Annotated in this window: 52 protein-coding genes (1 of these 52 only partly in view); 26 read left to right on the top strand and 26 right to left on the bottom strand. The window is 61.7% G+C overall.

What is annotated here, in order from left to right:
* Both pnuC and ACP7A2_RS03895 read left to right on the top strand, forming a co-directional pair.
* Positions 1-450, top strand: the 3' portion of a protein-coding gene (gene pnuC / locus ACP7A2_RS03900) for a nicotinamide riboside transporter PnuC (RefSeq protein WP_426133162.1). Its footprint begins 114 nt before the window's first position; only the last 450 of its 564 coding nucleotides appear in the window; its start codon lies beyond the left edge, outside the window; the stop codon is at positions 448-450.
* Positions 447-971 (top strand): AAA family ATPase, encoded by a 525-nt coding sequence (locus ACP7A2_RS03895; protein ID WP_426133294.1) that lies wholly within the window; start codon positions 447-449, stop codon positions 969-971. The genes pnuC and ACP7A2_RS03895 overlap by 4 nt, the downstream gene beginning before the upstream one ends.
* 27 nt (positions 972-998) lie before the next feature.
* Here the strand turns inward: ACP7A2_RS03895 and ggt are convergent, their stop codons facing one another.
* On the bottom strand, positions 999-2,723 hold the full coding sequence (gene ggt / locus ACP7A2_RS03890; protein WP_426133161.1) for a gamma-glutamyltransferase: 1,725 nt from the start codon (positions 2,721-2,723) through the stop codon (positions 999-1,001).
* Between the two features lie 160 nt (positions 2,724-2,883).
* On the opposite strand from ggt, the gene ACP7A2_RS03885 reads away from it, so the two are divergent.
* Positions 2,884-3,531: a TetR/AcrR family transcriptional regulator gene (locus tag ACP7A2_RS03885; protein ID WP_426133160.1), complete on the top strand. Its 648-nt coding sequence runs from the start codon at positions 2,884-2,886 to the stop codon at positions 3,529-3,531.
* 67 nt (positions 3,532-3,598) lie between these two features.
* On the opposite strand, the gene ACP7A2_RS03880 is transcribed toward ACP7A2_RS03885, so the two are convergent.
* From ACP7A2_RS03880 to ACP7A2_RS03865, 4 genes are all read right to left on the bottom strand, one after another.
* On the bottom strand, positions 3,599-7,123 hold the full coding sequence (locus ACP7A2_RS03880) for a molybdopterin cofactor-binding domain-containing protein (RefSeq protein ID WP_426133159.1): 3,525 nt from the start codon (positions 7,121-7,123) through the stop codon (positions 3,599-3,601).
* The gene (locus ACP7A2_RS03875; protein WP_426133158.1) at positions 7,120-7,611 is read right to left on the bottom strand and encodes a (2Fe-2S)-binding protein; all 492 of its coding nucleotides are present in this window, start codon (positions 7,609-7,611) and stop codon (positions 7,120-7,122) included. The genes ACP7A2_RS03880 and ACP7A2_RS03875 overlap by 4 nt, the downstream gene beginning before the upstream one ends.
* Positions 7,612-7,753: 142 nt before the next feature.
* On the bottom strand, positions 7,754-8,188 hold the full coding sequence (locus tag ACP7A2_RS03870) for a MarR family winged helix-turn-helix transcriptional regulator (protein ID WP_426133157.1): 435 nt from the start codon (positions 8,186-8,188) through the stop codon (positions 7,754-7,756).
* A gap of 190 nt (positions 8,189-8,378) precedes the next feature.
* A complete protein-coding gene (locus ACP7A2_RS03865; RefSeq protein ID WP_426133156.1) occupies positions 8,379-9,431 on the bottom strand; it encodes a 2,5-dihydroxypyridine 5,6-dioxygenase in 1,053 nt (350 codons plus the stop codon).
* Between the two features lie 306 nt (positions 9,432-9,737).
* On the opposite strand from ACP7A2_RS03865, the gene ACP7A2_RS03860 reads away from it, so the two are divergent.
* The 6 genes from ACP7A2_RS03860 (at position 9,738) to ACP7A2_RS03835 (ending at position 15,841) form a co-directional block, all read left to right on the top strand.
* On the top strand, positions 9,738-10,871 hold the full coding sequence (locus ACP7A2_RS03860; protein ID WP_426133155.1) for an FAD-dependent monooxygenase: 1,134 nt from the start codon (positions 9,738-9,740) through the stop codon (positions 10,869-10,871).
* Positions 10,868-11,668, top strand: coding sequence for an alpha/beta fold hydrolase (locus ACP7A2_RS03855; RefSeq protein WP_426133154.1), 801 nt, complete (start codon positions 10,868-10,870; stop codon positions 11,666-11,668). Before ACP7A2_RS03860 ends, ACP7A2_RS03855 begins: the two co-directional genes overlap by 4 nt.
* Before the next feature lie 10 nt (positions 11,669-11,678).
* A complete protein-coding gene (locus tag ACP7A2_RS03850) occupies positions 11,679-12,431 on the top strand; it encodes a maleate cis-trans isomerase family protein (RefSeq protein ID WP_426133153.1) in 753 nt (250 codons plus the stop codon).
* A 46-nt stretch (positions 12,432-12,477) separates the two neighbouring features.
* On the top strand, positions 12,478-13,110 hold the full coding sequence (locus ACP7A2_RS03845) for an N-carbamoylsarcosine amidohydrolase (protein WP_426133152.1): 633 nt from the start codon (positions 12,478-12,480) through the stop codon (positions 13,108-13,110).
* Between the two features lie 316 nt (positions 13,111-13,426).
* Positions 13,427-14,737, top strand: coding sequence for an MFS transporter (locus ACP7A2_RS03840; RefSeq protein WP_426133151.1), 1,311 nt, complete (start codon positions 13,427-13,429; stop codon positions 14,735-14,737).
* Between the two features lie 27 nt (positions 14,738-14,764).
* A complete protein-coding gene (locus tag ACP7A2_RS03835) occupies positions 14,765-15,841 on the top strand; it encodes a nucleoside hydrolase (RefSeq protein WP_426133150.1) in 1,077 nt (358 codons plus the stop codon).
* A 39-nt stretch (positions 15,842-15,880) separates the two neighbouring features.
* Here ACP7A2_RS03835 and metC read toward each other — a convergent pair whose 3' ends face one another.
* The 10 genes from metC to ACP7A2_RS03785 all read right to left on the bottom strand — a co-directional run bounded on the left by metC (position 15,881) and on the right by ACP7A2_RS03785 (position 26,439).
* A complete protein-coding gene (gene metC, locus ACP7A2_RS03830; RefSeq protein WP_426133149.1) occupies positions 15,881-18,580 on the bottom strand; it encodes a cystathionine beta-lyase in 2,700 nt (899 codons plus the stop codon).
* Positions 18,581-18,607: 27 nt separating this feature from the next.
* Positions 18,608-19,255 carry a glutathione S-transferase family protein gene (locus ACP7A2_RS03825; RefSeq protein WP_426133148.1) on the bottom strand — a complete coding sequence of 216 codons (648 nt, stop codon included), beginning with the start codon at positions 19,253-19,255 and terminating at the stop codon, positions 18,608-18,610.
* Between the two features lie 121 nt (positions 19,256-19,376).
* The gene (locus ACP7A2_RS03820) at positions 19,377-19,973 is read right to left on the bottom strand and encodes a cysteine dioxygenase (protein ID WP_426133147.1); all 597 of its coding nucleotides are present in this window, start codon (positions 19,971-19,973) and stop codon (positions 19,377-19,379) included.
* Between the two features lie 16 nt (positions 19,974-19,989).
* Positions 19,990-20,814, bottom strand: coding sequence for an amino acid ABC transporter ATP-binding protein (locus ACP7A2_RS03815; RefSeq protein ID WP_426133146.1), 825 nt, complete (start codon positions 20,812-20,814; stop codon positions 19,990-19,992).
* Positions 20,801-21,484, bottom strand: coding sequence for an amino acid ABC transporter permease (locus tag ACP7A2_RS03810; protein WP_426133145.1), 684 nt, complete (start codon positions 21,482-21,484; stop codon positions 20,801-20,803). The genes ACP7A2_RS03815 and ACP7A2_RS03810 overlap by 14 nt, the downstream gene beginning before the upstream one ends.
* On the bottom strand, positions 21,474-22,199 hold the full coding sequence (locus tag ACP7A2_RS03805; protein ID WP_426133144.1) for an amino acid ABC transporter permease: 726 nt from the start codon (positions 22,197-22,199) through the stop codon (positions 21,474-21,476). Before ACP7A2_RS03805 ends, ACP7A2_RS03810 begins: the two co-directional genes overlap by 11 nt.
* Complete coding sequence (locus ACP7A2_RS03800) at positions 22,196-23,398, bottom strand: aminotransferase class I/II-fold pyridoxal phosphate-dependent enzyme (RefSeq protein WP_426133143.1); 1,203 nt, start codon at positions 23,396-23,398, stop codon at positions 22,196-22,198. The genes ACP7A2_RS03805 and ACP7A2_RS03800 overlap by 4 nt, the downstream gene beginning before the upstream one ends.
* Positions 23,395-24,816 (bottom strand): FAD-binding oxidoreductase, encoded by a 1,422-nt coding sequence (locus ACP7A2_RS03795; RefSeq protein WP_426133293.1) that lies wholly within the window; start codon positions 24,814-24,816, stop codon positions 23,395-23,397. Before ACP7A2_RS03795 ends, ACP7A2_RS03800 begins: the two co-directional genes overlap by 4 nt.
* Positions 24,809-25,615 carry a transporter substrate-binding domain-containing protein gene (locus tag ACP7A2_RS03790; protein WP_426133142.1) on the bottom strand — a complete coding sequence of 269 codons (807 nt, stop codon included), beginning with the start codon at positions 25,613-25,615 and terminating at the stop codon, positions 24,809-24,811. The genes ACP7A2_RS03795 and ACP7A2_RS03790 overlap by 8 nt, the downstream gene beginning before the upstream one ends.
* A gap of 2 nt (positions 25,616-25,617) precedes the next feature.
* Positions 25,618-26,439, bottom strand: a complete 822-nt coding sequence (locus ACP7A2_RS03785) for a transporter substrate-binding domain-containing protein (RefSeq protein WP_426133141.1) — start codon at positions 26,437-26,439, stop codon at positions 25,618-25,620.
* A 243-nt stretch (positions 26,440-26,682) separates the two neighbouring features.
* Between ACP7A2_RS03785 and ACP7A2_RS03780 the strand changes: the two genes are divergently transcribed.
* A complete protein-coding gene (locus tag ACP7A2_RS03780) occupies positions 26,683-27,534 on the top strand; it encodes a LysR substrate-binding domain-containing protein (RefSeq protein WP_426133140.1) in 852 nt (283 codons plus the stop codon).
* A gap of 213 nt (positions 27,535-27,747) precedes the next feature.
* On the opposite strand, the gene ACP7A2_RS03775 is transcribed toward ACP7A2_RS03780, so the two are convergent.
* Positions 27,748-29,142 carry a PLP-dependent aminotransferase family protein gene (locus ACP7A2_RS03775; RefSeq protein WP_426133139.1) on the bottom strand — a complete coding sequence of 465 codons (1,395 nt, stop codon included), beginning with the start codon at positions 29,140-29,142 and terminating at the stop codon, positions 27,748-27,750.
* A 129-nt stretch (positions 29,143-29,271) separates the two neighbouring features.
* Here ACP7A2_RS03775 and ACP7A2_RS03770 point away from each other — a divergent pair, with 129 nt between their 5' ends.
* From ACP7A2_RS03770 to ACP7A2_RS03750, 5 genes are all read left to right on the top strand, one after another.
* A complete protein-coding gene (locus tag ACP7A2_RS03770; protein ID WP_375064779.1) occupies positions 29,272-29,748 on the top strand; it encodes a carboxymuconolactone decarboxylase family protein in 477 nt (158 codons plus the stop codon).
* Positions 29,741-30,181 carry a GNAT family N-acetyltransferase gene (locus ACP7A2_RS03765; RefSeq protein ID WP_426133138.1) on the top strand — a complete coding sequence of 147 codons (441 nt, stop codon included), beginning with the start codon at positions 29,741-29,743 and terminating at the stop codon, positions 30,179-30,181. The genes ACP7A2_RS03770 and ACP7A2_RS03765 overlap by 8 nt, the downstream gene beginning before the upstream one ends.
* Complete coding sequence (locus tag ACP7A2_RS03760) at positions 30,178-30,771, top strand: FMN-dependent NADH-azoreductase (protein ID WP_426133137.1); 594 nt, start codon at positions 30,178-30,180, stop codon at positions 30,769-30,771. The genes ACP7A2_RS03765 and ACP7A2_RS03760 overlap by 4 nt, the downstream gene beginning before the upstream one ends.
* Before the next feature lie 58 nt (positions 30,772-30,829).
* Positions 30,830-31,975, top strand: coding sequence for a MalY/PatB family protein (locus tag ACP7A2_RS03755; protein WP_426133136.1), 1,146 nt, complete (start codon positions 30,830-30,832; stop codon positions 31,973-31,975).
* Between the two features lie 94 nt (positions 31,976-32,069).
* Positions 32,070-35,423 carry a hypothetical protein gene (locus ACP7A2_RS03750; protein WP_426133135.1) on the top strand — a complete coding sequence of 1,118 codons (3,354 nt, stop codon included), beginning with the start codon at positions 32,070-32,072 and terminating at the stop codon, positions 35,421-35,423.
* 67 nt (positions 35,424-35,490) lie between these two features.
* Here the strand turns inward: ACP7A2_RS03750 and ACP7A2_RS03745 are convergent, their stop codons facing one another.
* From ACP7A2_RS03745 to ACP7A2_RS03730, 4 genes are all read right to left on the bottom strand, one after another.
* Positions 35,491-35,706 (bottom strand): TOBE domain-containing protein, encoded by a 216-nt coding sequence (locus tag ACP7A2_RS03745; protein WP_003173733.1) that lies wholly within the window; start codon positions 35,704-35,706, stop codon positions 35,491-35,493.
* Between the two features lie 251 nt (positions 35,707-35,957).
* Positions 35,958-36,884, bottom strand: a complete 927-nt coding sequence (locus ACP7A2_RS03740; RefSeq protein ID WP_426133134.1) for a FecR domain-containing protein — start codon at positions 36,882-36,884, stop codon at positions 35,958-35,960.
* Positions 36,881-37,399 carry a sigma-70 family RNA polymerase sigma factor gene (locus ACP7A2_RS03735; RefSeq protein ID WP_426133133.1) on the bottom strand — a complete coding sequence of 173 codons (519 nt, stop codon included), beginning with the start codon at positions 37,397-37,399 and terminating at the stop codon, positions 36,881-36,883. The genes ACP7A2_RS03740 and ACP7A2_RS03735 overlap by 4 nt, the downstream gene beginning before the upstream one ends.
* Positions 37,400-37,491: 92 nt before the next feature.
* Positions 37,492-38,433 (bottom strand): LysR family transcriptional regulator, encoded by a 942-nt coding sequence (locus ACP7A2_RS03730; RefSeq protein WP_426133132.1) that lies wholly within the window; start codon positions 38,431-38,433, stop codon positions 37,492-37,494.
* 116 nt (positions 38,434-38,549) lie between these two features.
* Here ACP7A2_RS03730 and ACP7A2_RS03725 point away from each other — a divergent pair, with 116 nt between their 5' ends.
* The 9 genes from ACP7A2_RS03725 (at position 38,550) to ACP7A2_RS03685 (ending at position 47,981) form a co-directional block, all read left to right on the top strand.
* Positions 38,550-39,845 carry an MFS transporter gene (locus ACP7A2_RS03725; RefSeq protein WP_426133131.1) on the top strand — a complete coding sequence of 432 codons (1,296 nt, stop codon included), beginning with the start codon at positions 38,550-38,552 and terminating at the stop codon, positions 39,843-39,845.
* A 16-nt stretch (positions 39,846-39,861) separates the two neighbouring features.
* A complete protein-coding gene (rhmD, locus tag ACP7A2_RS03720) occupies positions 39,862-41,046 on the top strand; it encodes an L-rhamnonate dehydratase (protein ID WP_426133130.1) in 1,185 nt (394 codons plus the stop codon).
* Between the two features lie 11 nt (positions 41,047-41,057).
* Complete coding sequence (locus ACP7A2_RS03715; protein ID WP_426133129.1) at positions 41,058-41,858, top strand: aldolase/citrate lyase family protein; 801 nt, start codon at positions 41,058-41,060, stop codon at positions 41,856-41,858.
* 11 nt (positions 41,859-41,869) lie between these two features.
* Positions 41,870-43,303, top strand: a complete 1,434-nt coding sequence (gene aldA / locus ACP7A2_RS03710) for an aldehyde dehydrogenase (protein ID WP_426133128.1) — start codon at positions 41,870-41,872, stop codon at positions 43,301-43,303.
* 70 nt (positions 43,304-43,373) lie between these two features.
* A complete protein-coding gene (locus tag ACP7A2_RS03705) occupies positions 43,374-44,255 on the top strand; it encodes an amidohydrolase family protein (RefSeq protein ID WP_426133127.1) in 882 nt (293 codons plus the stop codon).
* Positions 44,255-44,575 carry an L-rhamnose mutarotase gene (gene rhaM, locus ACP7A2_RS03700; protein WP_426133126.1) on the top strand — a complete coding sequence of 107 codons (321 nt, stop codon included), beginning with the start codon at positions 44,255-44,257 and terminating at the stop codon, positions 44,573-44,575. Before ACP7A2_RS03705 ends, rhaM begins: the two co-directional genes overlap by 1 nt.
* A 40-nt stretch (positions 44,576-44,615) precedes the next feature.
* Positions 44,616-45,674, top strand: a complete 1,059-nt coding sequence (gene rhaT / locus ACP7A2_RS03695; RefSeq protein WP_426133125.1) for an L-rhamnose/proton symporter RhaT — start codon at positions 44,616-44,618, stop codon at positions 45,672-45,674.
* A gap of 27 nt (positions 45,675-45,701) precedes the next feature.
* On the top strand, positions 45,702-46,472 hold the full coding sequence (locus ACP7A2_RS03690) for an SDR family NAD(P)-dependent oxidoreductase (RefSeq protein WP_426133124.1): 771 nt from the start codon (positions 45,702-45,704) through the stop codon (positions 46,470-46,472).
* A gap of 186 nt (positions 46,473-46,658) precedes the next feature.
* On the top strand, positions 46,659-47,981 hold the full coding sequence (locus ACP7A2_RS03685; protein ID WP_426133123.1) for a carbohydrate porin: 1,323 nt from the start codon (positions 46,659-46,661) through the stop codon (positions 47,979-47,981).
* Here the strand turns inward: ACP7A2_RS03685 and ACP7A2_RS03680 are convergent.
* Complete coding sequence (locus tag ACP7A2_RS03680; RefSeq protein WP_426133122.1) at positions 47,978-48,592, bottom strand: LpxA family transferase; 615 nt, start codon at positions 48,590-48,592, stop codon at positions 47,978-47,980. The two genes, ACP7A2_RS03685 and ACP7A2_RS03680, sit on opposite strands and share 4 nt — an antisense overlap.
* 121 nt (positions 48,593-48,713) lie before the next feature.
* Between ACP7A2_RS03680 and ACP7A2_RS03675 the strand changes: the two genes are divergently transcribed.
* Both ACP7A2_RS03675 and ACP7A2_RS03670 read left to right on the top strand, forming a co-directional pair.
* Positions 48,714-49,679: a threo-3-hydroxy-L-aspartate ammonia-lyase gene (locus tag ACP7A2_RS03675; protein ID WP_426133121.1), complete on the top strand. Its 966-nt coding sequence runs from the start codon at positions 48,714-48,716 to the stop codon at positions 49,677-49,679.
* Entirely contained in the window at positions 49,676-50,056 is a 381-nt protein-coding gene (locus ACP7A2_RS03670) for a RidA family protein (RefSeq protein ID WP_426133120.1), read from the top strand. The genes ACP7A2_RS03675 and ACP7A2_RS03670 overlap by 4 nt, the downstream gene beginning before the upstream one ends.
* On the opposite strand, the gene ACP7A2_RS03665 is transcribed toward ACP7A2_RS03670, so the two are convergent.
* The 5 genes from ACP7A2_RS03665 to aldA (ACP7A2_RS03645) form a co-directional block, all read right to left on the bottom strand.
* A complete protein-coding gene (locus tag ACP7A2_RS03665) occupies positions 50,044-50,670 on the bottom strand; it encodes a helix-turn-helix transcriptional regulator (protein WP_426133119.1) in 627 nt (208 codons plus the stop codon). The genes ACP7A2_RS03670 and ACP7A2_RS03665 overlap by 13 nt on opposite strands.
* 352 nt (positions 50,671-51,022) lie before the next feature.
* Positions 51,023-52,633, bottom strand: a complete 1,611-nt coding sequence (locus tag ACP7A2_RS03660; protein ID WP_426133118.1) for a GMC family oxidoreductase — start codon at positions 52,631-52,633, stop codon at positions 51,023-51,025.
* Positions 52,634-52,660: 27 nt separating this feature from the next.
* A complete protein-coding gene (locus ACP7A2_RS03655; protein WP_426133117.1) occupies positions 52,661-53,878 on the bottom strand; it encodes a mandelate racemase/muconate lactonizing enzyme family protein in 1,218 nt (405 codons plus the stop codon).
* Between the two features lies 1 nt (position 53,879).
* Positions 53,880-55,190: an MFS transporter gene (locus ACP7A2_RS03650; RefSeq protein WP_426133116.1), complete on the bottom strand. Its 1,311-nt coding sequence runs from the start codon at positions 55,188-55,190 to the stop codon at positions 53,880-53,882.
* A gap of 76 nt (positions 55,191-55,266) precedes the next feature.
* Positions 55,267-56,691: an aldehyde dehydrogenase gene (gene aldA / locus ACP7A2_RS03645; protein WP_426133292.1), complete on the bottom strand. Its 1,425-nt coding sequence runs from the start codon at positions 56,689-56,691 to the stop codon at positions 55,267-55,269.
* Positions 56,692-56,964: the final 273 nt, after the last annotated feature.

Here is a 56,964-nt window from a genome sequence, read left to right as displayed (position 1 = left end):
TGGGTATTCTTCGACGTAAAACTCTACTCCGACATGCTCCTGCAAGTGGTCTACGCCGCCCTGCAACTCTACGGCTGGTGGCAATGGACCCGCGCCGGCGAGGTCAAACAAGGCCGCCAAGTGACCAGCCTTGGCGTACCGGCGATCATGCTCCACCTCACCGTGGGCGCCATTTTCAGCCTGCTGCTGGGCGCCGCCATGGCCCACTGGACCGACGCCGCCCAACCGTGGCTCGACGCCGCCCTCACAGGCTTCAGCCTGGTCGCGCAAATGTGGATGGCGCAAAAGCGCGTGCAATGCTGGCCGCTGTGGATAGCCGTGGACGTCATCTTCGTCGGCCTGTTCCTCTACAAAGGCCTCTACCTCACCGCCGCGCTCTACGCCTTGTTCACCCTGATTGCCGTGCAAGGCTGGCGTGAATGGCACGCCGACCCGGCATTGCGCACATGAAAGTCGTGGTACTGGCGGGGCCGGAATCCAGCGGCAAAAGCTGGCTGGCGACGCAATTGCACGCGCACTTTGGCGGCCTAATGGTCGGCGAATACGTGCGCCATTTCATCGACCACCATCAACGCGACACCACCCTGGCGGATATCCCGGCTATCGCCCACGGTCAATTGGCCTGGGAAGATGCCGCCCGCGCCGAACAACCGCACCTGCTGATCCTCGACACGCATCTGCTGACTAACAAACTGTGGAGCCAAACCCTGTTCGGCGACTACCCGGCCTGGCTCGACCGCGAACTGCTCGCACGTCATTACGACCTGCACCTGCTGCTGTCTCCCGAAGACGTGGAATGGACCGCCGACGGCCAGCGCTGCCAGCCCGACCTGGCGGACCGCCGAGCGTTTTTTCAGGGCAGCCTGGAGTGGATGCAGCAGCATCAGCAGTCGGTAAGGGTGATTCGGGGAAATTGGGAGGAGCGCCGCACAGCAGCGTTTACTGCGGTAGAGCAGTTGCTCAGCCCCTGAATGGGGTGAGCAACTGTCCGTTTTGCCTTAGTAGCCCAGCGACAACCCTGTATTACGACGCGGGTCGTTCGCCCCATAGAAACGGTTGTTGCCCACCGGCTTGCCACCCAGGGACGGTGCGCCCACCAGAATCGCCGCCAAGTGGTTGGCATCCTGAGGGCCTGCAAACTTGTGGCCCCAGCTCTCCAGGATTTTCTGGGTGTCGGGGCTGACCGCGAAGGTCTCAAGGTTGGTGGTCTCAGGCATCCACTGCTGGTGGAAACGCGGCGCGTCCACGGCTTCCTGGATGTTCATCTTGTAGTCGATGACATTCAGGATGGTCAGCAAGGTGGCGGTGATGATGCGACTGCCGCCGGGTGTACCGACGACCATCACGGCCTTGCCATCCTTGGTCACGATGGTCGGGCTCATCGACGACAGCGGCGCCTTGCCCGGCGCGATGGCGTTGGCTTCACCCTGGACCAGCCCGTACATGTTCGGCACGCCGACCTTGACCGTGAAGTCGTCCATTTCATCGTTGAGGATCACCCCGGTCTTGCTCGCCATCACGCCCGCGCCGAACCAGTCGTTGAGGGTGTAGGTAACCGAGACCGCGTTGCCCCATTTGTCGACGATGGAATAGTGCGTGGTGTTGTTGCCTTCGTGGGGCGACACACCCGGCTTGATCGCCTGGGAATCACCGGCTTTCTGCGGTTCGATGGCCGCCCGCAGCTTGGCCGCGTAGTCCTTGTCCAGCAGGTGCGCGATCGGGTTCTGCACAAAATCCGGGTCGCCCAGGTAGCTGTTACGGTCCACATAGGCGTGGCGCATCGCTTCGATCTGGTAGTGCAGGCCTTGGGCCGAGTGATAACCGAGGTCGGCCATCGGGTAGCCTTCAAGGATGTTCATGATCTGGCAAATCACTACGCCACCCGAGCTCGGCGGCGGTGCCGAGACCACGTGGTAGCCACGGTAGTCGCACTCGATCGGCGCCAGTTCGCGGGTCTTGTACTTGTCCAGATCCGCCTGGGTAATGATGCCTTTACCGGCCTGGCTGGAATCCACCAGCGCCTTGGCCACCCAGCCTTTATAGAAGCCGTCGGTGCCCTTGGCGGAGATTTCCTTGAGGGTCTTGGCCAGGTCTTTCTGCACCAGTTTCTGACCAACCTGCATCGGATGGCCGTTGTGCAGGAAGATCCCGCGCAGGTCCTTGTCTTTTTCAAACTCGCCGGTGGCGGTGTGCAGCAGGTCGATATCACCCTGCTCCAGCTCAAAGCCGTTTTCCGCCAGCTTGATCGCCGGGGCAATCACTTGGGCGCGTTTGAGGGTGCCGTATTTGCTCAGGGCGGTTTCCATGCCGGAGACGGTGCCGGGCACGCCGACCGCCAGGTGACCTTTGGCGCTGAGACCTTCGACCACATTGCCGTCTTTGTCGAGGTACATGTTGGCGGTGGCCGCCAGCGGGGCTTTTTCGCGGAAGTCGAGGAAAGTCTTGCGCCCGTCCGCCAGTTGCACGGTCATGAAACCGCCGCCGCCCAGGTTACCCGCCGCCGGGTACACCACCGCCAGCGCATAGCCCACGGCCACGGCTGCATCGACCGCGTTGCCGCCGGCCTTGAGTACGTCCACACCCACATGAGTTGCCAAATGCTGGGCGGTCACCACCATGCCATTTTCGCCGCCCACCGGGGCCTGTGACGCGGCTTGCACGCCACTGACCGTCAACACCAGCGCAGTGGCAATCAGGGTAAGGCTGAAGGTTTGGTATTTCATCCATGGCTACTCTAGTTATTGGGACGCACCAAAATAGCCCTTCCCGGATCCAATCCCCAGCGCAATGGCGTTTTTATTACAGAACTTGTCGGTCACAGAACGGACGCGAAAAACCCCATGCTATATTTCGCGCCCTGACTGTCGTGCAAGGCGCTTTCACATGGTGATCAAGAAGACCGGTATTCGTGCCCAACAGGCGGACCAGACGCGTGCGCGCATCCTCCAGGCGGCGGTCAAGGTGTTCACCCGCGACGGCTATTCCGGCGGGCGTGTCGACACCATTTCCAAAGAAGCCGACTCCAACGACCGCATGCTTTATTACTATTTCGGCAGCAAGGAACACCTGTTCGTCTGCGTGCTGGAACACATCTACGAGCAGTTCAACAAAGCCGAAAGCACGCTCAAGCTTGATTTGACGACGCCAGTGCAGGCCTTGCGCGACCTGGTGGCGTTTATCTGGAATTACTACGTCAAGCATCCGGAGTTTGTGGCGATCCTGAGCATCGAAAACCTGCACCAGGGCAAGCACGCGCAACAGTCGGGTGAAATGCGGCGGTTGTCGGGGGAAGCGGTGGGCGTGCTGCGGCCGATCATTGAGGCCGGCCAGGCCCAAGGCGTGTTCCGCCAGGATGTGGATCTCAAGCACGTGTACTTGATGATTGCTTCGCTGTGCTACTTCTATAACTCCAACCGCCATACCCTCAGCTCGTTTTTGGGTGAAGACCTGTCGAACAAAGGGCAGCAGCAGGATTGGCTGGGGTTTATCAGTGACCTTGTGCTGCGCGGCGTATCACCGACCTCTCTGTAGAAACCAAATCAACCTGTGGGAGCTGGCTTGCCAGCTCCCACCCTTGATTTTCATATGGCTTGAAATATCAATGAGTGCCAGGGTTGGCCCGCAAGTGCGCCACCGTCTGTTCCAACCCCTTCCACTGCGGCGCATTCGGCGCAAATTGCCCGCGCAGGTACGCCGCCAGGTCCGCCACCTGGCTGTTCGACAGGCTGTCCTTGAACCCCGGCATATACCCCAAATCCCTGGTCGCCGGCGTGCTGATCCCTTGCAGAATCACCTTGATCAAATTATCCGGCTGATCGCTGTGAACATTGGTATTGGTCGCCAGTGACGGGCTGACCCCAAACAGTTTTGGCCCCAGGCCATCGGCATGACAGGCCTTGCACGAGCCTTCAAAAATGCGTCGCCCGTTCGGATTCGGCACGCTGGCGGCGACTACCTGCGCTTCGGCGGATGCCTGCCCGTTCAGCGAAGCCAAATACACCGCCATCGCGCGAATGTCCGTTTTGGGCAACTTCGACAATTCACTCACCACCGGCCCCATCGGGCCTGCCGCCACGCCGTGGGCATCCGAATAGCCGGTGCTGAGGTAAGTGAACAGCTGGTCTTCGGTCCACGGCGTCGGTGACCTGGACAAACCATTCAAGGCGGGCGCCTCCCAACCGTCCACCGTGCCACCGGCGAGGAATGCCTTGCCACCTTTCTGCGCGCCCATCAGGTCGCGCGGCGAATGGCAGGCGGCGCAGTGCCCGAGGCCGTTGACCAGATAATTGCCACGATTCCATTGCTCACCGCGTTCAGGCTGCGGCGTGATCTCACCGCGCCGTAGATTCAGCGCGTTCCACCCCGCCATCAATGGCCGGATATTGAACGGAAACCCCATGGCATTCGGCGTCGGCGCCTGGCTCACCGGCGCCTGGGCCATCAAATACGCATACAGCGCTTGCATGTCGGCATCGTTGATATTGCGAAACGCCGTGTAGGGAAACGCCGGGTACAAATGGCGCCCGTCGCGGCCAATGCCGTCGCGCATCGCCCGTTCGAACGCCGGGTATGACCAGGCGCCGATACCGGTCTTCTCATCCGGGGTGATGTTGCTGCTGTACAGCGTGCCGAACGGCGTGTGCATCGCCAGCCCGCCCGCGTTGGTCGCGCCGCCCGGCGCCGTGTGGCACACCGCGCAATCACCGACGGCTGCGAGCAAACGCCCGCGTTCCAGGGTGGCTTTGGACCAGGTGCCGGCGCCCGGCGGTGCAATCGGCGCGATTTCACTGTGAAATGGCCAGGCGGTGGCCATCAGCGCGCCCAAGGTTGCGAACAAGGCACCGAACCACCACTTTTTGCGCTTCTGCGGCGACTTGGCAGGCTCGCCCAACGTGCCCGCATTCAATGCCGCCAACACCCGCTCAGGCGTGATCGGCAACTCGCGAAATCTAATGCCGGTCGCGTCGTAAATCGCATTGGCAATCGCCGCCGCACTCGGCACCGAAGCCGACTCACCCGCGCCCATCGGCGGCTGGTCCTGGCGCGGCATCATCAGCACATCAATCTGCGGCACTTCGGGGAAGGTCAATATGGGATAACCGCCCCACTCCTTGCTCGCCACCGTCGACTCTTCAAAGGTGACGCGCTCCTTCAGCACGCGGCTGGTGGACTGGATCACATTGCCGTGAATCTGATGCTGTACGCCCGCCGGGTTGATCATCATCCCCGAGTCATGTCCGATCACCACGCGCGTCACCGACACGTCCCCGGTGTGCTTGTCGATCGCCACATCTGCCACCCAGGCAGCCCACGCGGCGCCGAAGCCGGGGAACTTGCTGTGGATGTAGCGCGCGTAGGCAAAGCCGCGACCGCGCAACAGGTGGTCTTCATTGGCGGTTTGCATCGGCGCGGTACGCGGCGCCCAGTTCGCGCGCTCGGCGGTGGATTTGACCAGGTCAATGGCGCGCTCGTCCTTGAGGTAGCGCAGCCGGTATTCAACCGGGTCAACGCCAGCGGCAAACGCCAGTTCGTCGATATAGGATTCGTGGGCAAAGGTGTTGGGCAATGCCGACACGCCGCGCATCCACGAAGCGCGCACGATGGGCGCCATGTCGTTGATGGTCACGCGCATGTTGTCGATGTCGTAGGGCGGGATCGAGGTGCGGTCGCCCATTTCGAACATCGCCGCCACCGGTTCCACGCGGCCGGTCAACAGCAGCGCCAGAGTCGGCGCGCCATTGGATGGGTAACTGGTTTCAAAGTCGTAGGCCGCAATGCTGCCGTCGGCGTTCAAGCCGCCGTCCACCTCCATCAGCTGTGCAGTGCCTTTGGGTTCCCACAGATGTTCCTGTTCGCGGGTCAACTGCACCCGCACCGGCTTGCCGACCGCGCGGGATAACAGCAGGGCATCGGCGCAGACGTCATCGGCGCAATTGCGCCCGTAACAGCCCGCCGCCTCCATGCGGATCACGTCGATCAGCGCTTCATCACATTCCAGCAACCACGCCAGGTCAGCACGCAACAGGTGTGGGTTCTGGCTGCCGGACCACACCCGGCTGCCCGCCGGGGAGTAATCCGCCACGCCACAGGACGGACCAATCGAACCGTGCATCTGGTACGGCCACAGATAAGTGCGCGGCATACGCTGGCTGGCAGCCGCCAGGGCCTCATCGACATTGCCTTGGTCCAGCACCGTGCGCCGCACCCGAGGGTTATCGCGGATGGCCTGCTCGACATCGCTCATGTCCGGCAACGCGTTGTTCCAGGCTTTCCAGTGCACCTGCAATGCCTGGGCAGCCTTGATCGCCTGCTCTTCGCGCAACGCGACCACGCCGACAAAATCGCGGATAACCACCACCGCGACGATACCGGGGATGTGCGCGATGGAAGACTCGTCCACCCGCAGCAGGCTATTGCCCACAAAATCCCCGCAATCGAGCCCCGCGTAGGGCGGGCGCACCACACGGCCGTGGAGCATGTTCGGCACGCGCATATCGTGGATATACGTCAGCTCACCGGTGGCCTTGCCGGGGATGTCCACGCGTGCGGCGCCCTTGCCCACCAGCCGGTAATCCTCGATCGCCTTTAACGGCGCATCACCGCTGATGTGCAGCTGATCATGCTGGCCGCTGACCAGCTCGCCGTAGGTGGTGGTGCGCCCATCTGCCGCGCGAATCACACCGGCCTCGACGCTCAGACTCGTTACGCTCACGCCCCAGCGCCCCGCCGCCCGCGCTAGCAGGAAGCGCCGTGCTTCGGCGGCGGCGTTACGCAGGGGAATCGCGGATATCTGCAACGTCGCACTGGCAATGGTCGCGCCCTGGTTGGGTGCGCGCTCGGTGTCGCCGAGCACCATCTCTACCTGGTCCATGCTCAGGTCGAGTTCTTCGGCGACGATCTGCGCCAGCGACGTGCGAATGCCTGTGCCCAGGTCCACATGGCCGTTGAACGCATACACCCGGCCATCGTCATTCACCGCGATAAACAGCCCCAGTTCCCTGGGCTTCACGGTCGGCGTGCCGCCCTTGGCCACCGGGCCGGAAGGCGGCAGCACGTCGTCGACGATCAACAACACGCCGGCCTTGGCCAGCCATTGGTCACGGGAAAGCGTCGTATCGGTCATGGTCGTCTGTCCACAGTCATCAGGCGGGCGGCACGCAGCACAGCGCGCAGGATTTCGATATGGGTGCCGCAGCGACAGAGGTTGCCCGACAGCTCATTACGGATCTCGGTTTCGCTGGGGTTGGGGTTGCGGTCGAGCAAGGCCTTGGTCGTCATGATCATGCCGTTCATGCAGTAGCCACATTGCGCGGCCTGCTCATCAATAAAGGCTTGCTGCACCGGATGCGGCGCCTGGCGTGTGCCGAGGCCTTCGAGGGTGACGATCTCACGCCCCGCCGCACCCGACAGCGGGAACACACAGGACCGCGCCGCCACGCCATCGATGATCACGGTGCAGGCGCCACACTCCCCCAGGCCGCAGCCGTACTTGGGGCCGTTGAGTTCAAGGTCATTGCGCAACACCAGCAACAGCGGAGTGTCCGCCATGGCGCTGACCTCCCGCGCGTGGCCGTTGACCTCGAGGGTAACCGTGATGTGTGGGCTGATCATTCGCTTCGCCTGTGCCAATTGGTGAAGTAGTCACTACACGAAACAGTCAAAAAAAAGCGTCGCGGACCTGGGGCCTCGCGACACACTCGACACGTGAAGTGCTTACTACATCAAGTCAGAGCAAAAACGATGCCAGCCGTGATTATTCCTGGGGGTCGTCGATCATCTTGCGCAGCAGAAACAGCACCGCCACACGTTCGGCCGGGTTGAGATTGCTCATGGTCAGCTCGCTGATCTGTGCGGCGCGCGGCGCGGTTTGGGCGACCAGTTCGGCGCCTGACGCAGACAGGTCCACCACCACTTTGCGCTTGTCTTGGGGGTCGGGCTCCAGGGTGATCAGTTCCTTGGCCTTGAGGCGCTCGACGATCCCGCGAATGGTCGCCTGGTCGACGGCGGTGGCCTTGACCAGTTCCGTCAGAGAGCTTGCACCGTGATCGCGCAGTGCGCACAGCGTGACGAACTGTACGGCGGTGAGCTGGGAGTCGCCGACATTCTGCTGAAAGATCGCCAGATGGCGCTGGTAGGCCTTGCGCAACAGGTGGCCAACTTGTTCAGAGAAAACGTAAGAATCAGGCACGGCGGGCTCGGCGGGTGATGAACGATGGGGAGGCATGATGGCGGGGATACTGAAAGGACTCAAGGTGCTCATTGCCGGAGCACGGTTAAAAATGTGGGAACTGGCTTGCCTGCGATAGCGGCGTGTCAGCCAACCTTGTATCAACTGACAGGCCCTCATCGCAGGCAAGCCAGCTCCCACATTTGAAAAATCAGCGTGCCAGAGAGGCTGGGGGCGCCACTACATCACCGCCAATAACGACTGCCTCATCATCCAGATACACATCACAATTGCGCAGCGGAATGTCCATATGACACGGCGTCTTGCGCGTGCCGCCCACCTCGGTATTCGGCCCGGTAGAAAACAGGAAATTCCCATAAAACGCCCGCGCATCCATGCACATGCCGTCGTTCTTGTCATGCAGCCCCATGGCCGTCCACTGCGCCCGCGGCTGCAACCCCCAGCCGATATGCGAGATGCCATACACCTCAGGGTCATTGAAATACTTCATGTAATCACGCAAGTACTCAGCCTCAAAACCTCCATGAATCCCGGTAATAAAGCCCTTCTCGATCTCCAGCGTAATCTTCTCCCGCGCATAGGTCTTGAACGGCAGCAGGATGTCGCCCACATCCAGCACCAGCACCCCCTCGGCCGTTTCTTCATTCGGCCAGGAAAACAAAAACCCACTGGGCCAATGGTCCCAACGCCCCGGTTCATCGGCAAAACCATACTCGGTCACCGACGGGTACTGCCCCAACGCCGCGCGAAAATCACTGCCCGCGCGGGACTTCACATGAATCGAACGGGCCTTCTTCAACAGCTGCTCGGCAGCCAGCACCCGCACCTTGTCCTCCTCGGTCGGCAGCATGCGCGCCAGCACTTCCGGCGGTTCTACGGCCAATAGAATCCGCGTGCCGGTCTTGAGGATCTGCTCCTGCTCCGGCGAATGCAGCAGCATCATCGTATCGACGATCAAGTCGGCCGCTTCCAGTGCACGCTGGGCCGCGATATTGCCGGTAAGTGCGGTGTCACCGCAGTAAGCGGTCATGTCATTGCCCATCGCCTTGGGATGGTTGAACGACGGCAGCTCCACCGCATACACCTTGGCGCCCAGGCGCTGCGCCGCATCCATCGCGGCTCGCACGGTACGCGGGTCCGAATAATGGCTCTTGAGCACGGCGACGCTCTGGGTCGGGTCGACCTTCGACAGCTTCAGCACGTGCTCAAACATCTGGGTCAGTTCGCAATCACTTACCGGCATTTTCCTGTCTCCTGTGGGCTGCACCAAGTTCAGGCACTGCGCTTCACTCTAGTGCATTTTTATAGCGTATACGCCAATTACTTACGATAAGACCTTAATCGAAGACGGACTGCAAGCCTTGAGCCAAAGCGTTACCAATTCACACAAACCCAGCTTTTAAAGGCTATAAGCGGTTACACAGGATAAATACGGCCAAAAAATAAATTTGCTGGCATGGGCTTTTCATTTCAAAAAATGAGCGTATACACTTTAAAAACCTTGCGGACAGACGCCGCCGGAAATCGACAAGACAGAGGATTACGCCCCATGGGAAGCACTCAAAAAATCGCCATCGTCGGCGCCGGCCTTGGCGGTGCCGCCGCCGCCACCTTGCTGCAGCAAGCCGGCTTCGACGTCGACATCTACGAGCAGGCCCCGGAGTTCTCGCGGCTGGGTGCGGGGATCCACATGGGCCCCAACATCATGAAAATCTTCCGTCGCATGGGCATCGAAAAGCAGCTCGACCTGATGGGCTCGCACCCCGAGCACTGGTTCAGCCGCTGCGGCGAAACTGGCGATTACCTCTCGCGCATCCCCCTCACCGGCTATGGCGCGTCGTACGTGACCGTGCACCGTGGCGACCTGCATGCCCTGCAGATGTCGACACTCAAACCTGGCACCCTGCATTTCAACAAGCGCCTGGAAACCCTCGAAGAAACCGACACCCAGGTGCGCCTGACCTTTGCCGACGGCGAAGTGACCTATGCCGACATCGTGATCGGCGCCGACGGCATCAACTCCAAAATTCGTGAAGAACTGCTGGGCGTGGAAAAACCGCTGTACAGCGGCTGGGTGGCGCACCGGGCGCTGATCCGTGGCGACCAGTTGGCCAAGTACGATTTGAAGTTCGAAGACTGCATCAAGTGGTGGACCGAAGACCGTCACATGATGGTGTATTACACCACCGGCAAACGCGACGAGTACTACTACGTCACTGGCGTGCCCCACGCCGAATGGGACTTCCAGGGCGCCTTCGTCGACAGCAGTCGGGAAGAGATGCTCGACGCTTTCAAGGGCTACCATCCCACCGTGCAGGCGCTGATCGAGTCCACCGAAAGCGTGACCAAATGGCCGCTGCGCAACCGCAACCCATTGCCGCTGTGGAGCCGTGGCCGCCTGGTGCTGCTCGGTGACGCCTGCCACCCAATGAAACCGCACATGGCCCAGGGCGCGGGCATGGCCATCGAAGACGCCGCGATGCTGACCCGCTGCCTGCAGGAAACCGGCATCAGCGACTACCGCACCGCATTCCAGCTTTACGAAGCCAACCGCAAGGAACGCGCATCCCGCGTGCAGGCGGTGTCCAACGCCAACACCTGGCTGCGCACCCAGGAAGACCCGGCGTGGGTCTACGGTTATGACCTGTACGCTCAGGAGCTGAAATCGGGGGTGGCCGCGTGAGCACCTTTCTCTACGGCGCCAATGTGCACGCCAACGGCATTCGCCAGCATTACCTGCGTTACGGCGGCCAAGGCCCGGCGCTGATCCTGATTCCGGGCATCACCAGCCCGGCGATCACTTGGGGGTTTGTCGCAGAGCGCCTGGGCGCGCAGTTCGACACTTACGTGCTGGATGTGCGCGGTCGCGGGCTGTCGTCCAGCGGGCCGCAGCTGGATTACAGCGCCGACACCTGCGCGGATGACATTGGCGCCTTTGCCGACGCACTCAACCTCGACAGCTACCACCTGATGGGCCACTCCATGGGCGCACGGTTTGCCGTACGCAGCGCCGTCAAACACCCCCAAGGTGTCAACCGCGTGGTGCTGATCGACCCGCCGGTATCCGGGCCGGGCCGTCGCGAGTACCCGAGCAAATTGCCGTGGTACGTCGATTCGATCCGCCAGTCGCTGGTCGGCATGGACGCAGAGGCGATGCGCGCCTTCTGCGCCACCTGGACCGAGGAGCAACTGCAACTGCGCGCCGAATGGCTGCACACCTGCTTTGAACCCGCCATCGTGCGTGCCTTTAACGATTTCCACACAGTCGACTTCCACACAGACCTGCCCAGGCTCAAGGCCCCTGCCCTGTTGCTGGTGGCCGGGCGTGGCGGCGTGATCCTCGATGAAGACGTGGCCGAAATCCAGGACCTGCAACCGGCGATCCAGGTCGCCCGCGTGCCGAATGCCGGGCACATGATCCCGTGGGATGACCTCGACGGGTTCTTCAAAGCCCTGGGCGACTTCCTCACACAAGAATAAGGACACCACCATGCAGAAGCTCTACCGCATCGGCCAGATCGTGCCGAGTTCCAACACCACCATGGAAACCGAGATCCCGGCGATGCTCAACGCGCGCCAGGCGATCCGCCCCGAGCGCTTTACCTTTCACTCCAGCCGCATGCGCATGAAGCAAGTGCGCAAGGAAGAATTGGCGGCGATGGACGGCGAGTCCGACCGCTGCGCCATCGAGCTGTCCGACGCCAAGGTGGATGTGCTGGGTTACGCGTGCCTGGTGGCGATCATGGCCATGGGGTTGGGCTACCACCGCCACTCCGAGCAGCGTCTGCGCAAGGCCACCGCCGACAACGACGCGAATGCGCCGGTGATCACCAGTGCCGGTGCGTTGATCGAAGGCCTGAAAGTCATGGGCGCCAAACGCATCGCCATCGTCGCGCCGTACATGAAACCTTTGACCGAACTGGTGGTGAACTACATCCGCGAAGAAGGCTTTGACGTGGTGGATTGGCGCGCGCTGGAGATCCCCGACAACCTTGAAGTGGCCCGCCACGACCCGGCGAACCTGCCGGCCATTGTTGCCGGAATGAACCTGGAAGGCGTCGACGTGATCGTGCTGTCGGCCTGCGTGCAGATGCAGTCGTTGCCGGTGGTGGCCAAAGTGGAAGCGCAAACCGGCAAACCAGTGCTCACTGCGGCCATCGCCACCACCTACGCCATGCTCAAGGCCCTGGACCTGGAGCCCATCGTGCCCGGCGCCGGCGCCCTGCTGTCCGGCGCCTACTGACGCCACAAGGTAAGTGCACTGTTCAAAAATTGGGGGGGTTGAAAACATGAGCGAACAATCTGCCGACGCCAACTACCAGGGCGTCTGGGGCAACCGTATCGGCTTCGGCAAAAAAGCTGCGCTGCTGATGATTGACTTCATGCAGGGCTACACCACCGAAGGCGCGCCGCTGTTTGCGCCGGGTGTGGTGAGCGCCGTGGCCGAAAGTGTAGAGCTGCTGGCCTGTGCACGTCAGCACGGTATTGCGGTGGTGCACACCAATATCCGCTACCATCCCGGCCATTTTGCGGACGGCGGTATCTGGGTCAAAAAGGCCCCGGTGATGAAGGACATGGTCGAAGGCAACCCGCTCGCGGCGTTCTGTCCCGAGGTGCTGCCCCAGGACGATGAAGTGGTGATCACCAAGCAATACGCCAGTGCGTTTTTCGGCAGCAGCCTGGCCCCGATGCTGCACGCTCAAGGCATCGATACGGTGGTTTTGGCCGGTTGCTCCACCAGCGGCTGCATCCGCGCCAGCGCTGTGGATGCCGTACAGCACGGGTTTCGCACCATCGTCGTGCGCGAATGCGTCGGCGACCGACACTCGGCGCCCCACGAAGCCAACTTGTTCGATATCGACAGCAAGTACGGCGACGTGGTGAGCAAGCAGGAGGCGATGAGCACGTTCAGGGAGCAATAAGGATTTACGAAGAACTGCGCCGTAGAGCGCAGTCTTGAAAAACTGAGGGTCAGCGCTGGAATGCATTCAAATTGTGGGAGCCAATTCCTGTGGGAGCCGGGCTTGCCCGCGATGCAGACACTGCGGTGTAACAGTGACACCGCGCCGATGCCATCGCAGGCAAGCCAGCTCCCACAGGGATCGGGCTCTGGCAAGGGATCGCGCCAGGCTCCTCAGTCTTCTGACACTGCCTTTGGAAGTCGCTTCTACAGCACTCCGAAGTGCTGGAACACAAGCGGCTGTATAAAAACCATAAGTCACCGCCAGGAGACACCCGATGCCCATTGCGAATGCAGCGCCCGCGACCACGCTCGCCGACCCCGTTAACACGCTCTACCACAAGATCACCTGGAAGCTGATTCCGTTCCTGTGTTTCTGCTACCTCGCAGCCTACCTGGACCGCATCAACATCGGCTTTGCCAAGCTGCAAATGCTCGACCAGTTGCACTTCAGCGAAACTGCGTTCGGCCTTGGTGCCGGCCTGTTTTTCGTTGGCTATATCATCTTTGAAGTGCCCAGCAACCTGGTGCTGGAACGGGTCGGCGCGAAGATCTGGATCGCGCGCATCATGATCACCTGGGGCCTGCTCTCGGCCTGCACCATGCTGGTCACCTCCACCACCCAGTTCTACATCCTGCGCTTCTTGCTCGGCGCCGCCGAAGCAGGCTTCTTGCCGGGTGTTTTGTACTACCTGACCACCTGGTTCCCGACCCATCGCCGCGGGCGCATCATCGCGTTGTTCATGATCGGCCTGCCGCTCTCCAGCGTGATTGGCGGCCCGCTGTCCGGCTGGGTCATATCCCACTTCGACAACGTCGGCGGCCTGCACGGCTGGCAATGGCTGTTCCTGATCGAGGCAGTGCCCAGCATAGTGCTCGGCGTGCTCACGTTCTGGGCGTTGCCAGACAGCTTCCAGCAAGCCAAATGGCTGTCGAACGAAGAAAAGTCACTGCTGGAAAGCGAGCTGCGCAAGGACGAAGCCGGCGACGCCGGCAGCAAGCACAGCTTCCGCGACGGCTTTTTCAACCTTAAAGTGTGGATGCTTGGCGGTATCGACTTCTCGATTCTGCTCAGCGCTTACGCCATGGGTTTCTGGATGCCGACGTTCATCCGCAACGCCGGGGTCACCGACACCTTTCACATCGGCATGCTCACCGCGTTGCCAAGCGTGGCGGCCCTGTTGGGCATGTTGCTGATCGGCGCCAGCTCCGACAAACACCGCGAGCGCCGCTGGCACATCATCGTGCCGTTTTTCGTCGGTGCGGCGGCGATGGCCACCAGCACGTTCTTTACCCATAACGTCGCGGCCACCGTGGCACTGTTCGCAATAGCCTCGGCCGCCATCATCGGCGCGGTGCCGGTGTTTTTCAGCCTGCCCGCGACTTTCCTCAAAGGCACGGCCGCCGCGACCGGCTTTGCCCTGGCCTGTTCGCTGGCGAATATTGCAGGCCTGGTGAGTAACTCGTTGATGGGCGTTGCGATCGACGTCACAGGCAGCAGCGCGGGCGCCTTGTGGTTTTTCGCCGGCTGCCTGATTCTCAGCAGCTTCCTGGTCATCGCCTTGCCGGCGAAACTGGTGAACCGTTAACAACAACAATTTTTCGGATGAATCACCATGCAAGGTTTCCTGAAAAGCTGCGCCCTGCTTGTCGCCGTCGGCCTGTGTGCAGGCACGGCGCAGGCGGCTGAAAAAGTCATTTTCGACACCGATTTCAACGTGCTTAACGACGACGGCCAGGCCTTCATCATGCTCGCCCAGCTGCACGCGCAAAAACGCATCGAGCTGCTGGGCATGACCCTTGTCAGCGGCAACGCCTGGGTCGACCAGGAACAGGTCGACGCCCTCAAGGCCGTGGAGCGCATGGGCGAGGAAAAACAGGTGGGCGTCTACTCAGGCGCCGCCTACCCGCTGTTGCACGACTACGCCACTTACGAGGCCGAAAAATCGCTGTTCGGCTCAGGCTGGCCGGGGGCATTCAAAAACCCGCGCCCCACCTCGCCTGCGCAATTGATCGCGCCACCGGATGGCCTCGCAACCCACACTAAACTGCGCAGCGAAACCGCCGCGCAGTTCATCGTGCAAAGCGTGCGCGCCAACCCGCACCAAGTGACTATCCTGGCAGTCGGCCCATTGACCAACATCGCCCTGGCGATTCGCTCGGCGCCGGATATCGTGCCGCTGATCAAACGCATCGTGTACATGGGCGGCGCGCTGGAGATTCCGGGCAACACCACGCCTGCAGCGGAATTCAACTGGTGGTTCGACCCCGAGGCCGCGAAGATCGTGCTGCGCTCGCCGATCGAACACGTGATTTTCCCGAACGACGTCTGCGAGAAAGTCACCTTCGACCAGTCGGTGTACCAGCGCGTGATCGCGCAGAAAGGCGCGATTGCCGACCTGTACAAACACGAATTCGGCCCGCTGTTCGACAAGGACCCGAGCTACCACAGCTTCACCTGGGACAGCTTGCCCGCGCTGTTTTTGGTGAGCCCGGAGATCGTCACCGAGTCCCGCGACCTCTGGGTCGATGTGGATGCCACCTTCGGCGCTGACTACGGCCGCGCGTTGGGCTACAAGACAGGCGCCCCGGTGGGCACGCAGAAAGCCAAGGTGGTATTCGGCGTGGACCAAAAGAAATTCTGGGACGGCTACGTCAACCTGGTGACGCTGCCAACCCCGGTCAAACACTGACCGGTTGACCGCTCCCACAGTGCGTGGGAGCGGTATCGCTCAGTCCGCCAAGGCAAAGCCGCGCTGCAAATCTTCGATCAGCGCCGCCACATCTTCCAGGCCGATATGCAGGCGCACCACCGGGTTGAGCGAACGGTCGGCCACACTGTGGCGGTCGCTGGTGTCCGCCACGGTGACCAGGCTTTCAAAACCTCCCCACGAAGCGCCCAGGCCGAACAGCTGCAAACCATCAATGAAACGCTCGAGGTATGCGGGGTCAAGGCTGCTCAATTCAAACGACAACAAGCCGTTGCTGCCGGTGAAATCCCGACGCCACAGCTCATGCCCCGGATGCTCGGGCAGCGCCGGATGGAACACGCGCCTGACCTGCGGTTGCGCCTGCAACCACTGGGCGATTTCCACGGCTTGACGCTCGTGCACATCCAGCCTGGAGGCCAGGGTGCGTGCGCCACGCAGGATCAAATACGCATCATCGGCGCTCACGGCATTGCCGAAGGTGTCGCTCATCCTGCCCAGCGCCGGCCAAGCCGCTTCGGTGGTGGACACGCTGCCCATCATGACGTCGCTGTGGCCGCCGAGGTACTTGGTCAACGCCATGATGGAAATATCTGCGCCCAACGCCAGTGGACGGTACAAATAGCCCGAACCCCAGGTGTTATCGACGGCCAGCAGAATATTGCGCGGTTTGCACAGTTGCGCCATCGCGGGCAGGTCGCACAGTTCATACAGCAGTGAGCCCGGTACTTCGGCGTAGACCAACTTGGTGTTGGCTTGCAGTTGCGCCTCAAGCCCCTTCCCGTCTGGCGAGAAATAGCTGACTTCGATACCGAACGGCTGCAGAAACTCGCGGGCCAGTTTGCGTACCGGCGAATACACCGCGTCGGTGATCAACACATGGTCACCGGGGCGCAAATAGGCCAGCAATACCTGCGCCGCTGCCGCCAGCCCCGTCCCGTAAAGACGTGTGCGATAGCCACCTTCCAACTCGGTCACCAGGTCTTCCAGAGCATGGGACGTCGGGTTACCGCGCGCGCCGTAAGTGAGCACGCGCTCACTGTCGCGCCGGGCGCGGGCGTCGCGCATTTGTGCCAGGTTGTCGAACAGCACAGTGCTTAACCGCGTGATCGGTACGTTGACCGCGCGACCGCCATTGCCCTTCTCGGTGCGCGCGGCGTGAACCAACCGGGTGCGCACGCGCGAGGCTGCTGTCAGCGGCTTGAGGCTGGCGATTTCCGCTTCGCTCATCTGCGCCAACAGGCCGATTTCCCAGGCCAGGTACTGGCGCGCGGCGTCCTTGTTGCCGCTGTGGCGGTCGTGGGTGAAGAACAGAAAGTCGATGCACTCGGCGTCAGGCGGGCTTTGCGGGTCTTCGCCCACCTGCAGCCCGGCAGCGGCCCAGGCGGCGAAGCCACCCTCCAGCAATTGTGCATTCAGCCCCTGGGCCGCAAACGCCGCCAGGGCCAGATCATCCGCCACCAGCACCAACGGCCGGTGGTCAGCCTTCAGCCGCGAACGAATCGACCACTGCGAACCCGGGATATGCCCCTTGCGAAACACCATGCTGGGGCGCAAGTCGATCAGATTAACGTCGTTCAACGCCCCCGCCAGCGCCTGGACGCTGATCAACGGGAGCGGCGTCCAGGCCACCGGCTGCAACACCGGTAACGCAAGGCCGCTGGCGATACCGCCGTTCAATACATAAGCCTCATGCCCCAACTGACGCAGCCAACTGGCGACAATCGGCGCGCGCACGCCGTCGCTGTCCACCAGCACCACTCGTGCCTGGCGCACGCCGATATACAGGTCGGTGGACTGGATCAACTGCCCGCCCGGTGTGTGTTGCGCACCCGGCAATGTGCCAAGGGCAAACTCTTCAGCGGTGCGCACGTCACACACAAACAGGCTGCGCTGACTGTCATTGGCCCACTCGCGAACCTGATCCGCCGAGACATTCACCACGCCCGCACGCTCGGCCAGTTGCTGCGCGGCCTGACGCTGCTGAGCCAAATCGGTGCTGACCTGCTCTGCATAGCGCCGGGTGCTGCCGTGTTCCAGCTCCAAATCTTCGAGGTACCAGCCCTGCGTGCCGTTTTCCAGCGCATAAATCGGGTTCTTCAACCCCAGGTTGATCAAGGTTTGCGCGCCGATAATGCTGCGGGTCCGCCCGGCGCAGTTGATGACGATGGGCGTGCTGTCATCCGCCACCAGGTCATGCACGCGGTAGCCCAGCTCACCGTTCGGGCAGCAGATGGAACCGGGAATGGTCATCTTGCGGTATTCATCGAATGGCCGGCCGTCGAGTACCACCAGCGGTTCGCCGCTGGCCTGCCATTCGGCCAATTGCCGCGCCGTGACGTGGGGGGTGTGGCTGGTTTCTTCCACGAGTTCGCCAAAGGCTTTGGACGGCACATGCACGCCGGCAAACAGCTGCAAACCGGCGGCCTGCCAGCCCTCTGCGCCGCCTTCCAATGCGTGCACGCGACGGTAGCCCAACGCGTGCAAGCGTTCTGCCGCGCGCGCCGCTACCTCGCCGCCATCCTGGTCATAAATCACCAGGCGCACCTGCGGGTTCGGCGCCAGGCGGCGTACCTCCAGCTCCAGGCGGCTGTAGGGCAGGTTCACCCCGTGAAACAGGTGGGCCTCGCCGTATTGCCCGTGTTCGCGCACGTCGAATACAGCGATTTCCTGCCCGTCGAACAGCCATTGCTGCAATTGACGCGGGGTGATGGTCTGGCTCATGGAAGTCCCAACAAAGTAAGAGAAGAGTTACTGCAACGCCAACGAACGCTCACCCGGTGCCACATCGCGGCCCCTGGCATAGGCACGCTGCACCGCTGGCCGCACCTTGATGCGCTCACGCCAGGCCTGGATATGCGGGTAGTCCGCCAGGTCCTGGCCTTGGCGCAGCGGTTGAATCCACGGGAAAATCGCCATGTCGGCCACCGAATATTCACCCGCGACGTAAGGCACTTCGGCCAGGCGTTGCTCCAGCACGCGGTACAGGCGCGTGGCTTCGGCATTCAGCAGGTCGAGGGCAAACGGGATCGGCTCGGGCGCCTTCTCCTTGAACACCTGCAACTGGCTCAGATACGGAGTGATGTGCCCTACTTGCCAGAACAGCCATTCCTGCACTTTTTGCCGCTCGGCACTGCTGGCGGGCGGCAGGAATTGCCCGGCGCTGTCGGCCAGGTAATTGAGGATCGCGCCGGACTCGAACAGGCTCAGTGGTGTGGCACAGCGGTGGTCGACAATCGCCGGAATGCGCCCATTGGCGCTGATGCGCTGGAAGTCCGCCTGCTTCTGCTCGCCTTCACGGATATTCACCGGCAGCAGGCGATATTCAAGGCCAAGCTCTTCCAGAAGGATGCCGACTTTCAAACCGTTGCCCGTGGGCCAGTAGTACAGATCAATCATGAAATACCCCTGAAGATGAACACGGCTAAACCTGTGGGAGCTGGCTTGCCTGCGATAGCGGTGTGTCAGTCACCACCGCCATCGCAGGCAAGCCAGCTCCCACAGTTGATCGGTGGTGTACTTATGAGTAGGCCTTGATCGACGGTGCCATCTGCGAGGCGTTGTAGTTGAGAATGCGGCCGTCGGCTTCCACGCCATAGCGGCCGTTCAGCGATTCCAGCGGCAAGCCGTAGAGGTGGAAATGCAGGGTGGCCTGCTCGCCTTCAACCTTGATGCCGTGCAGGTCTTCGCCCAGGAACGCGATCGAAGTACCTGGCTGCACGATCACTTCTTTCTCCAGGGTCAACGTAGTGAACCCCGGCTCACGCCCTTCGTCGTTGCGCCCGTAGACGTAGTTGATTTCCTGGCCTTCCACGGCGCTGATAATCGCCCAGGTCTCATGGTTATGCGGGATCGTGCTTTTGCCCGGCAACAGTGAGTTGAGGTACAGGGTCGGGGTGTCACCGTCATCGTTCAGGCGATATCGAAAGGCTGTACTGCCCTGCCCTGGCACCGGCGCGGGGAATTCGTCGAAGTTGAACAGGTCGCGACGCTCGGCCAGGTTTTCCAGCAAGCTGACGATTTCCACCAGGGCGGCGCGGTCTACGCCACGCGCGTTGATGACGCGGACCTGCTGCAAAAACGCCTCGATCACGGCGGCACGGTTTGCGGTACTCATGACGGCTTTCCTCTTATCAGACTGACAGGCTGTAACGGCTCAAGTTGGTCAACAGGTACGGGTCGTGCTTGATCGGGCCACGGCGCCCGGTGTCGCCCAGCGCATGGCGCAGGAACGTCTGGGTGCGTTCGCTGGCCGGGTTCCGGAATATCTGCTCGGCGCTGCCATGCTCGACAATCACGCCGTTTTCGGTGAAGTACACGACGTCGCTGATTTCTTCGGCGAAGCGCATTTCATGGGTGACCAGCACGCAGGTCATGCCCTCTTCGGTCAGCTCGCGAATCACCGTCAGCACTTCGCCCACGGTTTCCGGGTCCAGCGCCGAGGTCACTTCGTCGAACAGGATCAGCTCCGGGCGCATCGCCAGGGCACGGGCAATCGCCACGCGCTGTTGCTGGCCGCCGGAGAGCTGGCCGGGGTAAGCGTCGGCCTTGTGTTCCATGCGCACTTTGGCGAGCAAGGCACGCGCGTCTTTCTCGGCGTCGGCGCGGTTGCGCCCCAGCACCTTGCGCGGGGCGATCACCAGGTTTTCCAGCACCGACAAGTGCGGGAACAGGTTGTATTGCTGGAACACAAAGCCGACACGCTTGCGCAGCTCGATGCGCTGGGCTTCCTGCGTCAGGGTTTCAACCTGGGTCTGGCCCACGCGAATGCTGCCGCGCTGGGGCTGCAAGAGCCCGGTGATGCAGCGCAATATCGTGGATTTGCCCGAGCCCGACGGGCCGATAATCGACACTGCCTGCCCCTTCAGCACATCCACCTCAATGCCCTTGAGCACCGGGTTGGTGCCGAACGACAGGTGCACATCGCGCAGGCTCACCAGCGGTTCAATAGAAGGCATAACGGCGCTCCAGGTGTTGGGTCAGGCGGGAAATCGGGTAGCAATAGGCGAAGAACAGCACCAGCAGGCTCAGGTAGATCACTACGGTAAAGCCGGTCATGTTCACGGTGTTGCTGGCGATCTGCGCGGTATCGATCACGTCATGCACGCCCACCAGCGAGGCCAGTGCAGTGCCCATGGTCACTACCGCGTACAGGTTCATCCACGGCGGCAGCATGCGTTTGAAGCACTGCGGCAGGATGATCGAACGAAACAGTTGGCCGCGGGTGAAGGCCAGCGACCGCGCGGCTTCCCACTGGGTGTTGGGGATCGAGCCGATGGCGCCGCGAAAGATCTCCGCTACGTTGGCACTCGCCGGCAACGCCAGGCCAATGGTGACTTTCACCCAATCCGGGAACGACACATAGCTGCTGCCAATAGGGATCTCGAACGGGAACACATAGGTGGTGAAATAGATCAGCACCAGCCACGGCGCATTGCGAAACACCTGCACCCACACCCGCGCGACCACCCCGACCGGCGACAACGCCAGCGCGCCAATCAACAGGCCCAGCACCGAGCCCAGCGCAATCGCCACCACGCTGATCAAAATGTTCTGGCCAAAACCGGCCACCAGCGCCGGTGACCATTGCAGCAACGCCGACAGCACCGGGAATGAATCAATGGCCATAGCCGGGCATCCTCAAGCGCGCTTCAAGCAGGCGACCCACACAATTGACGGTAAAACTCAGCAGACCGAAAAAGCTTAGGATCAGGATCATCAGCTCCAGCACGTTGTCGCTTTGGGTCCAGATCATGATCGCCGCGTAAGTGATGTCGCCCACGGCGATGGCCGAGGCCACGGCGGTCATCTTCACCAGGTCGATCAGGTTGTTGATCAGCGACGGCAAGGCAAAGCGCAGGGCCAGCGGCAACTGCACATTCCACAATAATTGGCGGCGGCTGAAAGCCAGGGAACTGGCGGCTTCGAGGGTGACCACAGGCACAGCTTCAATGCCCGCGCGCAGCGCTTCGGCATGAAACGCGCCCTTGTGCAGGGAGATCACGATTACCACCCAGGCAAACGGTGTCAGCGGGTTGGCCGCGCCGACCGCCTGGGTCAGCAGCATGTTCAGCACCAGGAACGCGCAGTACAGCTGCACCAGCGTTGGCGTGTTGCGTGTGACCTCGATAAACACCCGCGCCGGTTTGGCCAGCCACGGGTTGCCCGAGGTGAGCATCGCCGCCAGGCTGATGCCCGCGACGAGGCTGCCGATGAGGGTGAACAGGCACAGCAACCCTGTGGTTAACGCACCCTGTACCAGCGTGCCGCGCTGGTAGGCGTCCAGCAGGAAGCTGTAGTTCAGGCCGATGCCCGCCGCCCAATGGACAAACCACGCCATCATCGCAAGCTCCCGCAGGCTGTGGCGATCCGCCGCCCGGCTTCGGCCACGCTCTCGGTCGCAGTCGCGATGGACAGCCGGAACCACGGCGACAGACCATAGGCACTGCCCGCCACACCGGCGACGCCCTCTTCCAGCAGCCATGCGACCACGTCTTCGTCGTTGTCGATACGCAGGCCGTCCGGGCGATGACGGCCCAGCAAGCCGGCGCAGCGCACGAAGACGAAGAAGCCGCCTTGAGGCTCAAGCACTTCAAGGCCTTCGACGGCTTCCAAACTCTTGACCAGAATGTCCCGACGCAACTGATAGGCCGCGACCTGTTCCACGAGGAAATCCAGCCCGCCGTTATACGCCGCCAATGCCGCTGCTTGCCCAACCGATGAAGCACCGGAAGTGGATTGGGACTGCACCACGGCCATGGCTTCGGTGAGGTTTTTGGGCCCGACACCAAAGCCGATGCGCCAGCCGGTCATGGCGTAAGTCTTGGAGACACCGCCAACCAGCAGGCTTCGGTCCAGCAGGTCCGGCGCGATATTCAGCAAGCTTTGAGGTGGGCGCCCGTCGAAGCGAATGTGTTCGTACAGCTCATCCAGCAGGATCAGCACGTGAGGATGACGGCGCAGCACGTCGGCCAACGCGTGTAACTCTGCCTCGCTGTACACCGCGCCGCTCGGGTTGCCGGGGCCATTGAGGATCAGCCAGCGCGTGCGCTCGGTGATGTGTTGCTCCAGTTGCGTCGGCAGCAGCTTGCAGCCTTGCTCCAGCCCGCACTCGATGAACACAGGCTCGCCGCCATTGAAGCGCACGCTGTCGGGGAACGACGGCCAGTACGGCGTCGGCACCAGCACTTCGTCGCCGTCATCCAGCGTGGCGGCAAAGGCATTGAAGATGATTTGCTTGGCGCCGTTGGCGATCACGATGGACGACAGCGGGTATTCCAGGCGGTTTTCCTGCGCGAGTTTGCGCTGCACTGCCAGGCGCAACGCCTTCACGCCGGGCGTCGGCGTGTACTTGGTGGCGCCGGCAGCGATGGCGGCATAAGCGGCCTGCTTGATGTGTTGCGGGGTGTCGAAATCCGGCTCGCCGGTGGTGAGGTCCAGAATATCGCGACCGGCTTCACGCAATTGGGTCACGCGGGATTTGGCGGCGGCGTTGGCCGACAGCGACACCCGCTGCACGCGTGTGGACAGGCGTACGGTCATGGCTGCACCTCGAGGACTTTGCCGGGGTTGAGCAGGTTATGCGGGTCGAGCGCACGCTTGATGCGGCGCATCAGGTCGAGTTCTACCGGACTTTTATAGCGGCTGAGCATGCCGACCTTGCGCTGGCCAATACCGTGTTCGGCGCTGATCGAACCGCCGTGGGCGTGGGCGCTGTCATGCACCAACGCACTCAGTTCGGCGTAATGGGCCATGTGCGCGTCCACTGTCGAATCCAGCGGATGGGCCACGTTGTAGTGCAGGTTGCCGTCGCCCAAGTGGCCGAAGGTGAAGTTGCGCACACCGGGGAAATGCTCCTGCAACAGCGCGTCAGTGTGGGCAACGAAGGCCACGACCCGGGAAATCGGCACCGAGATATCGTGCTTCATATTGCGCCCGGCGCGCTTTTGCGCCTCGCTCATGTTTTCGCGCAGCAGCCACAGCGCATCGCTTTGCGCCAGGCTTTCAGCGATCAGGGCATCGCTGATCAGTTGCTGTTCAAAGGCGTCGCCCAGCACGGATTCAAAGGCTTCGCGCGCATGGGTTTCACCGTGATTATCGGAGAGTTCGATCAGCGCGAACCAGGGTTGGCGGGCGTTTTTGAAGGGCTGCGGGCCGTCCGGGAATTGATCGCGCAGCAGGGCCAAACAGTCAGCGGTGAGCAACTCGAATGCGGTAAGGCTGGCGCCGAAACCGGCGCGGGCATGGGACAGGAACGCCACGGCCTGAGCCAACTCATCAAAGGCCAGCAGCGCCGTGGCCTGGGCCTTGGGTAACGGAAACAGCTTCAAGGTGGCGGCGGTGATAATCCCAAGCGTCCCTTCGCTGCCAATGTATAAATCGCGCAAATCGTAGCCAGTGTTGTCCTTGCGCAAACCGCGCAGGCCATGCCAGATCTCGCCTTCGGCGGTCACCACTTCCAGGCCCAGGGTGAGCTCGCGGGTGTTGCCATAGCGCAGCACACCCGTGCCGCCGGCGTTGGTGCCGAGGTTGCCGCCAAGGGTGCAACTGCCTTCGGCGCCCAGGCTCAGGGGAAACAGGCGTTCAGCATCGCGGGCCACGTCCTGGACAGTTTGCAGGATGCAACCGGCTTCCACCGTGAGGGTGTCGTTGTCGGTGTCGACATCTCGCACGCGGTTCATGCGGTCGAGCAGCAGCAACACTGAACGCCCGCTGGCATCCGGTGTAGCGCCCGCCATCAGGCCCGTATTGCCGCCCTGCACCACAATCGGCGCGTTCAACGCCACGCAGGCGCGCACCACCGCTGCCACTTCTTCGGTGTTGGCCGGGTGCACCGCCGCGATCACATTGCCGGTGTAGCGGCCTTGCTTGTCCGTCAGGTAATGCGCGGCCTCAATACTCGTTTGCACATGGGCCGCGCCGAGCAGTTGTTGCAGGGTGGCGAACAGCGCATCACTCATGGCTGTACTGCTCATGCAGGTCACGCAAGGCCTGAGACGGCGCCATGCCGGTGCGCTCACCAAGGGCGATCAGGAAACCGCTTTTATGCCACTCGCGCACGATGGCATCGAGCCTGGCCTGGGTGTCGTGTTCGCCCTTGCGAATCCAGATCACCGATTTGGAGGGAATCAGGTCACCCGGCAACGGAATGTCATAGCCCTGCCATTCGGCATCGCTCAGCAGCGCGTGCATGGTCGGGCTGACGTGCACCGCCGCTACGCAACCATTGCCGCGCAGTGACAACAGCGATTCGGATTGGCTGCGGAACGCCTTGATCTGCGCGCCGTAGGTCTCTTGCAGCGGCTTGATGAAGTTGCTGCCCTGGGACACGCACACCGGCTTGTCCTTCAGGTCTGCCCATTGTTTGATCCCGGCGCCCTTACGAATCAACGCCGCGCCGCCAACTTCTTCGTACGGCGTGGGCACGTAATCGAGGATCTCGGCGCGCTCTTCGGTGAACTGCATATTGGCGATCAGCACGTCGACCTTGCCCTGCTGCAGGAACTGCACGCGGTTGGGCGCCAGCACCGAAACGGTCCTGGTTTCGACGCCCAGTGCCTGGCCGATGCCTTTGGCCAGTTCGACGTTGTAGCCCAGGTGTTCGCCGGTCTTGGGGTCGAGGGTGCCGAACGGCGGGCCGCTGAGGATCACGCCGACGCTGATGGCATGGCGTTGCTGGATTTTGTCGAGGGTGGCGTCGGCATGAGCGAAGCCGGCGCACAGCAGCAGGCTGAGCGCGCACAGGGTGTTCACATTCATGCTCAGGCGCCTTTGAACTGTTGCTGCAATTCCACCAGCGCGGGTGACGCCGGGCTGATGCGGTTGCGGGTTTGAGCGGCGATCAGCCAGCCACTGCGGTGCAGTTCCTTGATGATCGGGTCGAGTTTGGCCTGTGTGTCGCTTTCGCCGCGACGGGTCCAGATCACCGACGGTGCCGGGTTGAGTTCCGGGCTGATCGCGCGATAACCCTTCCACTCGGCGCTGTCATTGATCAGCGGGTTGATCAGGGTTGAGTCATGCACGGCGGCCACGCAGTTGTTGCCGCGCAGGGCGAGCAGCGATTCCGAGGAGCTTTTGAACGCCTTGATCTCTGCGCCGAACTCGGTCAGCGGTTTTACGTAACTGCTGCCTTGCGAGGTGCACACCGGCTGACCCTTGAGGTCTTCCCAGCGAGTGATCTGGCTGTCTTTAAGCACCGCGGCGGTGCCGCCGATGCGGTAGAACGGAGTGGGCACGAAACCGAGGATTTCACCGCGCTCGGCAGTCCATTCCATGTTGGCGATCAGCAGGTCGACCTTGCCCTGTTGCAGGAACTGCACGCGGTTGGCCGGCAAGACCGGCACCAACTGCACGTCGGCCTTGAGTTGGCGCCCAAGTTCGTTGGCCAGGTCGACGTTCAAGCCTTTGGGTTGCTGAGTCGCCGGGTCAATGCTGCCGAACGGCCCGCCGGACAACAGCACACCGACCACCAGCACATGGCGCTGCTCGATCTTGTCCAGGGTCGCATCGGCCTGAGCCGCCACACTGGCGCCTAACGCGATCATCGACCCCAGGGCCACCGGCAACCATTTCTTGAGCATCATTGGATTTCCCCCTGGCGAATGATCGGCGTACCCCGACCTGATGGAGGGGCATGCTAGGGAGCGCGCGGGAGTAACGGAAATGCAAATATCTCATATCGTTATAACTTGCCGTGTGCGGGCGACCAATGATTTGGGAATAACCGCTGATTTATTGGCCCCTCTGAAAAATCGCTTCTACAACACATCAATATCTGTAATGTTTAACTTCCCACCGTTGATATAAAAACGCCTCTGGAAATGCCCATGCCGACCCTTGACCTGGAACTGCTGCGCACCTTTATCGCCGTGGTCGACCACCACAGCTTTGCCGAAGCCGGCACGCACCTGGCGCGCACCCAGTCGTCGGTCACCCAGCATATGCAGCGGCTGGAGCAGCAAGTGGGCGTGAGCCTGTTTGAAAAACGCGGCCGCCAGAAGCAGCTGACCGAGCCGGGTTTGCAGCTGTTGCGGCATGCGCGGCAGATGCTCTCGCTGAATGACGACGCGCTGAACTCCCTGCGTGAAAGCAGCCTGAGCGGTGTGCTGCGTATCGGTTCGCCTCACGACATTGCTGACACCATTTTGCCGCCGATCCTTAGCCATATCGCCCGTTCCGCGCCCCGTTTGCGGCTGGAGATTGATGTGGGGCGCAGCCCGTTTTTGATGGATGACTTGCACCGCGGCAAGGTAGACATGGTGATTTCCACGCGGTCTGATCCGAACCTTGAGGGGTTTGCGTTGCGCACCTCGCCGGTGTGGTGGATTTGTTCGGCGCAGTACATTCATCAGCCGAGTGAGCCATTGCCGTTGATTCTGGTGGATGAGCCGAGTATTTATCGGCGCTATGCGCTGGAGGCGTTGGAGCGGGCGAATATCCCCTGGCGGCAGGCGTATCTGGCGTCGAATTTGATTGGAATCAAAGCCGCGACTCGCGCGGGGTTGGGGGTAACGCCGAGGAGTATGGAGATGTTGGGGCCGGACATGCGGGTGCTGGGTGAGACGGATGGGCTGCCTCGGATGCCGGAGGTTACTTATTATTTATGGATTCGACCGAATACGGCGAATCCGATTGCGCGTAAGGCGTATGACTTGATTCGGGGGAGTCAGGGGTTGTGATTCGGTGTGCTCGCACTCCAGCCATCGCGAGATCAAAGGCAACAGCAAGATCACAAGCCCGGCACAGTGTGGGAGCTGGCTTGCCTGCGATGGCATCTACTGGTTTTGCCTGATGGACCGAGGTGCCTGCATCGCAGGCAAGCCAGCTCCCACAGTTGGATCTCCATTTGGCTGGAGGACCGCAGTCTGCTCTTAAAAAACAGCGCTTTTGATTCAACCACTCTCAGCCGTTACCGCAGAACCGGATAAACACTGCGCAATCACCCCGCGCAAAACCAAAGCAGAGTCCGCCGCCTGCGCAGCCGAGGCCACATTCGTAAACCCCATCAACAGCCCCTGCCCCCGCCCCGGTTCAAGCGTCCACCCCGACACCGCCTGAACCGCCAACCCCGCTGCGTTCGCCGCGTCAGCCACTGCCCCATCCGGCACATCCACCAACAACCGCGCCAGCAAGTTAATCCCACCAGCCTGCTCATCCACCCGCAAAAACGCCGAGCAATGCTCCGCCAACGCCGCCACCAACAACCCCCTGCGCACCGCATACAACTGCCGCATCTTCTTCAGGTGCCGCGTAAAATGCCCCTGCTCCAAAAAGTCTGCCGCCGTCAGCTGTAACAACTGCGGGCTGCGCTGCTGCAACGCCTGCGCCCCCCGCTCAAACGCCTGCGACAACGCCGCAGGCACCACCAGATAGCCCAACCGCAATCCCGGAAACAGCATCTTGCTGAAACTCCCGGCATAGATCACCCGGCCATCACCATCCTGGCTTTTGAGCGCCGCCAACGGCTGGCCCCGATAGCGAAACTCACTGTCGTAATCATCTTCAACCACCCAACTGCCCCTCTCCCGCGCCCAGTCCAGCAACGCCCGCCGCCGCGCCGGGCTCAGCGCCACACCCAGCGGGCTCTGATGCGCCGGGGTCACAATGGCCAGCCGCGCATCCACATCACGCAGCCGGCCCTGCTTCACCTCCAGCCCATCACGGTCCACCGGCACCGGCACCAGCTCAACCCCCTGATGCATCAACAACTGCCGCGCATGCAGATACCCCGGGTCCTCAAACCAACAACGTTGCCCGGCCATCTCCAGCGCGTCGCAAAACAACGTGAGGCATCCCGCATACCCCGCACACACAAACACCTGCTGCGGCGTGCACTCCACGCCTCGGTACAGTGCGAGGTAATTGGCAATGGCCACGCGCAAGGCCAAGGCACCGCGAACGTCGCCCATCGCCAGGCTGTCGGCGTCGGTACGGCGCACCTGTTGAGTGACCAGCCGCGCCCACAGTTTGCGCGGAAACGCGTCCAGCGCCGGCAAGCCCATTTGCAGAGGCCGAGGCCCCGAAGCAACCGGCGCAACCACCGGCAGCGGCTTAACTGACACCTGCGGCGCAGAACCGGCAACCACCGTTCCCGCTTGGCCGCGCGCCTCGAAAAAACCCTCGCTGACGAGCAACTGATACGCCGCCTCGACCGTGCCACGCGCCACCTTGAGTTCCAGCGCCAGGCTACGCACGGACGGCACTCGATCACCCGCAGCCAGTTGGCCCTGATCAATGGCCAAACGAAAGCGGCGGTAAATTTCCTGGTACTTGGGCAGTGAAGACATCACAGGTTGGCTCGATGCAAAGACAGCCCGGAGTCTGATCATGTCCCAACCCACTTGTCCAATCATGCCCCTGTTGACCGGCCTTCGCGCCGCTGAAAATGGCACACCCTTCACACACAAGGATTGCCCATGAAACACCGCCTCGATTACGCCAAGGCCGCCCCCGCCGGTTACCAGGCCCTGGGCTCGGTGCACAGCTACATCCACGGCTGCGGCCTCGAAAAAGAGCTGATTGACCTGGTGTACCTGCGCGTTTCGCAGCTCAATGGCTGCGCCTATTGCCTGGACTCCCACTCCCGCGACTTGCTCAAGTTGGGCGTAAGCCTGGAAAAAATCATGTTGCTGGCCGCCTGGCGCGAGGGACTGCCGCTGTACACCCCGCGCGAACAGGCCGCGTTGGCCTGGGCCGAGGTGGTCACAGACGTGGCGAACACCGAAGCGCCGGATGCCGATTACGCCGCCGTCGCAGGGATATTCAGCGAAAAAGAAGTCGCCGACCTGACTCTGGCCATCTCCCTGATGAACGCCCTCAACCGCGTCGCCATCAGCTTTCGCAAAGTCCCGGCGGCCATCAAGGCCCATCTGGAGAACCTGAGCCATGAATGACGCCGTCGAATTCGTGCACATCGAAACCGACGCCGACTGCCTTGCCAGCTTTGCGGTGATGCAGCAACTGAGGCCACACCTCACCGACGCAACCGGTTTCACCGAACAAATTCAGCGCCAACGGCAGAACGGTTACCGCCTGCTGGCCGCCCGTGAACACGGCCAGGTGATCGGCCTGGCGGGCTACCGGCTGACCGAAAACACCCTCTACGGCCGCTTTATTTATGTGGATGACCTGGTGGTGGACGCCCCCCTGCAACGCCGGCGCCTCGGTGAGCAGTTGCTCGACCGGGTTCGTGAAGAAACCCGCGCGCGCGGCTATCGCTGGCTGGTGCTGGACACCGGCATGCACATGGCCCTGGCCCAGCGCTTCTATTTCCGTCAGGGCTTGTTGCCCCGGGGCATGCACTTTTCCCAGGACTTGAGCCAATGACCCGCGCCCTGCTGTTGAGCTTCAGCCCCCACGGCAAAGCCGCACACACCTTCAAGCTGGCCCGCGCGCTGCTGCAAGACCTGGTGCCCGACGCCACGGTTACCGAGCGCGACTATGGCGGCCAGGCGTTGCCGCCGTTGACCCGCGAGTACGCGGATGCCCTGACCACTGCTGGCGGGCAGAGTGGCACTGCAACGGCAGTGTCCGAGCAACTGATTGTGGAACTGGAAGCCTGCGACCTGCTGATCCTCTGCACGCCGGTGCACAATTTCACCGTGCCCGCAGCGCTCAAGGGCTGGATCGACCATGTGGTGCGCATTCACCGCAGCTTCACGGTTACCGAGCAGTTCGAAAAAGTCGGCCTGCTCGCCGACCGGCGCACCTTTGTGCTGGTCAGCTCCGGCAATTCGCGCCAGGGCCATGAGCCGGACTTTTTGACGCCTTATCTGACCACCATCCTGGCTACGGTGGGCATTCACAGCGTGGATTTCGTCTACCTGGGCGCCATGGTGCGCGGTGAAGAAGCGGTCAATCGATCGCTGGAACAGGCCCATCGTCAACTGTCAGCGGCAATCAGCACTGGCCTATAAATTTAATGGCGCTAGAATCGGCGCCATTGTTTGCCAGCCTCCCTGATACGAGCCGCCCATGAGCTTTGATTTCGACACGATCCACCCACGCCTCGGCACCGGCAGCACCAAGTGGAACCGTTACCCGCAAGACGTTTTGCCGATGTGGATCGCCGACATGGATATCGCCGCGCCACCCGCCGTTCTGGCGGCCTTGCATGCCCGGCTCGACCAGCAGATTCTCGGCTACAGCGTGGCCGGCCCGGATGTGCGCGAAGCCATCGTGGCCGACCTGTGGGCCAAGTACGCCTGGCGCGTGAGCCCCGAAGACCTGTTGTTCCTGCCCGGCGTCGAGCCCGGTTTCAATATGGCCTTGCACGCGTTTGTGCAGCCCGGCCAGCCTGTCGTGCTGCAAACCCCTAACTATCGCCCGATCCGCCTGGCGCCCGGGCACTGGAACCTGCCGCGCATCGAAGTGCCGTTTGAGCGGGTGAACGGTGAGTTCGTCACACCGATGGCTGCCATGCGCCAGGCGCTGACCGGTGCCGGTGCGCTGCTGTTGAGCAACCCGCACAACCCCATTGGCAAAGTCTTCCCCCGTGAAGAGCTGCTGGCCGTGGCCAACGCCTGCCTGGAAAACGGCACGCTGATCATCAGCGACGAAATCCACGCCGAGCTGTGCTTCGACGGCCGCCGCCATATCCCCACGGCCAGCCTCAGCCCCGAGATTGCCCAGCGCACCATCACGTTGATGTCGGCCAGCAAGGCCTACAACGTGGCCGGTCTGAAGACGTGTTTTGCCGTGGTGCAAAACGCCGAGATTCGCGAGCGCTTCAACAATGCCCGCTGCGGCATGGTCGACAGCGTCAGCCCGTTGGGCCTGGAAGCCACCCGCGCGGCTTACAGCCAGTGCGGCGACTGGCTCGGCGCGCTGGTGAACTACCTGCAAGCCAACCGCGACTACTTGCTCAACGCAGTGCAAACGCGCTTGCCCGGCGTGGTGATGCATGTGCCTCAGGGCACCTACCTGGCCTGGCTGGACTGCAGCGCTTTGGGCCTGGCTGACCCGCAGCAGTTTTTCCTGAACCAGGCCAGGGTTGGCTTGAGCGCAGGGATTGAATTCGGCGATGACAGCCAGCAGTTCGTGCGCCTGAACTTCGGTTGCCCACGGGCGATGCTCGAAGAAGGCCTGCACCGCATGGAACGAGCGCTGCATCACCGCTAGGGTTCATTTCACAACTTTTCGCAACGTGCCCGGAACCCCTGCTGTTACTGTTTTCGCCAAACAGTCCCACCTGAAACAGCAGGAGTTCCACGGCATGTCGACCCAGCCGCTTGACCGCTCGCTCGAGCCCAAAAGCCTCCCCCGCACGCCAACCAAGTCCGGTGCGGAATTTCATGTGCTGCTCAAGAACAGTGTCAATAAAAAGGTTGAGACGCACGACAAGACGCAGTCCGGGCTGGATACCAGCAAAAAAGACGGCTATGAGCTTGCCGCCAAAGACGCCACACCTCCCGAGGCCTTGTCTGACTACAAAGCCATCGGCCCGCCGGATGAAGTCGGCCCGGGGCTGATCCGCTATGAAACCCAGGACGGCAAAAAAGTCATCGTCAGCGAGCACGACAGCCCGGACCTGTTCAAGCAGGTCAGCCAGGATTTCAAGTCGCTGTCCGGCGTAGTCGCCAGTCAGAACGCGGGTTACCAAAGCCTCGGCGCGGATGGCAAGGCGCCGGACACACTGGCCGACTACAAATCCCTCGGCCCACCGGACGAAACCGGCCCTGGCGTGATCCGCTACGAAACCCAGGACGGCACCAAGGTTGTCATCAGCCAGCGCGACAACCCCGAGGCCTTCGAGAAAGCCAAGGAAGCCTATGAAAGCTTCACGGGCCTCTCCAGCAGTGAAGACGCCGGTTACCGGCGTGCCACCGACAACGAAGTGTGGCCGCCCTACGCCGGTACGACGGTTGGCCCGGTCGACGAAGTCGGCCCGGGGCTGATTCGTTATGACAGCAATGGCGAGAAAGTCGTCGTGGCCCGCGACGACAACCCCAAGCTGTTTGATTACCTGGCGGGCCTCAACGCGGTGTATACCGACCCAGGCAAAAAGGCCGTCGTAGAAGGTGAACTCAATAATGGTGCGGTTCTGGCCGACGCCAATACCAAAGTGCCGGAGCTGAACGACTACAAGATGTTCAGCTGGAACAACGACCAGAAAGACCACATCCTCACCTACGAACTGCAGGACGGCACCAAGGTTGTGGTGTCTTCCGATATCAGCCCCGAGCTGTTCAAGAGTGTCGCCACCGCGAATGACACATGGGCCAAAATTCACACCAGTGAAGACGCCGGCTACAAACTCGCCGGGCCGAATGACTTCCTGAAAAACACCGACATCACCTTCGGCTCCCCCGACGAACTGGGCGATGGCCTGATCCGCTATGAGACCAGCGAAGGCAAGGTGATCGTGTCCAGGGAGCTGAGCCCGCAGCTCTACGATGACGTCAAGGCCAAGTGGGACGCCGCCAGCACCGCAGGGGTCGACGATACACGGGCAAAACACAACCTGCCCAAGGCCGGCGACCTCGATGTGCTGAACATGGACACCGGCGTCCATGCCGACGAAAAGGACGACAAGTCGCCCACCCTTAGCGTCAGCGAACTGGCCACCACCCAGTTGATCGACACCTACCGCGAAGGCGTAAAAAACGGCTCGATTCCCAAGGACGACCCACGGGCCAAACTGGTCCGCGCCCTGGAAGCCCAGGCGGCCTACCAGAATGGTCATGGCATCACGGGCTACGAAGAGTCCAAGCGCCCGTTCAACACCACCTGGCGCGAGTTTGATGACAAACAGACCGAGCTGACCTCGGCCGACATGCACGACATCATCGATGGCAAGGCGGTGCAGAAACAGATCAGCGAGTTGTTCCAGGACCCGACTGTGCAGGCCGACTACAAGTCGAAGATGGACGACGCCATCAATAAGTTGCCGAACAAGGATGAGATCAAGCAAAAGCTGCTCGACCTCACGTCAAACCCGGATTACGTGCTGTACCTCAAGGACCTGCAAAACCAGGGCAAGACGTCCGAGGCGCAAAAGGACCTGAGTGACACCCTCACCTCGCTGTCGTTGTTCGACCCGGAGGCTGCCAGCAAGGCTGCGCAGAACATCCAGGCGGATGGCTTGACCACTGACCTCAATACGATCCTCTCGGACCCAAGCAAGATCTCCGACGAAAACAAGGAACTGGCCACCAAAGACCTGTTCGGTTTGCTCAAGGGCGTGCTCAAGGGCAACCTGCTCGACCTGCCGCGCCGCACCCAGGAAACCCTGGAGAAATTCCTCAATGAAGGCCTTCAGGGCAAGGCAAAGTCCTCGGCCGTGACCAAGGCTCTTGAAGAGTTGGGTGAGGTCTACAAAAACAGCGGCACCATCAGCGAAGCCGATGTAAAAACCGCCCTGAGCAAGCCCTACATCCCGGTCGCGGATCGCGGCATGCTCGGTGAAGTGTTCAACACCCTCAACAGCAAGGGCATCCTGGGCTCCCTCGGCGCCGGCGTGACCCTGTTCTCGGCGATTTACCAAATGGTGGGCAAAGGCGGCAAGCTGGGCGAAACGCCGGCTCAGCGCATGTCCATCGCCAAGGACTTCCTCAGCTTTGCAGGCGGCGCGAGCCACTTCGTCAGGCTGGGCGACAAAATTGGCGAGTCCTTGGGCAAGGGCGGGCTGGTGAATTTTCTGGGCCTGGACAAGACCCTCCCGGAAATCTGGGGCAAGGAAGGCGCGGCAGGCAAAGTGCTCGACTTCGGCCCGGGCGGCGAGATTGACACGAAAGTCAGCAAAGAGATTTCCGCAGCGCTGGACGCGGTACCCGACAGTCAGTACGACGGCATCTCGAAGATGTTTGGTGAAGGCGACAAGGCCGTCACCGAAGCCACAGAAGGCCTGGCTACCCACCTGGATGACGGCCTGGCCGCAGCGGGCGCGGCCAAGCTGGGCGCCTCCAAGTCGGCAAAAATTGCCGGTTCGGTAATCAAGGTGCTGGGCCCGGCCACGGACATCGTCGGTGGCTTTGCCGATATCGTACTGGGTGCACTGGCGATCAAGAGTGGTGTGGCCAGCAAAGACCCGCTGGCCCAGGCGGCCGGTGGTTTGCAAGTGGCGGGCGGTGCATTCGGCGCTTCGGCCGGGGTACTCGGTGCTGCTGCACTGTTCGGCGCAGGCTCGGCAGCGGCATTGACCGGGCCGTTTTTCCTGGTGGGCGTGGCGTTGGCGGTGGTCGGCGGGATCATCGGTTACTTTGTCGACCACAACAAAAAACAGAAAGCCACCGAGAAGGAAAACGACTGGTACCGCGACCTGGCAGGCGATGGTTTATTGCAGGACAACTGGGCCGACAAGGTCGAGTACGCCCACTACGAGATCCACCATTACCACGGCCGTGACACGCCGACCGACGACAGTATCTTTCGCTTCCAGCAATCGGAGTGGGAGCACTTCGACCAGACGCCTCAAGAGGGTGGCTCGTCGAGCAACCGCCTCGATGGCGACTTGCACAAGGACTACACAGACCCGAACACACCGCCCAAACAGCTGCCAAGCGATGCGCCGGTGGATGAACCGGAACCGCGTCCGTTCGGCGGTGGTGGCGGCGCGAGACTTAACTGATGCTGTGACAGACTGACAAAAACCACTGTGGGAGCTGGCGTGCCGGCTCCCACAGTGGTTTTTGTGTTTACAGTTTGGCGATAGACACTTCAGTCGACTTCACAAACGCAATCACTTCGCTGCCCACCTTCAATTCCAGGTCACGCACCGAGCGGGTGGTGATCACTGACGTCACAATGCCGGACGCGGTTTGCACGTCGATTTCAGACACCACTTCCCCCAGCAGGATTTCCTTGATCACGCCCTTGAACTGATTGCGCACGTTGATCGCTTTAATGGTCATGTCGGCTTTCCTTTTGGCTGTTGGGTCAATCCGCACGAATGCGCAGGCAGTCAAAATGCGCTATCAGATCGAACATTAAAAAGAATATATAACTCTTTATTTATTCGTTATGGGTATATAGGAATTGTTCGCCAGCAAACAGTCAATTAGCAATTTGCCCTCTGCCGCAGCTAGAGGCAGTGGCCTAAACCGAGTTGCAGCGGGCGCATGTGGTCTGATCACAGCATCATCTGTGGCGAGCCCACCCGAGGTTATACAGCCGTGCTGCGCGGGCTTAGCGTCACCCAGTACCGCGTTCGTGCCTGCACTTGCAGCCCCAGTGTCGAAGCCAGCAGGCTGAGGATCCGGTCGGTATCGTCCAGGCGGAAACTGCCCGTCACCCGCAACGCTTCCAGGCGTGGGTCCCAGCGTAATACGCCGGGACGATAGCGTTCCAACTCGCGCAAAAAATCCCCCAGCGCCTGGTTCTGCGCGGTCAGCACGCCGTCGCGCCAGTCCAGTTGCAGCCGATCAAACGGCACCCAGGCGCCAAGCCCGCTGGCGGTCAGGGAGGCTTGCTGGCCGCTCTGCAACGTCGTCAGCTGCCCATTCATATCGCGCACCTGCACCGTGCCCTCCCGCACCGACACCCGGCAGCCGGACGCCAATTGCCGTACGCACACATCGGCCTGGCTGACGCTTAACTCGCCGTAACGGGTGCGCACAGACATCGGCGCAGCGCCGGGCACCGTCAGCGCCAATTCACCCTCAACCAGGGTGATGCGCCGCTGCGCCCAGTCGATATCCACCGCAGTGGCCGTGTTGAGTTGCAGGCTGCTGCCATCGGCCAGCGGCAGCCGTTTGCGCTCACCGGTCGCCGTGTGCAAATCAGCTCGCCACGTCTGAATGGGCAACTGACGGCCAATCAACAGCACCGTCGGCACCAGCACCGCCACACCCAAGGCACGCTTGAGGATTGCCCGTCGCCCGGGCTGTGGGCGGTCGAGGCTGGCCATGGCCAGGGCGTGCGGCACGTCGCTGAAACGCTGGCGCAGGGATTGGGCTTTTTGCCAGGTCTGTTCGTGTTGCGGATGGCTGTCGCGCCACTGCTGCAAGTTGGCGTGATCACGCTCGGTGGCGGCGCCCGACTCCAGCAACGCCAGCCATTGCGCCGCCGCGCGGGCAATGTCGCGGCTCACAGCTCCACCAGCAAACAATGCTCGTAAGCCTCAGCCATGTAGCGTTTCACCGTGCGTTCAGAAACCTCAAGACGCTCGGCAATCTCGCGATAACCCAAGCCTTCCAGCTGGCTCAAGAGAAACGCGCGGCGCACCCGCACCGGCAAACCATCCAGCAATTCGTCCAGCGCGTGCAGCGTTTCCAGCACCAGCCAGCGCTGTTCGGGTGACGGCACGCACGCATCGGGCAAGTTGGCCAGGGCATTCAGATACGCCTGTTCGAGGCTGCGCCGCTGATGAAAGTTGACCAGCAAACGCTTGCCGACAGTCACCAGATACGCACGCGGCTCCTGCAGATGCGCGATCGGCTGCGCACTCGACAGCACCCGCAGGAACGTGTCCTGGCTCAGGTCCGCCGCATCCCAGGCATTGCCCAGGCGCCGACGCAGCCAGCTTTCCAGCCAACTGCGATGGTCGCGGTACAAGCTCGACAGCGTCAGTTCCGGGCCGTGGGTCGGGGCAACAGCATCATTCATGGCAAGCAACCTGCGCGGCGCGACTGAGTCTCAAATGAGATTCATTCTATTTAATATCGCGCCTACGTACCATGCCCATTTCAACATTCCGTTTAGAGCATCGCCGCCTTCTGGCGCAGCATGTCGATAAACAGCCCCAACTCGCGGCTGACCCCTTCGCCTTTGCGCAACAACAGGCCAAAAGGGGCCAGCCGCACGTCCAGCGCCACCGGCAATGCCACCACCAGGCCCATTTTCAAGTAGTCCCGCAGGGCGCTTTCCGAGAGCACCATCACCGCGTCGGTGAGCTGGATCAGTTGCTGCATCGAATAAATCGAACTGCATTCGATGATGTCCGCCGGGCTCGGCAGCGCCAGGTCTTGCAGGGCCTCGTCGAAACCGATCCGCGCCGGGCTGGTTTGCGGTTGCAGGATCCACGGCCAGTCGCTCACCAACTCTGCCAGCTCCAGCCGCTCGCGCTGAGCCAGAGGATGACCGGCGTGCACCACCACCAGCATGCGTTCGTTGCCCAACGGCTCGAAGGTGTAATGCTCGCTGTCGGTGGCGGCATTGCGTCGGGTAATGCCCAGGTCGATGCGGCCCTGTTCGAGCAACTGGATCACCTGGTCGCTGGTGTCACCCATGATGCGGATACGCAATTGCGGGTAGAGGCTCTTCATCTGCGCGATGCAGTTCATGACCAGGTCCGGCGCCGCGCCCATGATCGTGCCGATCGACAGGTAGCCATAACCGCCCTGCTGACGCGCCATCAAGTCTTCGGCGCAGCGGTCCAGCCCGCTCAGGGCTGACTCGGCAAAACGGATCAGCTCCTGGCCCAGCGCTGTAGGCCGCATGCCACGGGGCAAACGCTCGAACAGGTCGCAGGCAAACATGTCCTCGATCTCACGCAACATGCGCGTGGCCGCCGGTTGCGACATGTTCAAAGCTTGAGAGGCACGGTGCAGGTTTTGGCTGGAACTCAACGCCACCAGCATGTGCAGGTGCTTGTAGCGCAGCCGGTTGAACAGGCTTCGAGAGACGAGCGGATGACTCATACAGTTCCTTGTTATCGATACCCTGAGGTTATCGCTTGTAAGCGAGATTCGATTTGTAGCGTATCTCTCGCCCGCCGTACAGTCCGGCCCATAAGAACAAAACATCGGACGCCATTATGAAAACCCTGCCTGCGCCCCTGCTCGCCAAAATTTCCTGGCGGCTGCTGCCCTTCCTGCTGTTGATGTACATCATGGCCTTTCTCGACCGCGCCAACGTCGGGTTCGCCAAACAAGCCTTCCAGGCCGATACCGGCTTGAGCGATGCCGCGTTCGCCTTCGGCGCCGGGGTGTTTTTCGTCGGCTACGCGCTGCTGGAAGTGCCGAGCAACCTGATCCTGCACCGCGTCGGCGCCCGCCTGTGGATGTGCCGGATCATGGTCAGTTGGGGCCTGGTGTCGGCGGCGATGGTGTTCGCCCACAACGAAACCAGCTTTTATGTCCTGCGCTTTCTGCTCGGCGTGGCCGAAGCGGGCTTCTTCCCCGGCGTCATTCTTTACCTCACTTACTGGTTCCCCCAAGCCGTGCGCGGCAAGGCCATGGGTTTCTTCTACTTTGGTGCGCCGCTGGCGTTCATCTTCGGCAGCCCGCTGTCCGGGTTGTTGTTGGAGATGGATGGCTTCGGCGGGGTTCACGGCTGGCAATGGCTGTTCGCGGTGGAGGGCTTGATGGCCACCGCTGTGGGCATCTGGGCCTATTGGTACCTGGATAATCGCCCCGCCGATGCCAAGTGGTTGACCGTGGATGAGCGCGAGCAAATCCAGGCGCTGCTCGATACCGAAGACAGCCACAAAACCTCTCACGGCCGCAGCCTGCTGAACGTGCTGTGCCAACCGTCAGTGCTGTATTTGTGCCTGGTGTATCTGCTGATCCAGGCCAGCGTGTACGGCGTGGTGTTTTACCTGCCAACTCAGGTCGGTGGGCTGCTCGGCACCAAGGTCGGGCTGATGGTCGGGCTGGTGTCGGCCATTCCATGGGGCTGCGCGCTGTTTGCCGCCTGGTGGATTCCCGCCTACTCCGACCGCACCGGCGACCGCCGCCGCACCGCCAGCCTGACGCTGTTAATGGCCGCTGCCGGTATCGCCTGTTCGGTGACCTTTGCCAACCCGCTGCTGGGCATGCTTGCCCTGTGTTTCGCGGCCTCGGGTTTCATCGCCGTGCAACCGGTGTTCTGGACGTTCCCCTCCAGCTACCTGGCCGGCAGCGCGGCTGCCGCCGGCATCGCGTTGATCAATTCCTTTGGCGCCCTCGGCGGGTTTATTGCGCCCGTGATCAAGCACTGGGCCGAAAGCGCTTTCCACTCCCCGGCGGCCGGTCTCTACCTGCTGTCCGCCACCACGGTCCTGGCGGCATTGCTGGTACTGGGCATCCATTCACCCGGCCATAAGGCGTCGAACACGCCGGCCACTGTTTAACTCCAGGAGTCACACCATGGGTCACCTCACTATCAAACACGTGCGCGCCTTTGTACTGCGCGGCGGCGGCGCGGATTACCACGACCAGGCCGACGGCCACTGGATCGACGACCACATCAGCACGCCCATGAGCAAATACCCCGAATACCGCCAGAGCCGCCGCAGTTTCGGCATCAACGTGCTCGGTACGCTGGTGGTGGAAATTGAAGCCAGCGACGGCACTGTCGGCTTTGCCGTGACCACTGGCGGTGAACCGGCGGCCTATATCGTCGAGAAACACCTGGCGCGTTTTATCGAGGGCGCCCGCGTCACCGATATCGAAAAGATCTGGGACCAGATGTACCAGTCCACCCTTTATTACGGCCGCAAGGGTTTGGTGATCAATACGATCTCCGGTGTCGACCTGGCCTTGTGGGACTTGCTCGGCAAAATCCGCCGGGAACCGGTGCACCAATTGCTCGGCGGTGCGGTGCGTGACGAGCTGCAGTTCTACGCCACCGGCGCGCGCCCCGACCTCGCGCAGAAGATGGGTTTCATCGGCGGCAAAATGCCCCTGCACCACGGCCCCAGCGAAGGCGAAGAAGGCCTGCGCAAAAACCTCGAAGCCCTGGCGACCATGCGCGAACGGGTCGGCCCGGATTTCTGGCTGATGCTCGATTGCTGGATGAGCCTGGACCTGAACTACGCGACCAAACTGGCGATGGGTGCCCATGAATACGGGCTGAAATGGATCGAAGAAGCCTTGTCCCCGGACGACTACTGGGGCTACGCCGCCCTGCGCAACAACGTGCCCAAGGGCATGCTGGTCACCACTGGCGAACACGAAGCCACGCGCTGGGGCTTTCGCATGCTGCTGGAGATGGGCTGCTGCGACATTATCCAGCCCGACGTCGGCTGGTGCGGCGGCCTCACCGAACTGGTGAAAATCTCCGCCCTGGCCGATGCCCACAACGCGATAGTCGTGCCCCACGGCTCGTCGGTCTACAGCTACCACTTTGTTGCCACACGCCATAACAGCCCGTTCGCCGAATTCCTGATGATGGCGCCCAAGGCCGACGAAGTGGTGCCCATGTTCCATCCGCAACTGCTCGGCGAACCGGTACCGGTGAATGGCCGCATGCGCCTGTCAGTACTCGACAAGCCCGGTTTCGGCGTTGACCTGAACCCGGATTGCCAACTGCACCGTCCGTACAACCGCTGAGGAAGACTGCCATGAACATGCCCCGCAACGGCTTCAAGGCCGCCCTCGCCGAGGGCGCCACGCAATATGGCATCTGGGCCGGTTTCGCCACCGCCTATGCGGCCGAAATCGTCGCCAGCACCGGCTATGACTGGATGCTCATCGATGGCGAGCACGCGCCCAATACCGTTCCCAGCGTACTCAACCAATTGCAGGCAGTGGCGCCCTACTCCACAGCACCCGTGGTACGTGCGGTAAGTGGCGACGCCAACCTGATCAAACAATTGCTGGATGTCGGCGCCCAGACCCTGATGATCCCCATGGTCGAAACCGCTGAACAAGCCCAGGCCCTGGTGCGCGCCATGCGTTACCCGCCCCACGGCATTCGTGGCGTCGGCGGTGGTTTAACCCGCGCCACGCGCTGGGACGGCGTGGCGGATTACCTGCAAACCGCCCATGAGCAGCTGTGCCTGATCGTGCAAGTGGAGTCGCGTCTGGGCGTGGAAAACGTCGCGGCGATCGCCGCCGTGGAGGGCGTGGACGCGGTGTTTATCGGCCCGGCCGACCTGTCCATCGGCCTCGGTCATGCGGGTAATCCTGGCCACCCCGAGGTCCAGCAACGCATCAAGCACGCCGTGGACGCCACCCTTGCCGCCGGCAAGGTCAGCGGCATCCTGGCGCCCAACGAAGAAGACGCGCGCCGCTACCAGGCCTGGGGTTGCCGCTTTATCGCGGTGGCCATCGACATCAGCCTGCTGCGCCAAAGCGCAGTGGCAACACTCGCCCGTTATCGCCCGGCCGCCGACGCGAAAGCGCCGTCGCGCACTTACTGAGGAACCTGCCCATGTCATCCGTTCCCGTTTACCAGAACTTTATCAACGGCCGTTTCGTCGCCAGCCAGGCACACATTGACGTGCTCAACCCGGCCACCGGCGCGCTGCTGTCGAAGGTGCCGGCCTCCACCGCTGCCGACGTCGACCAGGCACTCGCCGCCGCTCGCCATGCGCAAAAAGACTGGGCGCGCAAACCCGCCATCGAACGCGCCGGCCACTTGCGGCGCATCGCTGCCAGGCTGCGCGAAAACGTCGCCCACCTGGCACGCACCATCACCCTGGAACAGGGCAAGGTCAGTGGCCTGGCGGAGGTCGAAGTCAACTTCACCGCCGACTACCTAGACTACATGGCCGAATGGGCGCGGCGTATCGAAGGCGAGATCATCACCAGCGACCGCCAGAACGAAAATATCTTCCTGTTCCGCAAGCCGCTGGGCGTGGTGGCCGGCATCCTGCCGTGGAATTTTCCGTTCTTCCTGATCGCGCGCAAGATGGCCCCGGCGCTGCTCACCGGCAATACCATCGTGATCAAGCCCAGCGAAGAAACCCCGAATAACTGCTTCGAATTCGCCAAACTCGTGGCCGAGACCGACCTGCCCGCAGGCGTGTTCAACGTGGTGTGCGGCGACGGCCAGGTCGGCGGTGCACTCACTGCGCACAAAGGCGTGGACATGATCAGCTTCACCGGCAGCGTGGCCACCGGTTCGCGAATCATGACCGCCGCCGCACCGAATATCACCAAGCTCAACCTGGAGCTGGGCGGCAAGGCGCCGGCCATCGTGCTGGCTGACGCCGACCTCGACCTGGCGGTGAAAGCCATCCGCGATTCGCGCATCATCAATACCGGCCAAGTGTGCAACTGCGCCGAGCGCGTGTACGTGGAGCGCAAGGTCGCCGACCAGTTTATCGAGCGCATCAGCGCCGCGATGTCGGCCACGCGCTTCGGCGACCCGATCGCTCAGGCTGATGTGGAGATGGGCCCGCTGATCAACCGCCAGGGCCTGGACAGCGTCAACCGCAAAGTGCGCACGGCATTGAGCCAGGGCGCCACCCTGGTCAGCGGCGGGCAGATTGCCGACCTGGGCGCGGGCTTTCACTTCCAGCCAACCGTGTTGGCTGGCTGCCGCGCCGACATGGAGATCATGCGCGAAGAGATTTTCGGCCCGGTACTGCCAATCCAGATTGTCGATGACTTGGACGAAGCCATCGCCATGGCCAATGACTGCGACTACGGCCTGACCTCATCGATCTATACCCGCGACCTGGGCAAGGCGATGCATGCGGTGCGCGAGATTGATTTTGGCGAAACCTACGTCAACCGCGAGAACTTCGAAGCCATGCAAGGCTTCCATGCCGGTGTGCGTAAATCCGGCGTGGGCGGTGCTGACGGCAAACACGGCCTGTACGAATACACCCATACGCACGTGGTGTACCTGCAGAGCTGAGGTGGTGAAACCTGGCCCGGCGCGGTAGCGTGCGGGCCTTCCCCAGAATGCTACAGATAAGGACTGCGCCATGCCCCTGCCCCCTTACAGCGGCCCGATCATCGACAGCCATCTGCACCTGTTTGACCCGCGTCGCGCTCAAGGCATTCCCTGGCCGGAGCCGGGTAACCGCCTGTACGCCGCGCATTTGCCAGCGCATTACTGGGCGGTGGCAAGCGAACACAACGTGGTCGGCGCCATCGCCGTGGAAGCCAGCCCGTGGCGTGACGACAATCACTGGCTGCTCGATACCCTGCGCAGCGACCCGCGCATGCTGGGGTTTGTCGGCAACCTGGACCCACGTGAAGCGTCTTTCGCTGCCGACCTCGATGCACTGGCCCATGAGCCGCTGTTTCTTGGCCTGCGCTACGGCAACCTGTGGGGCCGCGACCTGCTGCTGGACCAGACCCGCCCGGGATTTATCGACGGGTTGCGCCAGCTGGCCGCCTGCGGACGCAGCCTGGACAGTGCCAACCCGAACCCGCGCCTGATCAAGGGCCTGTTGCACGTGAGCGACGCGCTGCCGCAACTGCGCATTGTCGTCGACCACCTGCCGAACGCCCAGGTGCCGACCGGCGAAGAAAACGCCTACCACGCCGACCTGTTGCGCCTGGCCGAACGGCCGAATGTGTTCGCCAAACTGGCAGAAATTCCCCAGCTCGGGCCGCATGGCTTGATCACCGACACCGCGTTCTACAACGACCGACTGGCGGTGTTGTGGGAGGCCTTTGGCGAGGACCGTTGTTTTTTTGGCAGTGACTGGCCCAACAGCGATCACTTGGCGGATTTCGCCACCACGCAGGCGTTAGTAAAAAACTGCATGGCAGACAAATCCGAAGCGGCGCAGGCCAAGTTCTTTTTGCATAACGCGGTGCGCATCTACACGCCTGCGCCGTCCCATGGAGAACTGTGATGCAAACCCGTGCCTTTCGCATGAACCTTAACCCGGGCCAGGCCGACGAATACCGTCGACGCCACGATGAGCTCTGGCCAGACCTGGCCCAGGTGCTGCTGCAGGCGGGCGTGGTGGACTATCGGATTTTTCTCGATGAAGCCGCCAACGCGCTGTTTGCGGTGCTGACCCACGAAGACGCCCATGGCCTGGACGAACTGCCCGGCACCGCGCTGATGCAACGCTGGTGGACCTACATGCAGGACATCATGCCCAGCCACGCGGATGCCTCGCCGATCAGCGTTGACCTGCTGCCCATGTTCCACCTGACGCGCCCCTGAACCGACTGGCTCACAACAACAATAAAAAGGATTCAACCACGTGGAAATCATTCTCTTCGGTGTGGTTCTGCACTTTATCGGCGGCTTCGCTTCCGGCAGTTTCTACATCCCCTACAAGAAGGTCCGCGGCTGGGCCTGGGAAAGTTATTGGATCACCGGCGGCCTGGTGTCCTGGCTGATCGTGCCGCTGATTGCCGCGCAGCTCACTGTGCCGGGCTGGGTGGAAATCCTGCGCACGGCCGACACCGGCACCCTGCTGTGGACCTATCTGTTTGGGGTGTTATGGGGCATCGGCGGGCTGACCTTCGGCCTGACCATGCGCTACCTCGGTTTGTCCCTGGGCATGTCGCTGATCATGGGCCTGACCTCGGCCCTCGGCGCCTTGATGCCAGCGTTGTACCGCGACCTGTTCACCACTGAAACCGAGGGCACTCTGACCTCGATGCTGGCCTCACAGGGCGGGCATTGGGTGCTGTGGGGCGTGGCCGTTTCGTTGATCGGCATCGCGGTGTGTGGCAAGGCCGGGCTGATCAAGGAACGCGAAGTGTCCCAGGCGGTGAAGCTCGCCAGTGTCAGCGAGTTTTCGCTGGGCAAGGGCATGCTGGTGGCGGTGATTTCGGGGATACTGAGCGCCTGCTTCAGCTACGGTATTTCCGCTGGCCGGCCACTCGCCGCCGCCGCGGTGGAGCACGGCGCCAACAGCCTGTTCCAGAACAACGTGACCTTCATGGTGATCATGTGGGGCGGTTTGACCACCAACGGGATCTGGTGCCTGTGGCTCAACTGGCGCAACCGCACCTTCTCCAACTACACCGACCGCAGCACCCCGCTGCTGAGCAATTACCTGCTGGTGGCCATCGCCGGGACCCTGTGGTTCCTGCAGTTTTTCTTCTATGGCATGGGCGAAAGCCGCCTGCAGAACGACGCCAGTTCATGGGTGCTGCACATGTCGTTCATCATCATCGTGTCCAACTGCTGGGGCCTGTATTTCCGCGAATGGCAAGGCACCAGCGCGACCAACAAGGGCGTATTGGTGGCGGGCATCGCGGTGATCCTCGGCGCCATCGCCATGGTCGGTTACGGCAATTACCTCGGCTGAACCTCTCATTTTCCCAGGAGACTTTTTATGTTGCTTGCAGACAAAACGGTGATCATCACCGGCGCCTCCCGTGGCATCGGCCGCGCCGCCGCCCGTGAATGTGCGCGTCAGGGCGCTCGCGTGGTGATCGGCCACAGCGGCAGCGGCCAGGGCACCGAGGCGGCGTACTCGTTGATTGAAGAGATCAAGGCGTTCGGCGGCCAGGCCATTGAAGTCGGTGGCGACGCCGCCGACCCGGACACCGGCGACGCGCTCGTTGCCGGCGCAGTCAAAGCCTTCGGCAGCGTCGATGTGTTCGTCAACAACGCCGGGATCTGCCCGTTCCACTCGTTCCTCGACATGCCGCGCGAGGTCTACCTGAAGACCGTCAACACCAACCTCAACGGCGCCTACTTCGCCGTGCAGGCGGCGGCCAACCAGATGAAAAACCAGGGCCGTGGCGGTGCGATCATCGCCGTCAGTTCCATCAGTGCGCTGGTGGGCGGCGGCATGCAAACCCACTACACGCCGACCAAGGCCGGGCTGCATTCGTTGATGCAATCCTGCGCGATTGCGTTGGGGCCCTATGGCATTCGCTGCAACTCGGTGTTGCCGGGCACCATCGCCACCGACATCAACAAGGAAGATTTGGCCGATGAAGAAAAGCTCGCCTATATGACCTCGCGCACGCCGCTGGGTCGTTTGGGCGAACCGGATGACGTGGCCGGGCCGATTGTGTTCCTGGCCTCCGACATGGCGCGCTATGTGACCGGCGCGTCGTTGCTGGTGGATGGCGGGTTGTTCGTTAACCTGCAGTAAACACCACCCCCTAACAAACACCACAGTTCCAATGTGGGAGCGGGCTTGCCCGCGATAGCGACAGATCAGTCACCGATGCACTGGCTGATCCACCGCTATCGCGGGCAAGCCCAGCTCCCACAGGGACCGCGCACGCCTGAAATTTGAGTTTCACCCCATAAAAACAACAATACCCAGGAGCATCCCATGCGTACCACCCTCCCCCTGGCCCTGCTGTGCAGCGCCATGTCGACCTGTGCCTTCAGCGCCGGTTTGCTGGACCCCAATTCCCCCGCCATGCTCGGCGACTGGAACGGCCTGCGCCCGCAATTGGCCGAGCAAGGCTACGATTTCACCTTGAAGTACGTCGGCGAAGTCGGCTCCAACCTCGGCGGTGGCTACAACTCCCACACCACCGCGCGCTGGAGCGATCAGTTGATCCTCGGCGTAAACATGGACCTGCAAAAACTCCTCGGCTGGCAGGACGCGACCTTTCGCATCGGCATCGGCGAGCGCCACGGCAAGGACATCACTAACGACCGCGTGCATCAACCCAACGCCACCGGCCTGACCTCGACCATGGAAGTGTTCGGCGGCGGCAATGCCTGGCGGCTATCTCAGTTGTGGTACGAGCAGAAATTCTTCGATCGCAAATTTGCCCTCAAACTCGGGCGCTTCGGCCACGGCGAAGACTTCGACCAATTCCCCTGCGAATTCCAGAACGTCACCCTGTGCGGTTCTCAGGAAGGCAACTGGAACGGCGTGTGGAACAGCTTTCCCATCAGCCAGTGGGCAGTGCGCGCCAAGTACCAGTTCACCGATGAGTTGGCGGTGCAGGTCGGCGCCTACGACAAGAACCCCGGCAACGCCGAAGCCAGCAATGGCTTCAAACCGTTTATCAGCGGCTCCCAAGGCACCAGTTTCCCCATCGAAGCTATCTGGAAAGGCCAGATCGCTGGCCTCAGCGCCGAGTACCACGCCGGTTATTACTACGCCAACGCTGACGCCAAGGACAACCTCAAGGATGCAGACGGCAACTTCGCCGCCAGCTCCGGCAAGCCCTACAAGCTGTATTCCAGCAACGATGGCTGGTGGCTGTCGGGTCAGCAGCAACTGACAACGGTCGACGGCAACGCCAAACGCGGGCTCAACGCGTTCGCCAACCTGACCATGAATGACCCGGACAAAAGCGTGATCAAAAGCCTGGTCCAGGTCGGCCTGATCTACCGTGGCCCGTTCGATTCACGCCCTGACGACACGGTGGGTATTGGCGCCTCGAAGTTGCAGGTCAGCGACCGCTACACCCGCAATACACAGATGCTCAACGCAGCCAACGGCGTCACCGATATTGATGACCCGCTGTACGTGCCCGAACAACGCCGCGAATACAGCTACGAGATCAACTACGGCTTCCAGGCAACAAAATGGCTGATGGTGCGCCCCAACCTGCAATACGTGAAATACCCCGGCGGGCTCACGCAAACCACCGGCGCAGTGGTTGGCGGTGTGCAGTTTATTGCCGACTTCTAGTCTTTCTCGCCATCAAACACCTGCCCGCGCCCCACCACGCTGGCAGGCTTGAGCAGCGCACCCGGCGCCAATACCGCATTGGCGCCGATACGGCACTGATCGCCCAACAAGGCACCAAACTTGTCGCAGCCGGTGCGCTGCACATGCCCGTCAACCCGTACCCGCACTTCCTTGTCGTCGCGCTCATTGCGGTAGTTGGCGACGATGCTCCCCGCCTCCAGGTTAATCCCGTGGCCCAGTACCGAATCGCCGACGAAATTGAAGTGCGCCAGCTTGCTGCCGCTGAACACGAAGGACGTTTTCAGTTCAGCGCCGGGGCCAATGATGCAGTGTGCATCCAGCCAGCACCCGCCGCGCAACAGTGAGCCGCTGGCGATAAAGCAATGGGCGCCGATGATCAGCGGCCCTTTAAGCAAGGCGCCGGGCTCGACGGTGGCGGTACGGTGCACGGCGACGTCATCTTCAATGCGGTAATCCTCCACCGACAATTCGGCCAGCAACTGCCGGACGATGGCGGGCGCCTGGGAGACCATCGCCCAGGGCGTCAAGTCAGTCCAGGGCGCCAGGGCAGAGTGTGAAAAGTGCGCGATGTAATCGGTGATTCGGATCAACGTCGAACCCTCCAGCAGTCAGAGAAGTTCGAAAACCTACCATGCCCACGGGGAAAAACGCATCTTTACTATTTGTCTTGTTGTGGATATTTTATCCACAAATACCCATGAGGTCCGTCCCATGCAATTGCCGACTTACCCCGATGTCATCGCTGCCGCCCTGCGCCTGGAAGGCTTCGCCCACCAGACGCCGGTATTTACTTCACGCACCCTGAATGCCGAGACCGGTGCCGAGGTGTTTATCAAATGCGAAAACCTGCAACGCACCGGTTCCTTCAAGTTTCGCGGTGCGTTCAACGCGCTTTCGCGTTTCGATGAACAGCAGCGCAAGGGCGGCGTGGTGGCATTTTCGTCTGGCAACCACGCGCAGGGCATCGCGCTGGCGGCAAGCTTGCTGGGCATGCCGGCAACCATCGTCATGCCCGCCGATGCGCCGGCGTCCAAGGTCACGGCCACCCGTGGCTACGGTGCCAGCGTGGTGTTGTATGACCGCTTCACCGAGGACCGCGAGCAGATCGGCCGCACGCTGGCGGTTGAACACGGCATGACCTTGATCCCGCCTTACGACCACCCGCACATCCTTGCCGGCCAGGGCACGGCGGCCAAAGAGCTGCTCGAATTCACCGGGCCACTGGACGCACTGTTTGTGGGCCTGGGCGGTGGCGGCATGCTCTCGGGCACGGCATTGTCGACCCGTGCGCTGTCACCCGATTGCCAATTGTTCGGCGTGGAGCCCGAAGCCGGAAATGACGGCCAACGCTCGTTGCGCAGTGGCAGCATCGTGCATATCGACACCCCGGCGACCATCGCCGACGGCGCACAGACCCAACACCTGGGCAACTACACATTTCCCATCATCCGTGACCTGGTGAACGACATTCTCACGGTGTCGGACGCCGAACTGGTGGCCTCGATGAAGTTCTTCATGCAACGCATGAAAATGGTCGTGGAGCCCACCGGCTGCCTCGGCCTGGCGGCATTGCGCGGCATGGGCGATCAATTCAGGGGCCAGCGTGTGGGGGTCATCGTGACCGGCGGCAACGTGGACTTTCAGAACTTCGCCACGCTGATCCAGGAGGCGTCATGAAGATCATCAACACGCCCACCGCATCGACACCTGCCGGGCACTATGCGCAGGCCGTCAGCCATGGCGACACCTTGTACATCTCCGGGCAATTACCGGTCAGCCCGGATGGGCGGCACAACCTGTCGGCCTCGTTTGCCGAACAAGTGCAGCTGGCGCTGGCGAATGTGCTGGCGATTCTGAAGGCTTCGGGCGGCTCACCCGAGGACCTGGTGAAAGTCACCGTGTACGTGGTGGGCGTCGAACACTGGCCGCAGTTCGACCAGGTTTATGCCGCCGCGCTCGGCGAGCACCGCCCCGCGCGTGCGGTGGTGCCGGTGCCTGAGTTGCATCACGGCTACCTGGTCGAGATCGAAGCCGTGGCGCGTTACTTGGCGTAGGTGTAAACCGCCGCGCGCGACACGCCGAGGTGCGAAGCCACGGTTTCCATGGCCCGGCGAATGTCCATGCAGCCGGAGTCTTTGAGTTCTTGCATCAACACACGGCGGTCCGCGGTCTTGAGCGCACGCGGGGTCGTCGCCAGCCGCGCGGCGAACTTGTCGATACGCGCACGAATCGCGTCGGCGCCCGACGGGTCGAGGGAGTCATTCGGGTTGTCGCCGCTGAGCGAACCGAACTGTTCCAGCATGCCTTGCAAGCCACGGAACAGCGAAAGATCGACGTTCATGCACAGGGCGGCGACGTATTCGCCGCTGGCGCCCTTGATGCCGATGGACGTGCTTTTGACCTGGCGACCATCGCTGAACTGGTTCTGGTAATTGGCGATGACCTGGTCGTACTCCGGGTCGGCGATGCGTGCCAGGCCCAGCGCCGTGGCCGGATCACCCGGCTGACGCCCGGAGAGGTTGTTGTGGATTGCCAGAATCGCGTGCTGCGGGTCGCGCAGGTCATGCAGCACCACTTCGCAGAACGGGCTGAAGGTTTTGCTCAAGCCTTCGGCGATCTGCTCTAGCTGGGAGATCAGGTGGGTGTCTTGGGTCGAGGTCTTTTTCATGCGAGACAACATATCCAGTCATGGACAGGGCGTCAATTTGCGGGTGTGCGGTTGGGTTGGGTACATATCCGTTGTTTGGGTGATGGCTGAAATTGGTTCCGCTCTGTGGGGGCTGATTTTTGTGGGAGCTGGCTTGCCTGCGATGGCATCTACTGGGTCTGCCTGATGTACCGAGGTGTTTGCATCGCAGGCAAGCCAGCTCCCACAGTGGATCTCCATTTAATCAGGAAGACCGCAATCTGCCTCAAAAAACAGCGCCTTTGATTCAACCACCCAGGTCGGCTACTAGGCCGCCGTGCTGTAGATTTTGATCTTGATCTGAGGCGCCCGTTAACCACGCTGGCCGCAGTCCTCAAGCATCCTGCAAAATCAAATCCGCGCCCTTCTCAGCCACCATCAACACCGCCGCATGAGTATTACCCGACGTCACATTCGGAAAAATCGACGCATCAACAATCCGCAACCCGTGCAACCCGTGCACCTTCAAATGCTTATCCACCACCGACACCAAAGGGTCCGACCCCATAGCGCAAGAACCGCACAAGTGATAAATCGACCCACTGTTCTCGCGGAAGTATTGCAGCATCTGCTCATCCGTCTGCACCGCAGCCCCCGGCAAAACCTCAGCCACGGTAATCCCCCTGAGCGCCGGCGCCTGCATGATCTTGCGCATCAAACGACTCCCCTGAATCACCTCGTCAATGTCCTTCTGAGTACTCAGATAATTAGGATCAATCAACGCCGCATCACGCGGGTTTTTCGAGGCGATGCGGATGGTGCCCCGACTGGTCGGCCGACACGGGTTAAAGCACAGCAAAAAGCCGGAATACGGCTCAGGCTTAAGGCTGGCCTTGTTGTTTTTCGGAATCTGATACGACAACGGGTTGAAGTACAACTGCAGGTTCGGGTCCGCCTGATCGTCATTACCCCGAAAGAAACCACCGGCCTGGTTGACGCTCATCGCCAGCGCACCCTTGCGGGTAAACAGGTATTTGAGGCCGAGCTTGAGCTGGCCAAACAGCGAACTCAACTCGTCATTCAGCGTCGGAATATTGGCCTTGTAGTAATAGCTGGCACACAGATGATCCTGCAAATTCTCGCCCACCGCCGGCAGGTGCTTGACGAGCGCAATATTGTGCTCGGCCAGCAATTGCTGATCAGCCACACCGGACAGTTGCAGGATCTTCGGCGTGTCCACCGCCCCGGCGCAGAGAATCACCTCCTTGCGCGCACTGAACGTGCGGCTCACACCGTGCTGGGTCACAATAATGCCGGTGGCGCGCTGCGCGTCGTCGAACAGCACGCGGTCGACCAGGGCATGCAACTCCACCGTCAGGTTCGAGCGGCCAAGCGCCGGATGCAGGTGCGCAAAGCTGCTGGAGCTGCGCTCGCCATTGCGGGTGTTGACGTCATAGAGGCCCGCGCCTTCGAAGTTCGGGCCGTTGAAGTCGTCGCTTTGCGCATACCCCAACTGCTCGCACCCCTTGAGGAACACATCGCAGATCGGGTGGGTCTGGCCCTTCATCGGCGTGATGCTGATGGGGCCGCTGCCGCCGTGGTACTCGGTGTCGCCCAGCGGGTGATTTTCCAGCTTGCGAAAGTACGGCAGCACGTCCGCAAAACTCCAGCCGTCGTTGCCATTGGCCGCCCAGTCATTGAAGTCATGGGCCTGGCCGCGCACGTAGATCATCGCGTTGATCGAGCCCGAACCGCCCTGCACTTTGCCGCGCGGCGCGTAGATTTCACGGCCCGCCAGCTGCTTTTGCGGCTGGCTGTAGTACATCCAGTTGAACCTCGGGTTGTAATACATTTTGGCGAACCCGACCGGGATCTTGAACCACAGGGAACTGTCCTTGCCGCCGGCTTCCAGCAGTAGCACGGAGTATTCGCCCGAGGCGGACAACCGGTTGGCGAGAACGCAGCCAGCGGCGCCGGCACCGGCGATGATGTAGTCGTATGTCATTCACGGTTACCGCATAAGTCGTTTTTTTTAGCCCTTGGCGGGCGAAGTGTCTTTGACGTCAGTCGGGGTCGCGCCCATTTGCAGGTGCAGGCGCTCGCCGGTGTACGGCGTGTGCTTGCGTACCACGTCCATGTTCAGCTCCACGCCCAGGCCCGGCTCGGTGGACGGGATGATGTAGCCGTCCTCCCATTGCAGCGGTTTGGTCAGCACTTCGGAGTGGAAACCGCCCCAGGTCATGATGCTTTCCTGAATCAGGAAGTTCGGCGTGCACGTCGCCAGCTGGAAACTCGCCGCCGCGCCAATCGGCCCGTTGTACAGGTGCGGTGCGATTTGCGCGTAATACGCCTCGGCCATGCTCGCGATCTTTTTGGCTTCGAGCAGCCCGCCGCAGCGCGCCACGTTCATCTGCAAAATCGACGCGCCGCCAGCTTGCAGCAGCTTGAAAAACTCATACTTGGTGGTCAGGCGTTCGCCGGTGGCAATCGGGATCGTGGTCTTGGCCGCGACCTGCGCCATGGCGTCTTCCTGGCCTGGCGGCACGGGTTCCTCGAACCACAGCGGGTCGTATTTCTCCAGGCGCTTGGCCAGGCGAATCGCCGACGACGGCACCATCTGCCCGTGAGTCCCAAACAGCAGGTCGCATTTGTCGCCCACTGCTTCGCGGATCTTGCGGCAGAAGGTTTCGCAGCGCTCCAGCACTTCCAGCGAGATCTGGTGGCCGGAGTACGCGGTGTAAGGCCCTGCCGGGTCGAACTTCACGGCGGTGAAGCCCTTGTTCATGTTCTCGATGGCGCATTCAGCGGCCAGATCCGGGTCGTCGTAGTCGTACTCGCCCTTGCTGTTGACCGGGTACAGGTAGGTGTAGGAGCGCAGGCGCTCATTGACCTTGCCGCCGAGCAATTCGTAGACCGGTTTGTTGGCGGCCTTGCCGATAATGTCCCAGCAGGCCATTTCCAGGCCGCTGACTACGCCCATCATGGTCAGGTCCGGGCGCTGGGTGAAGCCGCTCGAATAGGCCTGGCGGAAGAAGCGTTCGATGTGGTGCGGGTCGTGGTTGAGCAGGTAGCGTTCGAACACGTCTTCGATGATCGGCAGCATGGCCTTGGGTCCGAAGGTGGCGGCGTAGATCTCGCCAACGCCTTCGATGCCGCAGTCGGTCTTGAGCTTGACGAACAGCCAGTACATGCCGCCGATGTGCGGCGGCGGTACGGCAACGATATGGGTTTCAAGGGCGACGATTTTCATCTCAGGCACCTGTCTGGTTGAATTTTTTACGGTTGATTCGAGCGCGCAGCGTCAGCGCCGCGAGGGTGCCAAGCACGCCGATGAAGGCGATGTAGCCGAAATACAGGTTGTAACCGGCCTTGCCGGGATAGGTGTCGGTCAGGTAACCGTTGATCAGCGGGATGAACGTGTCGGGCAGGTAACCCACTACCGAGACAATCCCGATCGCAAGGCCGGTGATGCGCAGCGGGATGTCGCAGCTGTCGAGGATCGCCCAGTACAGGCCGCGAATCGCGTAGGTCATCAGCCCGATAAAAATCACCGTGCCAATCAGCAACCCCAGGCTGTTGAGCGCCGGGAACACGATCAGCCCGACCATCGCCAGGGTCACCAGCACCAGCGCGACAATCAGCACCGAGATGTTCGAAAACTTGTCGCCCAGCCAGCCGCCACCGATGCCACCGATGGGGCGCATCCACAGTTTGATTGTGGTGATGGTGCCAGCCATCACGGCGGTCATGCCGCTGCCTTGCAAATAATCAGAGAAGCTGTAGGTGGCCCAGAACATGTGATAACCGCAGAACACGATGGCAGTGACCAGCCACAGTTCGGGGATTTTCACCAGCGTCGTCAGGTCGGTTACCAGGTTGAACTTGCCCTTCTCCACCGGCGCTGTTTCAGCCATGGATTCCGGATCCTTGAGCAGCACGAGCACGCAGCCGATAGCGATACACACGAACGAATACAGGTAGACCACGTGCTTGAAGCCCTCGGCCGCCGTCTGGCTGCGGGTTTCAGTGGCGTAGGCGAACAAGCCCAGGGCCACGGTGGCCAACAGTGCCTCGACCAAACCGCGACCACCATCGAGGATCCCGAAGAAACGGCCCTGCTCGCTCTGGTGGGCAATCATCTTCACGCGCTTGAGCACCGAGGCCCAGAAGGTCAGCCCGGTGGTCAGGCCCCAGCAACCGAAAATGATCATCAGGCCGGTCATCGACGGCACGGTCGAGTACCAAATCCCCAACGCGCCGGTGGCGACCAGTGAGAAGAAAATCAGGAAGCGTGGCGGCAAGCGATCCGCCAACCAGCCACTGGGCAGGTAGCTGAGCAAAAAAATCGTGCCGAGCATGGAATACAGGTAGCCCAGCTCGCTGTGGTTGATGTGGAACACCTCCAGCATAGTGGTCTGGTAGACCTGGCGCAGGTAGAGGATCGGGTAGATCGCCCCGGCGGCGAGGACCAGCAACATCAACTGGAAGTAGCGACTGGCGGTGTCGCTGTTTGCCGCAGACACGGCAACGGAAACCCGGGCAACGGGTGCAGGCTTGGACATCGTGTGGACCTCAGGCACCCGATGCGCGGGAGCCCTGATAATTGTTTTTATTAAAGGTGCAACGGCTATTCGTGGATCAGTACTTCATGACCACAAGGCGAGTCTGGGTGAATTCAAGCATCCCGTGCTTGCCATCATCACCGCCCAGCCCCGAGCGCTTCCAGCCGGCGTGGAAGCCCTGATACGGGTCTGCCGGGGTGCGATTGACGTACAACTCGCCGGCTTCGATGGCGTTCGCCACTTTCATCGCCGTGCGGTAGTTCTCGGTGTAGAGCACCGACGACAGGCCGAACTGATGGTCGTTGGCCATGGCCAGGGCTTCCTCGATGTCGCGGTACTTGAGCACCGGCAGCACCGGGCCGAAGATTTCTTCCCTGATGATCTCCATGTCCTGGCGGCAGCCACTGAGCAAGGTCGGCGGGTAAAAATGCCCCGGGCCTTCAGGCAGCACGCCGCCTGTTTCCAGTACAGCACCGGCGGCGACAGCGCGCTCGACCATGGCGTGGATATTCTTTTGCGAACTGGCATTGACCAGCGGGCCCATCAGGCTGGGATCATTGGCGCGGTCACCGAACTTCACTGCGCTGATCTTGGTTTTCAGCAGAGCCAAAAATGGGTCATAGACGCTTTCGTGCACATACACCCGCTCAACCGCTGTACACAGTTGCCCGCAGTGGGTGGTCTTGGAGGCGACGATGGCGCTGGCGGCCTGTTCAAGGTCGGCATCGGCTTCGATGATCGCCGGGGTCTTGCCGCCCAGTTCCAGGGACGGCTTGGCGATATTGGCCTTGCAGTAATCCAGCACAATGCGGCCGGCATTCACGCTGCCGGTGAGGGTAATCAGGCCGACCGCCTTGTGGGTACAGACGCTGGCGGCGGTGGCGTGGTTCATGGTCAGGATGTTGATCACACCGGCAGGAATCCCGGCGGTGACCACGGCCCTGGCGATTTCGAACGCCGACAATGGCGTGTTGTTGCTCGGGCGTACGACCACAGTGTTGCCGGCGATCAGCGCAGGGGCGATCTTGCGCAGCAAGGTGTAGACCGGGTAGTTGAACGGGATCAGGCAGGCCACGACGCCGATGGGCTCGCGTTGCAGAAAGAGGTTTTCGTTGGGGGTGTCGCTGGGGATGATTTCGCCTTCGATACGGCGCGCCCATTCGGCGTGGTAGCGGGTGATTTGTGCGGCGTAACGGGCTTCGTTGCTGGCGTCGCTGACGCTTTTCCCCGACTCGCTGGCCAAGGCGGTGCCGATGGTTTCGGCGTGGGTGTCCAGTGCATCAGCGAAGGCGCGCAGGTATTCGGCGCGTTCGATGCTGGTGAGTTTGCCCCAGGTTTTCTGGGCGGCGGCGGCGGCCTCAACGGCGGCAATGGCTTCGTCTGGCGTTGCGGCGCTGACGTGACCGACCAGGGTTTCGGTGGCCGGGTTGTACACGGCGATCAGGGCGTCGCTGGCGGGTTCGGCGAATTGGCCGTTGTAGAAATTGCGCTCGGGTTGCATGTGGTTTGCCCAATGTTGTTGTTTTGCGAGTGACATGCAGTTTTGTCGTTGTTAGGGGGCTGGGCAAACGACTTATTGGGTGGGGTAACTTGAGGAAAACGAAGGTTAGTGGGGGTTTGGGTTCTGCCCTTACGGCGGGCCGGTGTAGGAACTGGCTTTTGTGGGAGCTCAACAGTATGTGGAGGTATTGAAGTCTTACTTGGTCAGAAATGTGGGAGCGGGGGGGGGGGGGGGGGGGGGGGGGGGGGTTGGTTGTGTTTTTTGTTGTGGGGG

The sequence above is a fragment of the Pseudomonas sp. PWP3-1b2 genome (assembly GCF_049896045.1).
GTDB lineage: Bacteria > Pseudomonadota > Gammaproteobacteria > Pseudomonadales > Pseudomonadaceae > Aquipseudomonas > Aquipseudomonas antarctica_B.
This window is presented reverse-complemented; position numbering and strand designations above follow the sequence as displayed.

Excerpts from the sequence above, each read along its gene's own strand:
- ACP7A2_RS03895 (WP_426133294.1), top strand. The coding sequence starts at position 447 with ATGAAAGTCGTGGTACTGGCGGGGCCGGAATCCAGCGGCAAAAGCTGG.
- ggt (WP_426133161.1), bottom strand. The coding sequence starts at position 2,723 with ATGAAATACCAAACCTTCAGCCTTACCCTGATTGCCACTGCGCTGGTG.
- ACP7A2_RS03885 (WP_426133160.1), top strand. The coding sequence starts at position 2,884 with ATGGTGATCAAGAAGACCGGTATTCGTGCCCAACAGGCGGACCAGACG.
- ACP7A2_RS03880 (WP_426133159.1), bottom strand. The coding sequence starts at position 7,123 with ATGACCGATACGACGCTTTCCCGTGACCAATGGCTGGCCAAGGCCGGC.
- ACP7A2_RS03875 (WP_426133158.1), bottom strand. The coding sequence starts at position 7,611 with ATGATCAGCCCACACATCACGGTTACCCTCGAGGTCAACGGCCACGCG.
- ACP7A2_RS03865 (WP_426133156.1), bottom strand. The coding sequence starts at position 9,431 with ATGCCGGTAAGTGATTGCGAACTGACCCAGATGTTTGAGCACGTGCTG.
- ACP7A2_RS03860 (WP_426133155.1), top strand. The coding sequence starts at position 9,738 with ATGGGAAGCACTCAAAAAATCGCCATCGTCGGCGCCGGCCTTGGCGGT.
- ACP7A2_RS03850 (WP_426133153.1), top strand. The coding sequence starts at position 11,679 with ATGCAGAAGCTCTACCGCATCGGCCAGATCGTGCCGAGTTCCAACACC.
- ACP7A2_RS03845 (WP_426133152.1), top strand. The coding sequence starts at position 12,478 with ATGAGCGAACAATCTGCCGACGCCAACTACCAGGGCGTCTGGGGCAAC.
- ACP7A2_RS03840 (WP_426133151.1), top strand. The coding sequence starts at position 13,427 with ATGCCCATTGCGAATGCAGCGCCCGCGACCACGCTCGCCGACCCCGTT.
- ACP7A2_RS03835 (WP_426133150.1), top strand. The coding sequence starts at position 14,765 with ATGCAAGGTTTCCTGAAAAGCTGCGCCCTGCTTGTCGCCGTCGGCCTG.
- metC (WP_426133149.1), bottom strand. The coding sequence starts at position 18,580 with ATGAGCCAGACCATCACCCCGCGTCAATTGCAGCAATGGCTGTTCGAC.
- ACP7A2_RS03825 (WP_426133148.1), bottom strand. The coding sequence starts at position 19,255 with ATGATTGATCTGTACTACTGGCCCACGGGCAACGGTTTGAAAGTCGGC.
- ACP7A2_RS03820 (WP_426133147.1), bottom strand. The coding sequence starts at position 19,973 with ATGAGTACCGCAAACCGTGCCGCCGTGATCGAGGCGTTTTTGCAGCAG.
- ACP7A2_RS03815 (WP_426133146.1), bottom strand. The coding sequence starts at position 20,814 with ATGCCTTCTATTGAACCGCTGGTGAGCCTGCGCGATGTGCACCTGTCG.
- ACP7A2_RS03810 (WP_426133145.1), bottom strand. The coding sequence starts at position 21,484 with ATGGCCATTGATTCATTCCCGGTGCTGTCGGCGTTGCTGCAATGGTCA.
- ACP7A2_RS03805 (WP_426133144.1), bottom strand. The coding sequence starts at position 22,199 with ATGATGGCGTGGTTTGTCCATTGGGCGGCGGGCATCGGCCTGAACTAC.
- ACP7A2_RS03800 (WP_426133143.1), bottom strand. The coding sequence starts at position 23,398 with ATGACCGTACGCCTGTCCACACGCGTGCAGCGGGTGTCGCTGTCGGCC.
- ACP7A2_RS03795 (WP_426133293.1), bottom strand. The coding sequence starts at position 24,816 with ATGAGTGATGCGCTGTTCGCCACCCTGCAACAACTGCTCGGCGCGGCC.
- ACP7A2_RS03790 (WP_426133142.1), bottom strand. The coding sequence starts at position 25,615 with ATGAATGTGAACACCCTGTGCGCGCTCAGCCTGCTGCTGTGCGCCGGC.
- ACP7A2_RS03785 (WP_426133141.1), bottom strand. The coding sequence starts at position 26,439 with ATGATGCTCAAGAAATGGTTGCCGGTGGCCCTGGGGTCGATGATCGCG.
- ACP7A2_RS03780 (WP_426133140.1), top strand. The coding sequence starts at position 26,683 with ATGCCGACCCTTGACCTGGAACTGCTGCGCACCTTTATCGCCGTGGTC.
- ACP7A2_RS03775 (WP_426133139.1), bottom strand. The coding sequence starts at position 29,142 with ATGTCTTCACTGCCCAAGTACCAGGAAATTTACCGCCGCTTTCGTTTG.
- ACP7A2_RS03770 (WP_375064779.1), top strand. The coding sequence starts at position 29,272 with ATGAAACACCGCCTCGATTACGCCAAGGCCGCCCCCGCCGGTTACCAG.
- ACP7A2_RS03765 (WP_426133138.1), top strand. The coding sequence starts at position 29,741 with ATGAATGACGCCGTCGAATTCGTGCACATCGAAACCGACGCCGACTGC.
- ACP7A2_RS03760 (WP_426133137.1), top strand. The coding sequence starts at position 30,178 with ATGACCCGCGCCCTGCTGTTGAGCTTCAGCCCCCACGGCAAAGCCGCA.
- ACP7A2_RS03755 (WP_426133136.1), top strand. The coding sequence starts at position 30,830 with ATGAGCTTTGATTTCGACACGATCCACCCACGCCTCGGCACCGGCAGC.
- ACP7A2_RS03750 (WP_426133135.1), top strand. The coding sequence starts at position 32,070 with ATGTCGACCCAGCCGCTTGACCGCTCGCTCGAGCCCAAAAGCCTCCCC.
- ACP7A2_RS03745 (WP_003173733.1), bottom strand. The coding sequence starts at position 35,706 with ATGACCATTAAAGCGATCAACGTGCGCAATCAGTTCAAGGGCGTGATC.
- ACP7A2_RS03735 (WP_426133133.1), bottom strand. The coding sequence starts at position 37,399 with ATGAATGATGCTGTTGCCCCGACCCACGGCCCGGAACTGACGCTGTCG.
- ACP7A2_RS03730 (WP_426133132.1), bottom strand. The coding sequence starts at position 38,433 with ATGAGTCATCCGCTCGTCTCTCGAAGCCTGTTCAACCGGCTGCGCTAC.
- ACP7A2_RS03725 (WP_426133131.1), top strand. The coding sequence starts at position 38,550 with ATGAAAACCCTGCCTGCGCCCCTGCTCGCCAAAATTTCCTGGCGGCTG.
- rhmD (WP_426133130.1), top strand. The coding sequence starts at position 39,862 with ATGGGTCACCTCACTATCAAACACGTGCGCGCCTTTGTACTGCGCGGC.
- ACP7A2_RS03715 (WP_426133129.1), top strand. The coding sequence starts at position 41,058 with ATGAACATGCCCCGCAACGGCTTCAAGGCCGCCCTCGCCGAGGGCGCC.
- aldA (WP_426133128.1), top strand. The coding sequence starts at position 41,870 with ATGTCATCCGTTCCCGTTTACCAGAACTTTATCAACGGCCGTTTCGTC.
- ACP7A2_RS03705 (WP_426133127.1), top strand. The coding sequence starts at position 43,374 with ATGCCCCTGCCCCCTTACAGCGGCCCGATCATCGACAGCCATCTGCAC.
- rhaM (WP_426133126.1), top strand. The coding sequence starts at position 44,255 with ATGCAAACCCGTGCCTTTCGCATGAACCTTAACCCGGGCCAGGCCGAC.
- ACP7A2_RS03690 (WP_426133124.1), top strand. The coding sequence starts at position 45,702 with ATGTTGCTTGCAGACAAAACGGTGATCATCACCGGCGCCTCCCGTGGC.
- ACP7A2_RS03685 (WP_426133123.1), top strand. The coding sequence starts at position 46,659 with ATGCGTACCACCCTCCCCCTGGCCCTGCTGTGCAGCGCCATGTCGACC.
- ACP7A2_RS03675 (WP_426133121.1), top strand. The coding sequence starts at position 48,714 with ATGCAATTGCCGACTTACCCCGATGTCATCGCTGCCGCCCTGCGCCTG.
- ACP7A2_RS03670 (WP_426133120.1), top strand. The coding sequence starts at position 49,676 with ATGAAGATCATCAACACGCCCACCGCATCGACACCTGCCGGGCACTAT.
- ACP7A2_RS03665 (WP_426133119.1), bottom strand. The coding sequence starts at position 50,670 with ATGAAAAAGACCTCGACCCAAGACACCCACCTGATCTCCCAGCTAGAG.
- ACP7A2_RS03660 (WP_426133118.1), bottom strand. The coding sequence starts at position 52,633 with ATGACATACGACTACATCATCGCCGGTGCCGGCGCCGCTGGCTGCGTT.
- ACP7A2_RS03655 (WP_426133117.1), bottom strand. The coding sequence starts at position 53,878 with ATGAAAATCGTCGCCCTTGAAACCCATATCGTTGCCGTACCGCCGCCG.
- ACP7A2_RS03650 (WP_426133116.1), bottom strand. The coding sequence starts at position 55,190 with ATGTCCAAGCCTGCACCCGTTGCCCGGGTTTCCGTTGCCGTGTCTGCG.
- aldA (WP_426133292.1), bottom strand. The coding sequence starts at position 56,691 with ATGCAACCCGAGCGCAATTTCTACAACGGCCAATTCGCCGAACCCGCC.